The organism is uncultured Aliiroseovarius sp., from assembly GCF_947497285.1.
Lineage (GTDB): Bacteria > Pseudomonadota > Alphaproteobacteria > Rhodobacterales > Rhodobacteraceae > Aliiroseovarius.
The window spans coordinates 57,441-113,647 of the sequence record NZ_CANMFT010000003.1 but is presented as its reverse complement, the minus strand read 5'-3'; the positions used below and the strand labels follow the sequence as shown (position 1 = coordinate 113,647).

General features: G+C 57.5%; 56 protein-coding genes (2 of these 56 cut by a window edge). 25 read left to right on the top strand and 31 right to left on the bottom strand.

Features of this window, described 5'->3' with window-relative positions; translation table 11 throughout:
* Positions 1–414, bottom strand: partial view of an MltA domain-containing protein gene (locus Q0864_RS06125; protein ID WP_298566909.1) — the beginning only. 615 nt of this gene lie to the left of the window's left edge; 414 of the gene's 1,029 nt are visible here — the first part of the coding sequence; its start codon is at positions 412–414; its stop codon lies off the left edge, out of view.
* Positions 414–1,073, bottom strand: coding sequence for a Tim44/TimA family putative adaptor protein (locus Q0864_RS06120; RefSeq protein ID WP_298566908.1), 660 nt, complete (start codon positions 1,071–1,073; stop codon positions 414–416). Before Q0864_RS06120 ends, Q0864_RS06125 begins: the two co-directional genes overlap by 1 nt.
* Before the next feature lie 105 nt (positions 1,074–1,178).
* On the opposite strand from Q0864_RS06120, the gene Q0864_RS06115 reads away from it, so the two are divergent.
* Positions 1,179–1,673, top strand: coding sequence for an FxsA family protein (locus tag Q0864_RS06115; protein ID WP_298566907.1), 495 nt, complete (start codon positions 1,179–1,181; stop codon positions 1,671–1,673).
* Here Q0864_RS06115 and idi read toward each other — a convergent pair.
* Entirely contained in the window at positions 1,653–2,174 is a 522-nt protein-coding gene (gene idi, locus Q0864_RS06110) for an isopentenyl-diphosphate delta-isomerase (protein WP_298566906.1), read from the bottom strand. The two genes, Q0864_RS06115 and idi, sit on opposite strands and share 21 nt — an antisense overlap.
* A 104-nt stretch (positions 2,175–2,278) precedes the next feature.
* Here idi and secB point away from each other — a divergent pair, with 104 nt between their 5' ends.
* Positions 2,279–2,770 carry a protein-export chaperone SecB gene (secB, locus tag Q0864_RS06105; RefSeq protein ID WP_298566905.1) on the top strand — a complete coding sequence of 164 codons (492 nt, stop codon included), beginning with the start codon at positions 2,279–2,281 and terminating at the stop codon, positions 2,768–2,770.
* Between the two features lie 15 nt (positions 2,771–2,785).
* On the opposite strand, the gene dnaQ is transcribed toward secB, so the two are convergent.
* From dnaQ to Q0864_RS06085, 4 genes are read right to left on the bottom strand one after another with little or no spacing between them, the layout of a single operon-like run.
* Positions 2,786–3,517, bottom strand: a complete 732-nt coding sequence (gene dnaQ / locus Q0864_RS06100; RefSeq protein WP_298566903.1) for a DNA polymerase III subunit epsilon — start codon at positions 3,515–3,517, stop codon at positions 2,786–2,788.
* Positions 3,510–4,109, bottom strand: a complete 600-nt coding sequence (gene coaE / locus Q0864_RS06095) for a dephospho-CoA kinase (protein WP_298566902.1) — start codon at positions 4,107–4,109, stop codon at positions 3,510–3,512. The genes dnaQ and coaE overlap by 8 nt, the downstream gene beginning before the upstream one ends.
* Positions 4,106–4,942, bottom strand: a complete 837-nt coding sequence (locus Q0864_RS06090) for a shikimate dehydrogenase (RefSeq protein WP_298566901.1) — start codon at positions 4,940–4,942, stop codon at positions 4,106–4,108. The genes coaE and Q0864_RS06090 overlap by 4 nt, the downstream gene beginning before the upstream one ends.
* Positions 4,939–5,538: a Maf family nucleotide pyrophosphatase gene (locus tag Q0864_RS06085; protein ID WP_298566900.1), complete on the bottom strand. Its 600-nt coding sequence runs from the start codon at positions 5,536–5,538 to the stop codon at positions 4,939–4,941. The genes Q0864_RS06090 and Q0864_RS06085 overlap by 4 nt, the downstream gene beginning before the upstream one ends.
* Positions 5,539–5,934: 396 nt before the next feature.
* On the opposite strand from Q0864_RS06085, the gene Q0864_RS06080 reads away from it, so the two are divergent.
* The 7 genes from Q0864_RS06080 (at position 5,935) to Q0864_RS06050 (ending at position 13,310) form a co-directional block, all read left to right on the top strand.
* Positions 5,935–6,384, top strand: a complete 450-nt coding sequence (locus tag Q0864_RS06080) for a CopD family protein (RefSeq protein WP_298566899.1) — start codon at positions 5,935–5,937, stop codon at positions 6,382–6,384.
* 132 nt (positions 6,385–6,516) lie between these two features.
* Positions 6,517–7,788, top strand: coding sequence for a transcription termination factor Rho (rho, locus tag Q0864_RS06075; RefSeq protein ID WP_298566898.1), 1,272 nt, complete (start codon positions 6,517–6,519; stop codon positions 7,786–7,788).
* Between the two features lie 30 nt (positions 7,789–7,818).
* Positions 7,819–9,108 (top strand): tRNA uridine-5-carboxymethylaminomethyl(34) synthesis GTPase MnmE, encoded by a 1,290-nt coding sequence (gene mnmE / locus Q0864_RS06070; RefSeq protein WP_298566897.1) that lies wholly within the window; start codon positions 7,819–7,821, stop codon positions 9,106–9,108.
* A 31-nt stretch (positions 9,109–9,139) separates the two neighbouring features.
* Positions 9,140–11,008 (top strand): tRNA uridine-5-carboxymethylaminomethyl(34) synthesis enzyme MnmG, encoded by a 1,869-nt coding sequence (mnmG, locus tag Q0864_RS06065; protein ID WP_298566895.1) that lies wholly within the window; start codon positions 9,140–9,142, stop codon positions 11,006–11,008.
* Positions 11,008–11,625, top strand: coding sequence for a 16S rRNA (guanine(527)-N(7))-methyltransferase RsmG (gene rsmG / locus Q0864_RS06060; RefSeq protein WP_298566894.1), 618 nt, complete (start codon positions 11,008–11,010; stop codon positions 11,623–11,625). Before mnmG ends, rsmG begins: the two co-directional genes overlap by 1 nt.
* Positions 11,618–12,421 carry an AAA family ATPase gene (locus Q0864_RS06055; protein ID WP_298566893.1) on the top strand — a complete coding sequence of 268 codons (804 nt, stop codon included), beginning with the start codon at positions 11,618–11,620 and terminating at the stop codon, positions 12,419–12,421. Before rsmG ends, Q0864_RS06055 begins: the two co-directional genes overlap by 8 nt.
* A gap of 1 nt (position 12,422) precedes the next feature.
* Positions 12,423–13,310, top strand: coding sequence for a ParB/RepB/Spo0J family partition protein (locus tag Q0864_RS06050; protein WP_298566892.1), 888 nt, complete (start codon positions 12,423–12,425; stop codon positions 13,308–13,310).
* On the opposite strand, the gene hemW is transcribed toward Q0864_RS06050, so the two are convergent.
* From hemW to rph, 3 genes are read right to left on the bottom strand one after another with little or no spacing between them, the layout of a single operon-like run.
* A complete protein-coding gene (gene hemW, locus Q0864_RS06045; protein WP_298566891.1) occupies positions 13,307–14,464 on the bottom strand; it encodes a radical SAM family heme chaperone HemW in 1,158 nt (385 codons plus the stop codon). The two genes, Q0864_RS06050 and hemW, sit on opposite strands and share 4 nt — an antisense overlap.
* Complete coding sequence (gene rdgB, locus Q0864_RS06040; protein WP_248364534.1) at positions 14,457–15,065, bottom strand: RdgB/HAM1 family non-canonical purine NTP pyrophosphatase; 609 nt, start codon at positions 15,063–15,065, stop codon at positions 14,457–14,459. The genes hemW and rdgB overlap by 8 nt, the downstream gene beginning before the upstream one ends.
* A complete protein-coding gene (gene rph / locus Q0864_RS06035; RefSeq protein WP_298566889.1) occupies positions 15,065–15,775 on the bottom strand; it encodes a ribonuclease PH in 711 nt (236 codons plus the stop codon). The genes rdgB and rph overlap by 1 nt, the downstream gene beginning before the upstream one ends.
* Positions 15,776–15,847: 72 nt before the next feature.
* Here rph and hrcA point away from each other — a divergent pair, with 72 nt between their 5' ends.
* Together hrcA and Q0864_RS06025 are read left to right on the top strand one after the other, a co-directional pair.
* Entirely contained in the window at positions 15,848–16,912 is a 1,065-nt protein-coding gene (gene hrcA / locus Q0864_RS06030; protein WP_298566888.1) for a heat-inducible transcriptional repressor HrcA, read from the top strand.
* A 10-nt stretch (positions 16,913–16,922) separates the two neighbouring features.
* Positions 16,923–17,486, top strand: coding sequence for a nucleotide exchange factor GrpE (locus Q0864_RS06025; RefSeq protein ID WP_298566887.1), 564 nt, complete (start codon positions 16,923–16,925; stop codon positions 17,484–17,486).
* A gap of 45 nt (positions 17,487–17,531) precedes the next feature.
* On the opposite strand, the gene mutS is transcribed toward Q0864_RS06025, so the two are convergent.
* The gene (gene mutS, locus Q0864_RS06020; protein WP_298567563.1) at positions 17,532–20,153 is read right to left on the bottom strand and encodes a DNA mismatch repair protein MutS; all 2,622 of its coding nucleotides are present in this window, start codon (positions 20,151–20,153) and stop codon (positions 17,532–17,534) included.
* Positions 20,154–20,246: 93 nt separating this feature from the next.
* Positions 20,247–21,257, bottom strand: a complete 1,011-nt coding sequence (galE, locus tag Q0864_RS06015) for a UDP-glucose 4-epimerase GalE (RefSeq protein WP_298566886.1) — start codon at positions 21,255–21,257, stop codon at positions 20,247–20,249.
* 252 nt (positions 21,258–21,509) lie between these two features.
* Here galE and Q0864_RS06010 point away from each other — a divergent pair, with 252 nt between their 5' ends.
* Both Q0864_RS06010 and Q0864_RS06005 read left to right on the top strand, forming a co-directional pair.
* Entirely contained in the window at positions 21,510–23,771 is a 2,262-nt protein-coding gene (locus tag Q0864_RS06010) for an NADP-dependent malic enzyme (RefSeq protein ID WP_298566885.1), read from the top strand.
* A 92-nt stretch (positions 23,772–23,863) separates the two neighbouring features.
* Positions 23,864–24,685, top strand: a complete 822-nt coding sequence (locus tag Q0864_RS06005) for a hypothetical protein (RefSeq protein WP_298566884.1) — start codon at positions 23,864–23,866, stop codon at positions 24,683–24,685.
* Between the two features lie 75 nt (positions 24,686–24,760).
* Here the strand turns inward: Q0864_RS06005 and Q0864_RS06000 are convergent, their stop codons facing one another.
* The 3 genes from Q0864_RS06000 to Q0864_RS05990 all read right to left on the bottom strand — a co-directional run bounded on the left by Q0864_RS06000 (position 24,761) and on the right by Q0864_RS05990 (position 28,950).
* Complete coding sequence (locus tag Q0864_RS06000) at positions 24,761–26,974, bottom strand: NADP-dependent isocitrate dehydrogenase (RefSeq protein WP_298566883.1); 2,214 nt, start codon at positions 26,972–26,974, stop codon at positions 24,761–24,763.
* Positions 26,975–27,110: 136 nt separating this feature from the next.
* Positions 27,111–27,863 (bottom strand): GNAT family N-acetyltransferase, encoded by a 753-nt coding sequence (locus tag Q0864_RS05995; protein ID WP_298566882.1) that lies wholly within the window; start codon positions 27,861–27,863, stop codon positions 27,111–27,113.
* Positions 27,864–27,930: 67 nt separating this feature from the next.
* The gene (locus Q0864_RS05990) at positions 27,931–28,950 is read right to left on the bottom strand and encodes an isocitrate/isopropylmalate family dehydrogenase (RefSeq protein ID WP_298566880.1); all 1,020 of its coding nucleotides are present in this window, start codon (positions 28,948–28,950) and stop codon (positions 27,931–27,933) included.
* A 176-nt stretch (positions 28,951–29,126) separates the two neighbouring features.
* Between Q0864_RS05990 and Q0864_RS05985 the strand changes: the two genes are divergently transcribed.
* Positions 29,127–30,014: a ribokinase gene (locus tag Q0864_RS05985; RefSeq protein ID WP_298566879.1), complete on the top strand. Its 888-nt coding sequence runs from the start codon at positions 29,127–29,129 to the stop codon at positions 30,012–30,014.
* On the opposite strand, the gene Q0864_RS05980 is transcribed toward Q0864_RS05985, so the two are convergent.
* From Q0864_RS05980 to Q0864_RS05970, 3 genes are all read right to left on the bottom strand, one after another.
* Positions 30,011–30,298 carry an SCP2 sterol-binding domain-containing protein gene (locus Q0864_RS05980; protein ID WP_298566878.1) on the bottom strand — a complete coding sequence of 96 codons (288 nt, stop codon included), beginning with the start codon at positions 30,296–30,298 and terminating at the stop codon, positions 30,011–30,013. The two genes, Q0864_RS05985 and Q0864_RS05980, sit on opposite strands and share 4 nt — an antisense overlap.
* 74 nt (positions 30,299–30,372) lie before the next feature.
* Positions 30,373–30,777, bottom strand: a complete 405-nt coding sequence (locus Q0864_RS05975) for a DUF1810 family protein (RefSeq protein WP_298567560.1) — start codon at positions 30,775–30,777, stop codon at positions 30,373–30,375.
* Between the two features lie 32 nt (positions 30,778–30,809).
* Positions 30,810–32,036, bottom strand: a complete 1,227-nt coding sequence (locus tag Q0864_RS05970; RefSeq protein ID WP_298566877.1) for an argininosuccinate synthase — start codon at positions 32,034–32,036, stop codon at positions 30,810–30,812.
* A 140-nt stretch (positions 32,037–32,176) separates the two neighbouring features.
* Here Q0864_RS05970 and ilvA point away from each other — a divergent pair, with 140 nt between their 5' ends.
* Entirely contained in the window at positions 32,177–33,424 is a 1,248-nt protein-coding gene (gene ilvA, locus Q0864_RS05965) for a threonine ammonia-lyase IlvA (RefSeq protein ID WP_298566876.1), read from the top strand.
* Here the strand turns inward: ilvA and Q0864_RS05960 are convergent.
* A complete protein-coding gene (locus tag Q0864_RS05960; protein ID WP_298566875.1) occupies positions 33,421–33,735 on the bottom strand; it encodes an Hpt domain-containing protein in 315 nt (104 codons plus the stop codon). The genes ilvA and Q0864_RS05960 overlap by 4 nt on opposite strands.
* Positions 33,736–33,884: 149 nt before the next feature.
* Between Q0864_RS05960 and Q0864_RS05955 the strand changes: the two genes are divergently transcribed.
* Positions 33,885–35,183 (top strand): fused response regulator/phosphatase, encoded by a 1,299-nt coding sequence (locus Q0864_RS05955; RefSeq protein WP_298566873.1) that lies wholly within the window; start codon positions 33,885–33,887, stop codon positions 35,181–35,183.
* Here Q0864_RS05955 and Q0864_RS05950 read toward each other — a convergent pair.
* A complete protein-coding gene (locus Q0864_RS05950; RefSeq protein WP_298566872.1) occupies positions 35,162–35,608 on the bottom strand; it encodes an NUDIX hydrolase in 447 nt (148 codons plus the stop codon). The two genes, Q0864_RS05955 and Q0864_RS05950, sit on opposite strands and share 22 nt — an antisense overlap.
* A gap of 69 nt (positions 35,609–35,677) precedes the next feature.
* On the opposite strand from Q0864_RS05950, the gene Q0864_RS05945 reads away from it, so the two are divergent.
* The 5 genes from Q0864_RS05945 (at position 35,678) to Q0864_RS05925 (ending at position 40,236) form a co-directional block, all read left to right on the top strand.
* On the top strand, positions 35,678–36,679 hold the full coding sequence (locus Q0864_RS05945; RefSeq protein ID WP_298566871.1) for an Hsp33 family molecular chaperone HslO: 1,002 nt from the start codon (positions 35,678–35,680) through the stop codon (positions 36,677–36,679).
* On the top strand, positions 36,648–37,265 hold the full coding sequence (locus Q0864_RS05940; RefSeq protein ID WP_298566870.1) for a CoA pyrophosphatase: 618 nt from the start codon (positions 36,648–36,650) through the stop codon (positions 37,263–37,265). The genes Q0864_RS05945 and Q0864_RS05940 overlap by 32 nt, the downstream gene beginning before the upstream one ends.
* Positions 37,265–38,410, top strand: coding sequence for a CCA tRNA nucleotidyltransferase (locus Q0864_RS05935; protein ID WP_298566869.1), 1,146 nt, complete (start codon positions 37,265–37,267; stop codon positions 38,408–38,410). The genes Q0864_RS05940 and Q0864_RS05935 overlap by 1 nt, the downstream gene beginning before the upstream one ends.
* Positions 38,407–39,642, top strand: coding sequence for a class I SAM-dependent RNA methyltransferase (locus Q0864_RS05930; protein WP_298566868.1), 1,236 nt, complete (start codon positions 38,407–38,409; stop codon positions 39,640–39,642). Before Q0864_RS05935 ends, Q0864_RS05930 begins: the two co-directional genes overlap by 4 nt.
* 99 nt (positions 39,643–39,741) lie before the next feature.
* Positions 39,742–40,236: a L,D-transpeptidase family protein gene (locus tag Q0864_RS05925; protein ID WP_298566866.1), complete on the top strand. Its 495-nt coding sequence runs from the start codon at positions 39,742–39,744 to the stop codon at positions 40,234–40,236.
* A 21-nt stretch (positions 40,237–40,257) separates the two neighbouring features.
* On the opposite strand, the gene Q0864_RS05920 is transcribed toward Q0864_RS05925, so the two are convergent.
* A complete protein-coding gene (locus Q0864_RS05920) occupies positions 40,258–40,752 on the bottom strand; it encodes a CAP domain-containing protein (RefSeq protein WP_298566865.1) in 495 nt (164 codons plus the stop codon).
* Positions 40,753–40,923: 171 nt separating this feature from the next.
* Between Q0864_RS05920 and Q0864_RS05915 the strand changes: the two genes are divergently transcribed.
* Positions 40,924–41,526: a L,D-transpeptidase gene (locus Q0864_RS05915; protein WP_298566864.1), complete on the top strand. Its 603-nt coding sequence runs from the start codon at positions 40,924–40,926 to the stop codon at positions 41,524–41,526.
* Between the two features lie 67 nt (positions 41,527–41,593).
* Here the strand turns inward: Q0864_RS05915 and trxA are convergent, their stop codons facing one another.
* From trxA to regB, 8 genes are all read right to left on the bottom strand, one after another.
* Positions 41,594–41,914: a thioredoxin gene (trxA, locus tag Q0864_RS05910; RefSeq protein ID WP_298566863.1), complete on the bottom strand. Its 321-nt coding sequence runs from the start codon at positions 41,912–41,914 to the stop codon at positions 41,594–41,596.
* Positions 41,915–41,950: 36 nt separating this feature from the next.
* Positions 41,951–45,319: a double-strand break repair helicase AddA gene (gene addA / locus Q0864_RS05905; protein WP_298566862.1), complete on the bottom strand. Its 3,369-nt coding sequence runs from the start codon at positions 45,317–45,319 to the stop codon at positions 41,951–41,953.
* On the bottom strand, positions 45,316–48,261 hold the full coding sequence (addB, locus tag Q0864_RS05900) for a double-strand break repair protein AddB (RefSeq protein WP_298566861.1): 2,946 nt from the start codon (positions 48,259–48,261) through the stop codon (positions 45,316–45,318). Before addB ends, addA begins: the two co-directional genes overlap by 4 nt.
* Positions 48,254–48,937: a nucleotidyltransferase family protein gene (locus tag Q0864_RS05895; RefSeq protein ID WP_298566860.1), complete on the bottom strand. Its 684-nt coding sequence runs from the start codon at positions 48,935–48,937 to the stop codon at positions 48,254–48,256. Before Q0864_RS05895 ends, addB begins: the two co-directional genes overlap by 8 nt.
* On the bottom strand, positions 48,919–49,896 hold the full coding sequence (locus tag Q0864_RS05890) for a phosphotransferase (RefSeq protein WP_298567558.1): 978 nt from the start codon (positions 49,894–49,896) through the stop codon (positions 48,919–48,921). Before Q0864_RS05890 ends, Q0864_RS05895 begins: the two co-directional genes overlap by 19 nt.
* 32 nt (positions 49,897–49,928) lie before the next feature.
* Positions 49,929–50,426 (bottom strand): tRNA (adenosine(37)-N6)-threonylcarbamoyltransferase complex ATPase subunit type 1 TsaE, encoded by a 498-nt coding sequence (gene tsaE, locus Q0864_RS05885; protein ID WP_298566858.1) that lies wholly within the window; start codon positions 50,424–50,426, stop codon positions 49,929–49,931.
* Between the two features lie 41 nt (positions 50,427–50,467).
* On the bottom strand, positions 50,468–52,051 hold the full coding sequence (locus Q0864_RS05880; protein ID WP_298566857.1) for a PAS-domain containing protein: 1,584 nt from the start codon (positions 52,049–52,051) through the stop codon (positions 50,468–50,470).
* Between the two features lie 119 nt (positions 52,052–52,170).
* Positions 52,171–53,628: a sensor histidine kinase RegB gene (gene regB, locus Q0864_RS05875; protein ID WP_298566856.1), complete on the bottom strand. Its 1,458-nt coding sequence runs from the start codon at positions 53,626–53,628 to the stop codon at positions 52,171–52,173.
* Positions 53,629–53,694: 66 nt separating this feature from the next.
* Between regB and Q0864_RS05870 the strand changes: the two genes are divergently transcribed.
* The 3 genes from Q0864_RS05870 (at position 53,695) to Q0864_RS05860 (ending at position 55,304) form a co-directional block, all read left to right on the top strand.
* Positions 53,695–54,324 (top strand): SCO family protein, encoded by a 630-nt coding sequence (locus Q0864_RS05870; protein ID WP_298566855.1) that lies wholly within the window; start codon positions 53,695–53,697, stop codon positions 54,322–54,324.
* An 84-nt stretch (positions 54,325–54,408) separates the two neighbouring features.
* Complete coding sequence (locus tag Q0864_RS05865) at positions 54,409–54,963, top strand: ActR/PrrA/RegA family redox response regulator transcription factor (protein WP_298566854.1); 555 nt, start codon at positions 54,409–54,411, stop codon at positions 54,961–54,963.
* Positions 54,963–55,304, top strand: a complete 342-nt coding sequence (locus Q0864_RS05860) for a hypothetical protein (protein ID WP_298566853.1) — start codon at positions 54,963–54,965, stop codon at positions 55,302–55,304. Before Q0864_RS05865 ends, Q0864_RS05860 begins: the two co-directional genes overlap by 1 nt.
* On the opposite strand, the gene Q0864_RS05855 is transcribed toward Q0864_RS05860, so the two are convergent.
* Together Q0864_RS05855 and Q0864_RS05850 are read right to left on the bottom strand one after the other, a co-directional pair.
* Positions 55,301–55,807: a GNAT family N-acetyltransferase gene (locus tag Q0864_RS05855; protein WP_298566852.1), complete on the bottom strand. Its 507-nt coding sequence runs from the start codon at positions 55,805–55,807 to the stop codon at positions 55,301–55,303. The genes Q0864_RS05860 and Q0864_RS05855 overlap by 4 nt on opposite strands.
* Positions 55,804–56,207 carry the 3' portion of an HD family hydrolase gene (locus tag Q0864_RS05850; protein WP_298566851.1) on the bottom strand. It continues 193 nt past the right edge of the window, so the window shows 404 of its 597 coding nt (coding positions 194–597); its start codon lies off the right edge, out of view; the stop codon is at positions 55,804–55,806. Before Q0864_RS05850 ends, Q0864_RS05855 begins: the two co-directional genes overlap by 4 nt.

Sequence of the window (56,207 nt, the reverse complement as noted above, 5' to 3'; positions counted from 1 at the left end):
ACCTTCTTCGATATCGCGCCGCGACAACCAAAGGTCGTTTGCACCCAGCTCTGGTGGTTTGCGATAGACCGGATGTCGGAACCGAAGCGTCTCGGTCCGAGACCCTCGAATCTCAGGTTCGTAATAGGCGGTGAAAAGCGGGTCGTTGCCGTCCTTGATCAGGACAGGACGAAAAAACAGTTCAAAAAATGTTTTGCCGTCTTCTTGCGTTGCGCCAAGCGCACAAATCGGCCGCCACCGGGGATCATCAAGATCGCGACAAGTGTCCAGAAAAACCGACAATGCGGCTTGGTGGTCGTCCTGTTCCCAGCCCTCAAGCTCGTCAAAAGCAAGGATCGAAACGTCGGCATCCTGCAACCCAGCGAAAGCCGGGGCGCCCAAAAGGGCCAGCGCGCATGCCAGCCCCCGAAACATCATCCACCTGTGGCAACAAGCTGCCAGTTCGGGTTGTTCGATCCCATGACGCGCGCGAAGGTCCAGATGTCTTTCTGGCGCTTAACTTCGTTCGGGTTGCCCTCGATGATGTCGCCGCCCTTGTCCCGCAAGACCGACGTCAGCTCTCCGATAAAGCGCACCGTGACTTCGCCTTCGCGGCTGTCGGGGTCAAATTCGGCATCCACAAGCTTCAGCTCACGCAGCCCGACAAAGTTTGCCTCGACTGACAGGCCCTTCTTTTCGCGCTGCTCGACGACCGAAGCGAAGGTATCGTAAACCTCGTCGGACAGAAACGGTTTGATCTTCGCCATGTCGCCAGCTTCAAACCCCATCAGGATCATTTCATAGGCGCCCCGCGCGCCCCCCAGAAATTCGCTGACATTAAAGCTTGGTTCGGCGCCCTTCATGGCGGCAAGCGCCTTGGCGGCCGGGCTTCCGTCGGGAACGTGGTCCGTGATGTCGCTGTCCGGACCACCTTCAATGACTTCAAACTGGTCGCGCGCGATGGCGCGATCATCATTGCGGGTCACCACGGGCTTTTCAAAACCTTCACGCGTGCCAAGCACGTCGCGCAGTCGCAAAATCAGAAACAGGGCAATTCCGGCAAGAACCAGAAGCTGGATCAGGGGTGAGCTCATTTATACCTCTTTTCAAGCGCCATATGGAAACGCGCTAACCGGTGACATATGTAGGTGCTGTGCGGGGTCAAGTCCACTGCTCGAAACGAAAAGGAGTGCAGCCTCATGTGGCTTTTTGCCCTATTCATCGCCGTTCCGCTGATCGAGATCGCCTTGTTCATTCAAGTCGGGGGCGCAATCGGCTTGTGGCCAACGCTCGCGATCGTCGTTTTGACGGCGATCGTCGGCACCCAACTCATGCGGGCGCAAGGTGCCTTGGCGATGTCACAACTGCGTGAAAGCTTCGGTCAACTGAACGATCCGACCGAGCCTTTGGCCCACGGCGCGATGATCTTGTTTTCCGGCGCTCTGCTGCTCACACCGGGGTTTTTCACCGATTTCGTTGGTTTTTCGCTGTTGATCCCGGCGGTTCGCCGCGCGGTGTATAATTGGGTGCGTGCACGTGTGCAGGTGCAGTCTTTCAGCATGGGGTCGCAGAACCCGCACGCCCGTCCGCCGCAGGACGAAGATGTGATTGACGCGGATTTTACGGACGTCACGCCGGAAAACCAATCAAAGCATCCTCGCGTGGATGGTCCGTCAGGCTGGACCAAAAACTGAGCGTGCGTGTTCTGACATGTAGATCTTGAGCCACGGGGTGAAGACCTCGGGCGTGTGCGCGATCTGCTGCTCTAGCGATTCGCGGGTCAGCCATTGCACCGCCTGAACCTCTGCTGGGTTCAGGGTCAGGCTGGGCATCGCGTCACAGTGAATGACAAACAGGTCGACGACCTCGTGTTCGACCAGGCCCCCGCCAACATCAGCGCGGTATTCCAGATTTTCGACCCATTTCGGCATACAGCCGGTGATGCCCAATTCCTCTTCCAACCGACGCTGGGCGCACAATGCGGGGTCTTCGCCCCAATGCGGATGGGTGCAACAGGTGTTCGCCCACAGGTTTGGCGTATGGTATTTTTCTGCCGCGCGCTGCTGGATCAGCACCTTGTCACCGTGAAACAGAAAAACCGACACGGCTTTGTGCTTCAGACCCTGTTTGTGGGCCTCAAGCTTTTCAACCGGAGTCAGCGTGTCGTCGCACCAAGCGGGGATCATCTCTGTCATAGTGATCAAATACCCGCAATTTTCGTGCGGTGAAACCCCTTGGTTGAGGGCCCGCGACCAAGGTGATAAGGACGATCCAAAGGTTTTTCCCGAAGGAGAAGACAATGGCCGAACAAGCCGCTGAACAGAAAGCCCCCGTTCCCCCCAAGATGCAAATTCTTGGCCAATTCATTCGCGACATGTCGTTTGAAAACATCCTGGCGCAAAAGGGCGCACAAGGAGAGGTTCAGCCCGACATCAGCGTCGAGGTCGCCCTGGACGCCAAGAAGCGCACCGGTGACAACCAGTTCGAGGTTATCTCGAAATACACGGTCGGGTCGAAGAACAAGAACGGTGGCGAGCAGCTGTTTTTGATGGAGCTTGAGTATTCAGGCATCTTTCAGGTCGAAAACGTGCCCGAAGATCAGATGCACCCGTTTCTGATGATCGAATGCCCGCGCATGTTGTTCCCGTTTGTGCGTCGTATCGTGGCAGACGTGACCCGTGACGGGGGCTTCCCGTCGCTTAATCTGGATACGGTCGACTTCCTTGCGCTGTATCGTCACGAAATCGAGCGCCGGGCTGCTGCCGAACGCGGTGACACGCCGGTAAGCTAAGGTAGTCAGAACGCCTTAGCTGAACTTTTTCCAAAGCGCGCCGTCGCCCAGCTTTTCAACAAAAGCGTCATGGGCGGCGGCTTCTTTTTGACTGATCCGCGGGGGCAGCGGTTGGGGCCGGGGTTGCGGCCGCCAAGCCTCGGTCCTGGCGCCTGTTGTGTCGGACCCGGACCCTGCGGCAAGCACCAGGTCGGGCTGGCGTCCACCGATCAGCTCCAAATAGACCTCGGCCAGAATTTCACTGTCCAACAGCGCGCCGTGTAACGTCCGAGAGGTGTTGTCGATGCCGAACCGTCTGCACAAGGCGTCCAACGATGCGGGCGAGCCGGGAAACTTCTTGCGCGCAATGGCCAGTGTGTCAGTGGCTTGTTCCCAAGGGATCGCTGGCAGACCCATCCATTTCAGCTCGGCATTCAGAAACTTCATGTCAAAGCTGGCGTTGTGGATCACAAGCTTCGCGTCACCGATGAAATCGACAAACGCCTGACCCACAGATTTGAAAACTGGCTTGTCCTTCAACGTCACCTCGCCTTTCGCGGCGGGGCGTGGTTGGATCAAAAGGTCTGGGCCAATGCCGTGCACGCCGAACGCCTCGTCCGGCATGTCGCGTTCGGGATTGATATACTGATGGTAGGTCTTTCCGGTCGGCATGTGGTTGAACAGCTCAAGACAGCCGATTTCAACGATCCGGTCCCCGCTTTCGGGGTCGAACCCTGTGGTTTCAGTATCAAGCACGATTTCACGCATGGTCCAACCGCTCCTTCACGTCGGCAAGCACCTGTTTCACGGCATGCCGCGCCCCGTCCATCGTTTCCGTCGGGATCACGACATCCGCCCGGCTTCTTTTTTCGGCATCTGGAAGCTGTTTTGCAAGGATGGTCTTGAACTGGGCGTCTGTCATCGACCCGCGTGATAGCACGCGGTCGCGTTGCACGTCTGATGGGGCAGATACAACGACAACCAGATCGACATGGCGGTTGGCGCCGGTTTCAAACAGCAGCGGAATATCCAGGACAACGATCGGGGACCGGGTGTCGGCTAGAAACCTTTTTCTGTCTGATGCGACCAGTGGATGAACGACTTCTTCCAGCTTTTTCAATGCCTTGTCGTCGCTTGCGATCCACGTCTTCAGCGCATCACGATCAACGCCACCGTCGATAATCGCCTCGGGGCAAAGCGCGCGCACCGGCGCGACCGCTGCCCCTTCGGGCGCATAGATCCGGTGCACAGCGGCGTCTGCGTCCCAGACCGGAACGCCCTCGTCGGCAAACATCTGAGCGGTGGTAGATTTGCCCATCCCGATCGAGCCGGTCAGTCCAATGATAAACGGGCCGCTCATCGACCAATTACGGCCGCGCGCAAGCCATCATCCACCTTCGGTCGCAATCCGAACCAGCGTTCAAAGCCTGGCACGGCCTGATGCAATAACATGCCCAAACCGTCCACCACTGTGCAGCCGGCCTTTTCAGCTTCGCTAAGGAAGTGCGTGCGGAGCGGTGTATAGACCAGATCCGTCACCACCGCACCGGGCTTCAAGCCATCAAGCGGCACCCGGAATTCCTGCTTGCCCACCATCCCAAGCGAGGTGGTGTTCACGACTGTTGCCGCGCCTTCCAGCATGTTGCCGGCCTGAAGCCAGTCAAAGACCTTGATGCGGGTACCGAACTCCGCCCGCAACGCATCGGCGCGCGCGCGGGTGCGATTGGCCAACCGGATTTCCGGCGCGCCCACCTCGATCAAAGAGGCGATGACAGCCCGCGCAGCACCCCCCGCCCCGAAAACAACGGCTGGCCCAGCCGTCGGCGTCCATCCCGGCGCGCCCTGACGCAGGTTTTCCGTGAACCCGTAGCCGTCTGTGTTGTCGGCATGGATTTTCCCATCGGCGCGGAAAATCAGCGTGTTCGCCGCCCCGATCAGCGCAGCGCGGTCGGTGACGATATCTGCCAGCGACAACACGGTTTCCTTGTGCGGTATCGTAACGTTCACGCCAACAAACCCGGCCTTGGGCAAAGTGCGCACGACCCGCTCCAAGTCTTCGTTAACGACTCGCATCGGGATATAGTGCCCGTTGATGCCCAATGTTTTGAGCCAATGGCCGTGCAGTCGCGGGGACAAAGAGTGTTCAATCGGATCCCCGATTACACCAGCCAAAGGGATGCGTGTTTCGCTCATATTTTAAGATCTCCTCGCAAGATCAGGTATGACAGCAGGTCGGTCAGCGGCAAACCCAAAACATTGAAATAATCGCCGTCAACTTTTGCGAACAGCCGAACGCCTTCTTCCTCGAGCTTATAGGCACCGACAGAATGGCGGATACTGTCCCAATTGCGGGTGACGTAGTCGTCGACATAGGCCGCAGACAAGTCTCGCATCCGCAGACGAACCATCCCCACCTGACGCCAGATGGGCTTGCGATCTTCATACAAGACCGCGGCCGACAATAGACGATGCGTCTGGCCTGACATCTCCATCAATTGAGCCTTTGCGTCGTCCGGGTCGCGGGGCTTTGACAGAACCTTTCCGCCAATCTCTGCGATCTGATCACAGCCCAGAACCAGCCGATCGGGGTTCTTGTCTGCTATCTTGCGGGCTTTGAACTCAGCCAACGCATCGGCCAGATCGCGCGGAGAGGTGCCCTCGGCCTCCAGCGAGGCGCGGATCGTTTCTTCGTCTATACGGGCGGGTTGAATTTCGATATCAACACCAGCGTTTCGCAACAGTTGCGCCCGGATTTCCGAACGAGAGGCAAGAATCAACGTGGCGCTCATCTGATAACCCTGTGGAAAAACTCTGTTTGTTCCGGTGTCGAAAAACATGGAAAACCGTGCCCTGACTTCGATCCGGGATAACTCATCCCACCACTAAGATAAAATCCTGAATTCTTCCACTGTTGGGAAAATTCTTCTGTTGGTGTGGATATCAGGAAACGGTTCGAAACTGTCCCTTGAGTTATCCCCATTGGAACTGCCCGCTCCTACCTTGTTTTTCACGTCATCCGTGATCTATCCAGAAAAGTATCCTCTGCTTTTGCCTCTGTGCGAAAGGGGCGGGATAATCCATTAATCCCCATTATCCACAGGCCCTACAAAAACATCATCTTTTCTTTCTCTTCTTTATTATTTTAAGAAGGCCTGAACCCGGTGGTCAGACAAGGAGTGCTTAGAATGGGTGATTTTCTTGCTGATGTTTATCCATGGACAAAATCGCTTCATGTCATCTCGGTGATCGCTTGGATGGCAGGGCTGTTCTATCTGCCTCGTCTGTTTGTCTATCACGTAGAAGTCGTCGGATCGGGCAATGAAACCGATGATCTGTTTCAGACGATGGAACGTCGCCTTTTGAAAGCGATCATGAATCCCTCCATGATCAGCACTTGGATCTTCGGGCTGTGTCTGGTGTTCACGCCGGGGATTGTCGATTGGTCGATGGTTTGGCCATGGACCAAGGGGCTTTCCGTGATTTTGATGACCTGGTTTCATATGTGGCTTGCAGGGCGTCGCAAAGATTTCATCGCGGGGACCAACACGCTGACCGGCCGTCGCTATCGGATGATGAATGAATTCCCGACATTGCTGATGCTTGTGATCGTGTTTTCAGTGATTGTTAAATTCTGAAATCGTTGACTCGTGCGGCAATCGCGCATATGTCGGCGTCAAGCGAGCCGTCCGGCTGACCGCATTTCCCATTTCTAATCAGACCGCATCTGTCCAAATTTTTGCTGTCTTGAGGCCAATCAGAGCATCCCCATGTCCGAAAACCGTCTGAATCTAGCTGAACTCAAAGCCAAAAGCCCGAAAGAGCTTGTGAACATGGCGGAAGAGCTTGAAATCGAAAACGCATCCACCATGCGCAAGGGCGAGATGATGTTCTCGATCCTGAAAGAGCTGGCGGATGATGAATGGATCATCGGTGGCGACGGCGTGTTGGAAGTCGTGCAAGACGGCTTTGGCTTTCTGCGCTCACCCGAAGCGAACTATCTGTCAGGTCCTGATGATATTTACGTTTCCCCCGACGTGATCCGCCAGTATTCGCTGCGCACTGGTGATACGATCGAAGGGATCATTCAGGCCCCACGGGAAAACGAAAACTACTTTGCCATCACGAAGGTTGAAAAGATCAACTTCGGCGATCCGGAGCTGGCCAAACACAAAGTGGCGTTTGACAACCTGACCCCGTTGTATCCCGATGAACGCCTGAAGATGGAAATTGAAGACCCCACCATCAAAGACCGCTCGGCCCGGATCATTGACCTGGTGTCACCGATCGGGAAAGGCCAACGGGCATTGATCGTGGCGCCACCGCGGACGGGTAAAACCGTGCTGTTGCAAAACATCGCCCATTCGATCGAAACCAATCACCCGGAATGCTATCTGATCGTTTTGCTGATCGACGAGCGCCCGGAAGAAGTGACCGACATGCAGCGGTCAGTGAAGGGCGAAGTTGTATCATCGACCTTCGACGAACCCGCCACCCGTCACGTGGCCGTCGCCGAGATGGTGATCGAGAAAGCCAAGCGCTTGGTCGAACACAAACGTGATGTCGTGATCTTGCTGGACTCGATCACACGCCTGGGACGCGCCTTCAACACGACTGTGCCGTCCTCTGGCAAGGTCTTGACCGGCGGTGTGGATGCCAATGCCCTGCAACGCCCAAAGCGGTTCTTCGGTGCTGCACGGAATATTGAAGAGGGCGGGTCGCTGACCATCGTGTCGACCGCTTTGATCGATACCGGTTCGCGGATGGATGAGGTGATCTTTGAGGAATTCAAAGGCACCGGCAACAGCGAGATTGTGCTGGACCGCAAGGTCGCTGACAAGCGGGTATTCCCAGCCATCGACATCCTCAAGTCCGGCACGCGGAAGGAAGAACTGCTTGTTGATGCAAAAGATCTGCATAAAACCTTTGTGCTTCGTCGTATCTTGAATCCGATGGGCACCACAGACGCGATTGAATTCCTGATCTCGAAGCTCAAACAAACGAAGTCGAATGCAGAGTTCTTTGATTCAATGAACACGTAACTTATTGTTATAAAACAATGGGTTAGATATATGGATACGATTTTTGCTCTTGCCAGTGCCCGCGGGAAAGCGGGTGTTGCAGTGGTCCGGATTTCCGGGCCACATGCGTTTTCGGCTGCGCGACAGATGGCAGGCAGCCTTCCACCCGTCCGCAATGCAGGGCTGAGAAAGCTAAGAACGACTGACGGCACCATCTTGGATGAAGCGCTGGTGATCTGTTTTGACTCGGGTGCCAGCTTTACCGGGGAAGATGTCGTCGAGCTTCAGCTGCATGGTTCAAGTGCTGTCGAGCGAGGTGTGCTGTCCGCGCTCTCTCGTATTCCAAACCTTCGCCTTGCAGAGCCTGGGGAGTTTACGCGCCGCGCCTTGGAAAACGAATGTCTCGATCTGGCACAGGTTGAAGGCTTGGCCGACTTGCTTGATGCGGAAACCGAAGCGCAGCGGCGTCAGGCCTTCGCTGTTCTGTCTGGCGCGCTTGGTGATACGGCAGAAGGCTGGCGGCGCGATCTGATCCGAGCGGCGGCGTTGCTTGAGGCGACCATTGATTTCGCAGACGAAGATGTTCCGGTCGATGTCTCGCCCGAAGTGAGCGCTCTTTTGGATGATGTGCTGACAAAGCTGCGCAAGGAAACGTTGGGAACGCGGATTGCAGAACGCATACGCGACGGTTTTGAAGTGGCGATTGTCGGGCGGCCGAATGCTGGTAAATCGACATTGCTGAACGCTCTTGCGGGTCGCGATGCCGCGATAACCTCTGAGATTGCGGGCACAACGCGAGATGTGATCGAGGTTCAGATGGAGCTTGCCGGGCTTGCGGTTACGGTTCTTGATACTGCTGGCCTTCGCAAAGCAACGGATGAAATCGAAGCGATTGGTGTCGAGCGCGCATTAACGCGTGCTCAAGCCGCTGATCTGCGGATTTTTCTTCTGGATTCAGCGCAGGACGAGCTTCTGATGCAACCCCGTGATGATGATATTGTTGTCTATGGGAAAGCCGATCTGAGCGCATCGGCCGGGTTTTCTGTGTCTGGGCGCACCGGGCAGGGGGTGGATGAGCTTATCAACCGCATCGCCTCGGTTCTGGAGCGACGGGTTCAAGGCGCCGGCATCGCAACCCGTGAACGGCACAGGGTTGCCATGACCGGTGCGCTTGCCGCTTTGGAAGACGCTCGAATCGAGATACAACACGGTCCTGAGCGTGCAGAATTTGCCGCAGAAGAGATCAGAACAGCGATCAGAGCCCTTGATAGTTTGGTTGGTCGTGTCGATGTAGAGCACCTGTTGGATGAAATCTTTGCAAGTTTTTGCCTTGGAAAGTAACGACCTGAGTTGACGGATTGGAGTGTTTCACGTGAAACATCGCGACTTTGATGTGATTGTGGTTGGTGGGGGCCACGCTGGCGCCGATGCTGCCCATGCGTCGGCTCGACTTGGTGCGAAAACGGCCCTTATCACGCTGCGCAAGGAAGATCTTGGTGTTATGTCGTGTAATCCAGCCATCGGAGGGCTTGGAAAAGGCCATCTGGTGCGAGAGATTGATGCGCTGGACGGGTTGATGGGGCGCGTCGCTGACAAAGCGGGCATTCAATTCCGGCTTTTGAACCGACGCAAAGGACCAGCGGTGCAAGGTCCACGCGCGCAGGCTGACCGCAAGATCTATCGTCAAACGATGCAGGCAGAGATCGCCGCAACACCAAATCTGACTGTGGTTGAGGGCGAGGCCGTAGATTTTCTAATGAAGGGCGCGCGCGTTGCCGGTGTGCGTCTTCTGGATGGGTCAGAGCTTCATGCCGCTGCGGTGATTTTGACGACCGGCACGTTTCTGCGGGGAATCATTCATGTGGGTGACAAGACCTCGTCAGGCGGAAGAATGGGGGATCGTCCTTCGGTCAAGCTTGCCGAACGCATCGACGGGTTTGGGCTTTCGCTTGGGCGGTTGAAGACAGGGACGCCACCAAGGCTGGATGGGCGGACCATCAACTGGGATGTTCTGGATATGCAGCCCGGCGATGATGCCCCGGTGATGTTCTCGTTCCTGAACACCAAGCCTTCAGCCGCGCAAGTATCGTGCGGGATCACTCATACAAACTCGCAAACTCATGATATCATTCGAGAAAACCTTGATCGCTCTGCGATGTATGGTGGCCAGATCGATGGTGTTGGGCCGCGCTATTGTCCCTCGATTGAGGACAAGATCGTGCGCTTTGCCGACAAGAGCTCGCACCAGGTGTTTCTTGAGCCAGAAGGCATCGACGATCACACCGTTTATCCAAACGGGATCAGCACATCGCTCCCGATCGATGTGCAAGAAGCCTATGTTCGCTCGATCCATGGCCTGGAGTCTGCCGAGATTCTTCAGCCCGGATACGCGATTGAATATGACTACGTTGATCCAAGGTCATTGACCGAAACTTTGGAGCTGCGCGAGGTGTCGGGTCTATATCTGGCAGGCCAGATCAATGGCACCACAGGATATGAGGAAGCCGCCGCGCAGGGGCTCGTTGCCGGCCTGAACGCAGCGCTCGCTGCCAAGGGCCGTGACCCGGTGGTGTTTTCGCGTTCATCGTCCTATCTGGGCGTTATGATCGACGATCTGATCACTCGAGGCGTCACCGAGCCTTATCGAATGTTCACATCTCGCGCTGAATTCCGGCTGTCGCTGCGTGCCGATAACGCAGACCAGCGCCTTACGCCGCTGGGCATTGAGCTTGGTTGCGTAAGTCAGGCTCGTCGCCAAGTGTTTCTGGATAAATCGGCGGCCTTGGCAAAGGCTAAGGAGCAACTAACCGCGCGAACATTCACCCCGCAGGACTTGGAGAAACTGGGGCTGACCGTTCGCAAAGACGGAACCAAGCGGACAGCGTTTGACCTGCTCGCCTTTCCGGACATGGACTTCGAGAAGATTATCCAGCTGGATCAGACGTTTGATGCTATACCACACGAAATTCAGGTCCAAGCCTCACGCGACGCCCTATATGCGAACTACATTGACCGGCAAGCCCGCGATGTTGAGGCGCTTCGCCGTGACGAAGCATGGCAGATACCAAGCGATTTCCAGTATGAAGCGATGGAGGGCCTGTCGAACGAGCTTGTCGACAAGCTTTCGCGCGCACGCCCAAGAACCCTTGCTCAAGCCGGGCGGGTCGAAGGAGTGACGCCAGCAGCGCTGACGCTTATTCTGGCCAGACTGCGGCAAAATCAGAAGAAGAAATCAGCCTGATGAGCGCGAAGTCGTCGGATCAGCTTGATGTTTCACGTGAAACAATGCAGCGACTAGAGGTCTATGCCGCGCTGTTGACCAAGTGGAACCCCGCGATCAATCTGGTCGCGCACTCAACGCTGCCAGATCTTTGGTCCAGACATTTTGTTGATTCGGCCCAGATTTATGACCTGGCTCCAAAAAACATCAATATGTGGTGTGATATGGGGGCAGGCGGCGGATTCCCCGGCCTGGTTACAGCGATTCTGGCGGCAGAGGCTGATCCCGGTCGAACAACAGTTTGCGTAGAAAGCGATTTGCGCAAAGCCACGTTTCTACGAACCGTAATCCGGGAAACCGGCATCCGCGCGTCAGTTGAGGCGCATCGAATCGAAAGTGTCGCGCCGTTGGGCGCCGATGTCGTGTCCGCCCGTGCGTTGGCGCCGCTGAGCGACCTTCTGGGCTACGCATCGCGTCACCTGACCGAAAATGGGGTGTGCCTTTTTTTGAAAGGCGAGAATTTCAACAAGGAACTGGATGAAGCTCTTGATCATTGGCGGTTCGAGCTTGATACATATCCCAGCAAAACCAACCCAAGCGCCACCATTCTGAAAATCGGAGACCTCACCCGTGCCTGACACTCTTCGCGAGCATCGGACCAAGATTATCGCGGTCACAAACCAGAAGGGCGGGGTCGGGAAAACGACGACGACCATCAATTTGGGCGCGGCGCTTGCCGAGGTCGGAAAAACGGTGCTGCTTGTTGATCTTGATCCTCAGGGCAACGCATCAACCGGGCTTGGTGTGGACATGAGCGACCGCGAGCTGACAACCTATGATCTTCTGCTGGAAGAAGCTCCGCTGATCGACATTCTTCAGGAAACGGATGTCGAAAACCTGCTGATCGCGCCCGCAACGACAGACCTGTCTTCGGCGGATATCGAGTTGGTTTCCAATGAAAAACGCAGTCATTTGCTGCATGATGCCCTGCGCGCGCCGGGGCTTGATGCGCTAAAGATCGACTATGTCCTGATTGATTGTCCGCCGTCACTGAACTTGCTGACGGTAAATGCTCTGGTCGCGGCCGACAGTGTCCTGATCCCCCTGCAAAGCGAATTTTTCGCGCTGGAGGGCCTGTCTCAGCTTATGCTCAGCGTGCGCGAGGTCCGACAGACCGCGAATCCGAAGTTGCGCATCGAAGGGATCGTTCTGACGATGTATGACACCCGCAACAATCTGTCACGGCAGGTTGAAAGCGATGCTCGTGACAACCTTGGTGATCTTGTCTTCAAGACAATCATACCGCGCAACGTGCGTGTCAGCGAGGCACCGTCTTTTGCGCTTCCGGTATTGATGTATGATCCGACATCGAAAGGCAGCATCGCCTACCGCGACTTGGCGGCAGAATTGTTGGGCCGCAAACAAGGAGGCTAGAGTGAGCAAGAACCAAAAGCAAAGAGGCCTTGGCCGGGGGCTGTCCGCCCTTATGGCGGACGTGACGCCCGAAGACGACACCAGGTCAGAGGCGCAGGCAACGCGGCGTGCCGACATGTTGGTGCCCGTCGAAAAGATCGTTCCCAACCCAGAACAGCCGCGCCGCCTGTTCACACAGGAACAGCTGGAGGATCTCGCGTCCTCGATCCGCGAAAAGGGCGTAATTCAACCGCTTATCGTTCGCCCTAGCCCAACCAAAGAAGGTGAGTTCGAGATTGTCGCAGGGGAGCGGCGCTGGCGCGCCTCTCAGATGGCGCAACTTCACGAACTACCTGTTATCATTAGAGAATATAGCGATACAGAGGCGTTGGAAGTCGCAATTATCGAGAATATCCAGCGCGCCGACCTCAATGCGATAGAAGAGGCCGCAGGGTATCGCGACTTGATGAAGCGTTTTGGTCATACGCAGGAAAAAGTATCCGAGGCGCTTGGAAAAAGCCGAAGCCACATCGCGAATCTGCTGCGCCTTTTGAACCTGCCCGAAGAGGTGCAGGATTTCGTTCGTAATGGGAAGCTGACAGCCGGCCACGCGCGCACCTTGGTCAATGCCGAACACCCCTTAGAGCTTGCGCGTCAGATCATTTCCAAAGGGCTTTCCGTTCGCGCCGCTGAAAAGCTTGCCAAAGCACCCGCTGCAAAGGTTGCGAAACCGGCAGCGCAGAGGGCAGAGAAGGACGCAGACACACGAGCACTTGAATCCGACCTCTCTGCCGCGCTGGGTATGAAGGTTCAGATCGATCACGCAGCCGGGGGCGATGCGGGGGTCGTGACGGTTCGCTATAAGTCTCTGGACGAGCTTGACGAGCTTTGCGGCAAGCTTTCGACTTAGTCCGGGAGCAGCTCGCGGATGATTGCATTCAACACGGGGCGGCCCGCGCGGGTCGCTTTTAGTGTCTGATCGGTGACTTCGACCAACGATAGCTCAATTAAGCCTTTGATTTTATTGATATTTAACCTTGATTTGAACTGATCGTCAAGGCGGTCAAGATCGATGCCCTCGGTCGTTCTAAGGCCCATAAGAAGGTATTCAGTCGTCTGCTCATCAAGCTCAATCACCGAGCGGATGTTTTCAGCGGCTCCATTCGCCGCCGCACTAAGCCAGAGCGCGGGTGAAAGCGGCGCTTCGCTGGCAAATCTGGTCCCGTCAATGGTCAGGCGACCATGCGCGCCGGGTCCGATTCCCACCCAATCGCCGGACCGCCAATAAATCATGTTGTGTCGGCTTTCCTGTGTGGGGGCCGCGTGGTTGGATACTTCATAGGCCGGAAGGCCTGCATCTGTTGTCATCTGTTGCGTCAGGAAATACATGTCCGTCGCAAGCTCGTCCGGGGGTAAGCCTTGAAGCTTTCCCGCGTCAAACCGTGCGCCGAATGCTGTTCCGGGTTCGATGGTGAGTTGATAGAGCGACAGATGATCGGCCCCGAATGAAAGCGCGCATTGCAGCTCATCTTTCCACGCGTCCATTGATTGATCTTGCCGCGCATAGATCAGGTCAAAACTCACCCGGTCAAACAGTGATTTCGCCAAGGTTAGAGCCTGCTTCGCTTCGCTCACGGTATGCAGGCGCCCCAACCGCTTCAGGTCCGTGTCATTCAATGCCTGAATGCCGACCGAGATCCGGTTGACGCCCCCCGCTTTGTAGCCCGCGAAGTTCTGCGCCTCGATTGATCCGGGGTTGGCCTCCAGCGTGATTTCAATGTCATTGGCGAAGGTCCAGTGATGCGCGGCGCGTTCGATGATCGCCCCAACGGTCGCTGGCGCCATCAGGCTTGGTGTGCCGCCGCCGAAATAGATTGAGTTCAGGATGCGATCAGGCGTTTCAGCCGCGTATCGGTCAATCTCCGCGATGTAGGCGTTTAGCCAAGCGTCATGGTCGATCGACGCGACGACATGGCTGTTGAAATCGCAATAGGGGCATTTGGATTGGCAGAACGGCCAGTGGACATACAGTCCGAACCCGCCGATTTGCCAATTTTCAAGCAAATGCGCCACGCACAAGTTTGGCGAACGCGTCGGCGCGGTGGCTCATCTGATGTTTCTCGGCCGGGTCCATTTCACCAAAGGTGATGTCGTGACCGTTTGGCACGAAAATGGGGTCATATCCGAACCCAAGATCGCCGCGCATGGGCCATGTCAGGTGCCCATCAACACTGCCTTCGAATACCTCGTCATGCCCATCGGGCCAAGCCAGGCACAGCGTGGCACAAAACTTGGCCAAGCGCGGGTGTGGCGCGTTCTTTTCTTCCAGAAGCGCCCATGTTTTTTCCATCGCCATCGGAAAATCACGACCATTGGGCGTTTCGGCCCAATCTGCGGTGTAAACGCCTGGAGCGCCGTCCAGCGCATCGACCATGATGCCGCTGTCGTCGGACAGCGCGGGCAGGCCAGAGGCCTTTGCGGCAAAGTGCGCCTTGATCCGGGCATTGCCGACGAAGGTGTCTTCGGTTTCCTCAGGCTCATCCAAACCAAGAGCCCCCGCCGATGTCACTTTGACGCCAAAAGGCTCTAGCAACGCGGAAATTTCGCGCAGCTTGCCGTCATTATGGGTCGCGATGACAAGCTCCTTGCCCGTGAACTTGCGCATTAGCTCGTTGCCTCTAACTGAGCGGCGACCAGCTCGGACACGCCTTTGTCGGCAAGGTTCATCAGCTCGTTCATTTGGTCGCGGGTGAAGGTCGACCCTTCAGCGGACATTTGCACCTCGATCAGTTTGGGACCGCAAAGGACGAAGTTGCCGTCAACGCCAGCTTCGCTATCCTCGGGATAATCCAGATCAAGCACCGGCTGGCCTGCATAAATGCCGCATGACACAGCAGCCACCGGATCAACCAGCGGGTTGGTGGTGATGTCGCCCGCCTTCAGCAGCTTGTTCACGGCCAGACGCAACGCAACCCAGCCACCGGTGATCGCCGCACAGCGCGTGCCGCCATCGGCCTGAATAACATCGCAATCGACGGTGATTTGGCGTTCGCCAAGACCAACCAGATCAACACCGGCGCGCAGTGAACGACCGATCAGGCGTTGGATTTCGACCGTCCGCCCGCCCTGCTTACCAGCTGCGGCTTCGCGACGCATCCGCGACCCGGTGGACCGGGGCAGCATACCGTATTCTGCGGTCACCCAGCCCTTGCCGGAATTGCGCAGAAACGGCGGCACGCGTTCCTCAAGCGAGGCAGTGCACAGCACATGCGTGTCACCCATTTTAATCATGCACGAACCTTCGGCATGCTTTGTGACTCCGGTCTCGATTGAAACCGGGCGCATTTGATCTAGATTCCGACCTGATGGGCGCATGAGCTTCCCCCTTTGTTTCATGTTCAAAGGCGTGATACCCATGGCTCTGGCGAAAAGGCAAGGCGATTGCGCATGGAAGACCGTCCAGATCTGATGAACGATATGAACGCCCGTTCGCGCGAGGTGTTTCGAAGCGTGGTTGAAAGCTACCTGAGCACGGGTGCGCCGGTGGGGTCACGCACGCTGACCCGCGCCCTGACCGAAAAGGTAAGCGCGGCGACCATTCGCAATGTCATGCAGGACTTGGAGTTTATGGGGCTGTTGGGCAGCCCGCATATCTCGGCCGGGCGCATCCCGACCGAGCTTGGTCTGCGGATGTTTGTCGACGGGCTTTTGGAAGTGTCCAATCTGGATCAGGGGGACCGTCAGAAAATCGATGAGACGGTTGGCAAGTCCGACAGCAATATCAACACGATGATGGACCGGGTCGGGTCCGCGCTGTCTGGCATTACCGCTGGGGCCAGTCTTGTTCTGACACCAAAGCACGAAGCCCCGATCAAACATATCGAGTTTGTATCGCTTGGCGCTGACCGGGCGCTGGTGGTGCTGGTGTTCGCCGACGGGCATGTGGAAAACCGCGTGTTCACGCCGCCGATTGGCCAGACCCCATCGTCAATGCGCGAGGCTGCGAATTTTCTGAATGCGTTGGCCGAAGGGCGCACGATCTCGGAATTGCAGACCATTGTGACACGTGAAATCAAGAGGCGGCGGCAGGAGCTCGATGTCCTGGCGCAGGATCTTGTGGAAAGCGGTGCCGCGCTTTGGGAAAACGAAGGCCAGCCTTATGAGCGTCTGATTGTGCGGGGCCGGTCAAATCTGTTGGCCGAAGATGCGGAAGCCGCCGACCTTGAAAAGATAAAAACGCTGTTTGACGACCTCGAACGCAAGCGTGACATCGCAGAATTCCTTGAACTTGCCGATCAAGGCGAGGGTGTGCGCATTTTTATTGGGTCAGAGAACAAACTTTTCTCACTTTCGGGTTCCTCTTTGGTGGTTTCACCTTATATGAACGCTGATCGAAAGATTATTGGTGCGGTAGGGGTCATCGGGCCCACACGGTTAAACTATGGACGGATTGTCCCCATCGTGGACTACACCGCGCAATTGATCGGCAAGATGATCTCGGATCGGAAATAGAGGCGAAGAGATGGCTGACGCGAAAGACAACGCAGTTGAAAACATGGAAACGGCAATCGAAGAGCTGATGACCGAGGAGGTCGAGATTGACCTGACCGAAGTCGATCCAGCCGAAGAGATGGACGCCCTGCGCGCCGAACGGGACGAATTCAAGGACCGCTTCATGCGTGCACTGGCTGATGCGGAGAATACCCGCAAGCGTGGTGAGCGTGATCGCCGCGAAGCTGAGCAATATGGCGGGTCGAAACTGGCGCGCGATATGCTGCCGGTTTATGACAACATGAAGCGCGCGCTGGAAGCTGCCGGCGATGCTGGCGACGGCGCAAAAGCCTTGGTTGAGGGTGTCGAGCTGACGATGCGGTCGCTTCTGAACATCTTTGAGAAGCATGGAATGCGGCTCGTGTCCCCGAAAGAGGGTGATAAATTCGACCCTGAAATCCACGAGGCGATGTTCGAAGCCCCGGTTCCCGGTAGCAAAGCGGGCGACATCATTCAGGTCATGGCAGAAGGGTTCATGCTACATGACCGCCTTTTGCGCCCCGCGCAGGTTGGCGTGTCGTCCACGCCCGCCTAAACGGGCAATCGCACCTTTGAACGCCCTTGCATTTGCGGGGGCGTTCTAGCCTTCGCCCATCAGCTCTTTCAGCTCGTAAAGAAGGTTTAACGCCTCGATGGGTCGCAAATCGTCGGGGTGGATATCACGCAGGGCAAGCTCCAGATCCGAAGGGCCGCTTTGGCTAACCGGCGCGGTCGCGGGAACAGCCGAGAAAAGCGGCAAGTCGTCGATCACGGCCTTTTGCCCGCTGCCTTCGCGCTCGCCTTTTTCAAGCGCCGCCAGAACAAGGTTTGCACGTTCGATCACGCTTCCGGGTAGCCCGGCAAGCTTGGCGACTTGCACCCCATAGGACCGATCTGCCGCGCCTTTGCGCACTTCGTGCAGGAAGATGACATCGCCTTCCCACTCCTTGACCGCGATGGTCGCGTTTTCAACCCCGTCCAGCTTGTCCGCCAGTTGCGTCATTTCGTGATAGTGGGTCGCGAACAACGCGCGGCTTCGGTTGACGTCGTGCAGATGTTCAAGTGTCGCCCACGCGATGGACAGGCCGTCATAGGTCGCCGTGCCACGCCCGATTTCATCCAGAATGACAAGTGCCCGGTCGTCAGCCTGATTCAGAATGGCTGCCGTTTCGACCATTTCCACCATGAAGGTGGAGCGGCCACGCGCCAGATCATCCGACGCCCCAACGCGACTGAAAAGCTGTGAGACAAGGCCAATATGGGCGGATGTTGCGGGGACATAGCTTCCCGCTTGCGCCAGCAGAGCGATCAGGGCGTTCTGGCGCAGAAACGTTGACTTACCCGCCATGTTTGGCCCGGTCAAAAGCCAGACATCAGCCCCTTTGGTGCCATCGGCAAGGTCGCAATCATTGGCGATGAACGGCTCGCCGGTCTTTCGCAAGGCGGCTTCGACAACGGGGTGCCTGCCGCCTTTGATGTCAAGGATGCGGCTGTCATCAACAAGAGGTTTGCACCAGTTTTCAACGCGGGCCAGGTCTGAAAAACCTGCGGCCACGTCGATCTCGGCCAGGGCGCGCGCGGTTTGGGCAAGGGCGGCAGCGCGGTCAAGAATTGCTTCAACCAAGGTGGAATAGAGACCTTTTTCGATCTCAAGCGACCGGTTGCGCGCATTCAGGATTTTGGTTTCCATATCGCCAAGTGCGACGGTCGTGAAGCGCACGGCGTTGGCGGTTGTTTGGCGATGAATATATTGCTCAGACAGTGGCGGCCCCAGCATTTTCTGGGCATGGGTCGATGTTGTTTCGATGAAGTAACCAAGCACGTTGTTGTGCTTGATCTTCAGCGACCCGATACCGGTGTGTTCCGCGTATTGCGATTGCATCTTTGCGATGACACTGCGACCTTCGTCCCGCAATTGGCGTGCTTCGTCCAGGTCTTGATCATAGCCGGGCGCGATAAAGCCGCCGTCGCGCGCCAGAAGCGGGGGTTCAGCAATCAGGGCGTCTTCGAGCAGACGAGACAGATCGTCATGCCCGACCAAAGCCTCTGTCGCTTTTGCAAGCGTTTCGGGCAAATCAAGACCGGACAGCGTGGCGTGAATGTCTGATGCGGCGGCGATCGCGCTGCGGATGGCGGCCAAATCGCGCGGCCCACCGCGATCCAATCCCAGTCGGGACAGTGCGCGGTCCATGTCTGGCGCGTTGCGCAGGGCGGTGCGCAAGTCTTCGGCCAGCCGACGCTCGTCTTTCAGGAACGTCACAGCAGACAGGCGTGCATGGATCTCGGTCAGATTGCGCGATGGGCTGGACAGCCGACGCTCCAACAAACGACCGCCACCCGCGGTGATGGTGTGATCTATTGCGGCCAAAAGTGATCCTTCGCGACCGCCTGACAAGCTGTGCGTCAGTTCAAGGTTGCGGCGAGTCGCTGCGTCGATCTGCATCGTGCCTTGCGCGGTTTCGCGTTGTGGCGATTGCAGCAGAGGCAGTTTGCCCTTTTGTGTGATGTCGAGGTATTCGACGATCGCCCCCAAGGCACCAACCTCGGCCCGCGAAAACGCGCCGAACGCCTCAAGCGAGCCGATGTTATAGAGGTCAAGCAACCGCTTTTCCGCACTTGTGCTGTCAAACGCAGCCCGCGAAAGAGGGGTCGCAGATGCACTTGATTCAGTCACTAAATCGGCCAATTCGGCTTCGATCGTGTCACAAATGATCAATTCGCGAGGGGCAAGTCGGGCCAGTTCGGGTGACAGGCGGTGGCGCGCACAGGGCATAACGCGGATCGCGCCGGTCGAGATATCAACCCATGCCAAAGCAGCGTCGTCGCGTATTTCATTGTAGGCGGCCAGAAAGTTGTGGCGCCGCGCATCCAGAAGGCTTTCTTCGGTCAGCGTGCCGGGTGTGACAAGCCGCACAACGTCGCGCTTCACCACTGATTTCGACCCACGCTTCTTGGCTTCGGCGGGATCCTCCATCTGCTCGCAGACGGCAACGCGGAACCCCTTGCGGATCAGCGCCAGCAGGTAACCTTCGGCCGCGTGAACCGGCACGCCGCACATCGGGATGTCTTCGCCCAGATGCTTGCCGCGCTTGGTTAGCGCGATATCAAGCGCGGCTGCTGCGGCGACAGCATCATCAAAGAACAGCTCGTAAAAATCGCCCATGCGATAAAACAACAGCGCGTCAGGGTAGTTTTCCTTGAGGTCAAGGAACTGCGCCATCATCGGCGTGATCTTGGCTGTCTTTTCGCTCACCCTGGCCCCCGGTCTTGCGGTTTGCGCAAGACTATGACCTCTGCCATTTGGGCGAAAGGGGGGTCAGGTGTTTTTGCGCCGCGAGACCCAATTCCAGCTAGACGCACACATATCGTCAAGGCCAAGCTTGGCCTTGAAACCCAACAAATCCCGCGCCAACTTCGGGTCACCGTAAACACAGGCGATATCTCCTGCGCGGCGCGGCGCAATTTCATAGGCCAAAGTATGGCCGGCTGCACGCTCATAGGCTTTCAGCATGTCCAGAACCGAATAGCCGGTGCCAGTGCCAAGGTTCACCGTATGGCTTTCACCGGTATTCAGAAGCGTTTCGACAGACTGCACATGCCCACGCGCAAGGTCCATCACATGGATATAGTCGCGCACACCGGTTCCGTCGGGCGTGTCATAGTCCGCACCAAAGATCGACAACGTCTCAAGCTCGCCAGTAGCGACCTTCGCGATATAGGGCATCAGATTGTTTGGAATATCGTTGGGATCTTCCCCGATCAGCCCTGTGGGATGGGCGCCCGCCGGGTTGAAATAGCGCAGGATGCCGAAGGTCCAGCGATCATCTGAGTCAGCGATTTGTTCCAGCGACTGCTCACACACCAGCTTGGTATAGCCATAGGGGCTGTTGAAGCTGCGCGGCGCGGTTTCAGGCACCGGAAGCTGGTCGGGCTGACCGTAAACGGTGGCCGAAGAAGAAAAGACCAGAGTGAATACGCCAGCGCGCTGCATGGCCCCCAAAAGCGTATAAAGACCCGAGATGTTGGTGGTCAGATAGTCGAGCGGCTTCTCGGTGCTTTCGCCCACAGCCTTCAGCGCAGCGAAGTGAATCACGGCGTTGATCTGATGGTCTGAAAAGATGCGATCAAGGCAATCCGCGTCCAGCACATCGCCTTCGATACAGGTTACTGCTGCGCCGCTGATAACCTCCAGTCGGTCGGTCACATCGCGCTGGGCGTTTGAGAAGTTGTCAAGAATGACCACCTCGTAACCCGCATTGCAAAGCTCGACATAAGTGTGAGAGCCAATAAAGCCCGCGCCTCCGGTCAAAAGGATTTTCTGCGCCACGTGTGACCTCCTGCTTACGGGTCGAGATATAGGGCGTCTTGACCGAAAAGGCACGCCAGAATGATATCGCGCCAAAAGGGTGCCGCCTAAAGGTCGATCATTCCGAAAATTGCAAGAAACTAGCGCACGAAGGTCACAGAATTACAAAAAACCGTCGAAAAAAGACACAAAGCTGCGTCAATAGCGGTTGAGGCCCAGTTTCTGCCCCTGTATGGGTTGGCCTGCACAGAAGCGTAGAAGAAGGCCAAGACGATGCCCAAAGCCAAGATTACCTCAGAAGAGGCACTTGCCTATCACTTGAACCCGTCGCCGGGAAAGTTTGAAATTACGGCATCGGTTGCGATGACAACACAGCGTGATTTGTCGCTGGCCTATAGCCCCGGTGTTGCGGTGCCCTGCGAGGCTATCGCGGCTGATCCTCAGACCGCTTATGACTACACCACCAAGGGCAATCTTGTGGCCGTGATTTCGAACGGCACGGCGGTTTTGGGGCTGGGCAATCTTGGTGCGCTTGCGTCGAAACCTGTCATGGAAGGCAAGGCCGTTCTGTTCAAGCGCTTTGCGGACGTGAACTCGATCGATATCGAACTGGACACCGAAGATCCAGACGCATTCATCAACGCCGTAAAGCTGATGGGACCGACCTTTGGCGGCATCAATCTTGAAGATATCAAGGCGCCGGAATGCTTTATCATCGAGCAGCGGCTCAAGGAAGAAATGGACATCCCGGTTTTCCATGACGACCAGCATGGAACGGCGGTGATCTGCGCGGCGGGCTTGATGAATGCTCTGCACCTGTCTGGCAAGAAAATTGAAGACTGCCGCATCGTCCTGAACGGCGCGGGCGCAGCGGGGATTGCGTGTATCGAGCTGATCAAGACGATGGGTGCAAAGCACGACAATTGCATCGTTTGTGACACCAAAGGCGTCATCTATCAGGGCCGCAAAGACGGCATGAACCAGTGGAAATCTGCCCACGCCGCCAACACCGAGTTGCGCACCTTGGAAGAGGCGATGCAGGGCGCGGATGTTTTCCTTGGCGTGTCCGTGAAGGGGGCCGTGACGCAAGACATGGTGGCTTCGATGGCAGATAATCCTGTCATTTTCGCCATGGCGAACCCCGACCCCGAGATCACCCCCGAAGAAGCCCACGAAGTGCGCAATGACGCGATCGTCGCCACGGGCCGGTCGGACTATCCAAACCAGGTCAATAATGTGCTGGGCTTTCCCTACCTGTTTCGCGGCGCGCTGGACATCAACGCGCGCGCCATCAATGACGAGATGAAGCTGGCCTGCGCCCGTGCCTTGGCAGAGCTGGCGCGCGAAGATGTGCCAGACGAAGTGGCGGTTGCCTACGGCAAAAAGCTGACATTCGGTCGGGACTATATCATTCCCACGCCATTCGATCCGCGGCTGATTTACCGCATTCCGCCCGCCGTGGCGCGGGCTGGCATGGACACTGGGGTAGCCCGCCGACCCATCATTGACATGGATGGCTACGAGATGTCGTTGAAAGCGCGGATGGACCCGACGGCCTCAATCCTGCGGGGGATCACGGCGCGGGCGCGGAAAAACCAGGCGACGATGGTCTTTGCCGAAGGCGATACGCCGCAGGTTCTGCGTGCGGCTGTGCAATATCAGCGTGACGGCTACGGGCGGGCCTTGGTCGTTGGCCGTGAAGAGGATGTCAAAGCCAAGCTTGTTGCCGAAGGGCTAGAGGATGCCGTTCGTGAACTGCGCGTGGTCAATGCGGGCAACACCGAATTCATGCCCGTCTATAAAGACTTCCTGTATGAGCGGTTGCAGCGAAAAGGGTTCGACCGTCACGATATTCACCGGCTGGCGGCCCGTGATCGGCATGTGTTTTCCTCCCTTATGCTGGCGCATGGGCATGGCGACGGGCTGATCACCGGTGCGACACGCAAATCGGCCTATGTGCTTGATCGGATCAATCACGTTTTCGACGCGCGGGCCTGCGATGGGGCGGTTGGCGTCACGGCGGTGCTGCATCGTGGCCGGATTGTTCTGATCGCCGATACCTTGGTGCATGAATGGCCCGACAGCGAGGATCTGGCAAACATCGCCGAGCGCGCGGCGACGGTCGCACGCGGGTTGGGGCTTGAACCCCGGGTCGCCTTTGTCAGCTTTTCGACCTTTGGCTATCCGGTGTCAGAGCGCGCCGAGAAAATGCACGAGGCGCCTGAGATCCTGGAAGCACGGGGCGTCGATTTCGAATTTGACGGTGAAATGACGGCCGATGTTGCCCTGAACGCCGACGTTATGGCGCAGTATCCGTTCTGCCGCTTGTCCGCTCCGGCCAATGTGTTGGTGGTGCCGGCGCGGCATTCTGCGTCGATCTCGGTGAAGTTGATGCAGGAACTGGCAGGAGCGACGGTGATCGGGCCGATCCTGTCCGGGATCAACCAGCCAATTCAGATCTGTTCGACGAATTCGACCGCGAATGACATTCTGAACATGGCCGTTCTGGCAGCGGCGCGGCTGGGCGAACACTAAAGCGACGTAGGCTCTTGTTTGACCAACGTCATGCGTCGCTCGTAACGTGGCGCATGACGTACATCAGATCTCATTGGCGCGGGGAACATCCCTTGGCTCGGTCGTTTTGGCTGAATGGGGTTGCGCTGCGGCTGTTGGTCTATTTTGCGTTGGTTATTCTGACGCAGACCCAACCGTTGCCGGCGCCAATCTTTCTGGTCGCCGTTGTTCTGGATGCGCTGATTTTCATCTGGCAAGCCACGGGGTATTTCAGGGCGGCCGAACACAACCTTTCTGGCACTGGGTCACAGTTGCCGCTTTGGGGCGGGATGATCGCCTTGATCGTTGCTGTTTTTATCATGTTTGCGCAGTGGTGGGGTCTTGTTTTGGCAGCAAATCCCGCGCCAGAAGAAGAGCACCATTTTGCCAAGCTGGAGCGATACCGTGCCGCACAATACGCGCTGAATGTCTCGGATGATGGCAACACCATCCTGATTAGCGGAACCATCACGCACGGCGTGACCAAGAAGCTTCGCGAGCTTCTGGAGGTGACGCCTGACGTAATCACGGTTCATTTGGAAAGCGAAGGCGGGAATATATTCGAGGCACGTGGGCTGGCCGGCCTGATCAGGCAAAAAGGGCTTTCCACACATGTGGCGCAAATCTGCGCTTCCTCATGCACGACGGTGTTTATGGCCGGGGATCGGCGGTCGGCGGATGCGGGCGCAAGGCTTGGGTTTCACGGCTACGCGCTGCAGGATGCGGCGCAACTGCCTCGGTTTGACATCGAAGCTGAACAGGACCGCGACCGAGAGTTTTTCAGAAACCAAGGCGCGTCAGAGCCTTTCCTGACGCGTATGTTCCAGACTGCCAGCCCGTCCATCTGGTTTCCCGATCACGCCACATTGCGAAATTCTGGCGTCTTGCGGGACTAGTTTCTGCGCAGACAGAGAAAGAAAAACGCCCCACCGAATTCACGGTAGGGCGTTCAGCTTTGGATCGGATAGTCTTTAGCCGATGATGGCGTTCAGCGTCGCGCTGGGCCGCATCACTTTCGCCTTTTTCTCGACGCTCGGGTGATAGTATCCGCCAATGTCGGCGGGCGGACCTTGCACGGCGGCCAGTTCTGCCAGAATTGCGTCTTCGCCATCGGCCAGCGCCTTGGCAATCGGGGCGAATTCCGCTGCGATTTCGGCGTCATCGGTCTGGGCGGCCAGCGCCTCGGCCCAGTAGCGGGCGAACCAATAGTGGCTGTCGCGGTTGTCCGGCTCACCCACCTTGCGCGAGGGCGAGCGGTTGTTGTCGAGGATACCTTGCGTGGCTTCCTCAGCCGCAGCGCCCAGAACACCGGCTTTGGCATTGCCTTTCGCGTCGGCCAGGAAGTTCAGGCTTTCACCCAGCGCGCAGAACTCGCCCATCGAATCCCAGCGCAGGTGGTTTTCTTCAACGAGTTGCTGAACGTGCTTGGGGGCGGATCCACCCGCACCGGTTTCAAACAATCCACCACCGTTCATCAGCTTCACGATCGACAGCATCTTGGCCGAGGTGCCAAGCTCCAAAATCGGGAACAGGTCGGTCAGATAATCGCGCAGCACGTTGCCGGTGATCGCAATTGAATCCTTGCCCGCGGTGATGGTTTCCAGCGACTGGCGGGTCGCTTCGCGCGGCGCCATGATCTGGAACTTGTCCGCCACACCGGCTTTTTCCAGCGCGGGCTTCACATATTTGATCAGCTCGGCGTCATGGGCGCGGTTTGCGTCCAGCCAGAAGATCGCTTCCGACCCCGTCAGGCGCTGACGGTCCATCGCCAGCTCGATCCAGTTTTCAATCGGGGCCTTCTTCACGGTGCAAGCGCGCCAGATGTCACCGGCCTCGACCTGATGCTCATGCAGGGTTTCGCCATTGGCCAGCACGATGCGAATGGTGCCGTCGGCAGGCGCTTCGAAGGTGGTGGGGTGCGAGCCATATTCCTCGGCTTTCTGCGCCATCAGACCCACATTCGCGACCGCGCCAGCGGTGGTCACGTCCAGCTTGCCGTTTTCCTTGAAGAAGTTGATCGTTTCGTCATAGACGGTTGCGTAGCAGCGGTCGGGGATCACACAGTTGGTGTCGCCTTTCTTGCCAGCGGCGTCCCAACCCTTGCCGCCCGCGCGGATCACGGCGGGCATCGAGGCGTCGATGATCACGTCCGACGGGACATGCAGGTTGGTGATGCCCTTGTCCGAGTCGACCATATACATGGCGGGACGCTCAGCGGTCAGGGCTTCGATGGCGGCCATGATCTCGGCGTCGCCTTCGACCCGCTCCAGTAGGTCGCCCATGCCGGAGTTCGGATTGACGCCCAGCGCCTCCAGCCTGTCGCCAAACTTGTCGAACACGGGCGCGAGCCATGCTTTCACGGCGTGACCAAAGATGATTGGATCCGACACCTTCATCATCGTCGCTTTCATGTGAAGCGAGAACATGGTGCCGTCTTTCTTGGTGTCTTCAATGGCGTCTGCCAGGAAAGCACCCAGCGCGCGAGCCGACATAAAGGTCGCATCCGCGATGGTGCCTTCGTCCAGCGTCCAGCCGTCTTTCAGAACGGTGACGCTACCGTCTTTGGCAACAAATTCGATCTTCGCATCGCCCGCTTGCGCGGCGGTGATCGTTGCCGACTTCTCATTCGCGTAGAAGTCATTGTCGGGCATCGACGAAACCTTGGTCTTGCTGTCCGACGACCATTCACCCATTGAATGCGGGTTCTTTTGGGCGAAGTTCTTCACGGCCTTGGCCGCGCGACGGTCCGAGTTGCCCTCACGTAGAACCGGGTTCACCGCCGACCCTTTGATGGCGTCATAGCGCGCGCGGATGGCCCTTTCTTCGTCTGTCTTGGGTTCTTCAGGATAGTCGGGCAGCTTGTAGCCCTGCGCCTGAAGTTCTTCCACCGCGGCCACAAGTTGCGGCACCGAGGCCGAGATGTTGGGCAGCTTGATAACATTCGCGTCGGGCGTTTTCACCAGGTTGCCAAGTTCGGCCAAATCGTCGGATTGGCGTTGCTCTGCCGTCAGGTTCTCCGGGAAAGTCGAGATGATGCGCGCCGCAAGCGAGATATCTTTGGTGCCGACGGTCACACCAGCGGCAGAAGCGAAGCGCTTGATGATCGGCAGGAACGAGGCGCTGGCCAGCTCGGGCGCTTCGTCTACAATGGTATACAGAATGTCGGGTTGTGATGTATCAGTCATGTCAGGACACCTCTTTTTTGCGGAGAGCTTCACCTCGGGGTCAATGCCCGGACGGTGAAAGGTGAGAATTCCACACCCACATACACAAGATTGCCGCGAAAAAAAAGGGACTTGCGGACGCAGGGGCCGATTTCAGCTATGATAACGCAAGCAGTGGCAATATCTGCTTCTTCAAAAGGTAGTGGCTGGCAATCTCGCGCCCATCATGGACGATTGAAAAGACACCATAGGGGTTGGGAACGGACTGCCGAAGCTGCTTTGCGGATGTGACTTCGATCGCGTGGAAGGGAATGCCCGCCTCGTCTGCCGCGTCTTTTGCGTTGCTGACCGCGTCTTCCAGATACGGGCACTGCGCGCTGTGGAACACCGTTAGGCCGGGACCGCAGGCCTTGGCCTTTTCTGCCGCCCTGCCAACAATAGATGGGGTGGGGCCTTTCTTGAACGACTTCAAGACAAGGTCGAAATTCGGGTCGGCTTGATCGACCGACAGGTAACCCCGCGGCGTCAGAAGTTTCTTGTCGACCAACCAGTTGCCGGATCGAGTCAGCGCGGTCACGCCGAGAAAGCCGTTGTCACGGGCCCAGTTTTCGACTTCGTCCAGCAGCAATTGTGCGTGACCTTGACCCCGGCTATTACCGACGACCCAGATACAGTGGATGGCGACCAGACCCTTCGCGTTTTCAATCCCGCGCCAAGCGAATTCGGCCGGGATAAATTCGACAAATCCGCGTTCGCCGTCGCCCAGCAGCCGCAGCTGCAAGCCTTCCTCAAAGCGATCGGCGAGCCATGCGCGCTTCCGCTTCCACGCACTGGTCTTGCGCGCGCTCATCTTGCAGAAAAAGCCGTGTTGTTCGACGGTGTCGTTTGTGACGGTGATCAGTTCTGTCATGCGAGCCTCCTTGAGAAGCAAGCTCGCATGATTGATCTTGGCTGTCTTTGAGGCGCGTCAATCGCGCTTACAGACGGTCCATGATCGCTTCGGCGATCGACATTGTATTGCCGGTGCCGCCCAGATCAGGGGTGACGCGATCTTTGGCTTGAACAGTGTCTATCACAGCCTTTTTCAGGCGATCGGCATCGGCATTCAGGCCAACATGTTCCAACATCAGACCAGCGGCCATCAGAAAGGCGCAGGGGTTGGCTTTTTGTTGGCCGGCAATGTCGGGGGCCGATCCATGGACGGCCTCAAAAATTGCGGCGTCTTTGCCGATGTTCGCGCCGGGGGCCAGCCCCAGACCGCCGACCAGACCGGCAGCAAGGTCGGACAGGATGTCGCCAAACAGGTTGGTGGTGACGATCACATCAAACGCTTCGGGATACATGACCATCTGCATGGCGCAGGCATCAACGATGCGTTCATCAACCTCGACGCGCCCCTCGTATTCCTTCGCCACCTCGCGGGCTTCTTCCAGAAACATGCCGGACAGCAGCTTCAGGATGTTGGCCTTGTGCACGATCGACACCTTCTTGCGCCCATTTGCCACTGCGTAATCGAACGCCGCGCGGGTGATCCGGCGCGCTTCATCCTTGGTGTTGTAGCCGGTCGAGTAAACTTTGCCCTTCGGGTCGCCGTTATGCTCCATGTAGCCTTCGTCGGCGATGTAGTAGCCTTCGAGGTTTTCACGGAAAATCACCATGTCAATGTTGTCATAGCGCCCATCAGTCTTGATCGTCTTGGTGGGGCGCACGTTGGCAAAAAGCTCAAACTCCTGCCGCAGTTGCAGGTTGATCGACTTGAAGCCACCGCCGACCGGCGTGGTCAGCGGGCCTTTCAGCGCCAGTTTGGTGCGACGGATGCTGTCAATGGTGGCTTGTGGAAGCGGGTCGCCGGTTGCGTCAATGCCAGCCATACCTGCCTGCTGAACATCCCATTCAAACGGGCTGCCCATATGGTCAAGGATGGCGGTCACGGCTTCGGTGATTTCGGGGCCGATACCGTCGCCGGGAATCAGGGTTGCTTGGATCTTGGTGGTCATGGTTGTCTCCAGGCTTTTGGTGCGCGTTACCGCTCATCTATACGGTATACCATGGAATACAAGAGGAATCTCAAATTCAGAAACCCGAATAAATCATAGGTCTTCGATGCAATAACCTAGCTTTCCCTTGAGATCGCTGTCCAGCGCAATAGGCTGTCCAAAAGCAGGAGGCCGCCGTGGCGATCTATAATCTGGGGTCGATCAACATCGACAATTTCTATGACGTCGATCACCTGCCGAGGCCGGGTGAAACGCTGGCGTCGAATGATCATCGTGTCGGTTTGGGCGGGAAGGGCGCAAACCAATCCATCGCGGCTGCGCTGGCTGGGGCAACAGTTCATCATATCGGCGCCGTCGGAGCGGAGGGAGCATGGTGCGTGGACCGGTTGGCCAAAGCTGGGGTCAAAACCGACAACGTGGCAGTGGTCAACGCGCCCACAGGACACGCCAATATCTGCGTCGACGCAGCAGGTGAGAATATGATTGTCTTGTTCGCGGGGGCAAATGCGCAGATAACCGACGCGCAAGTCGCAGACGCTCTCAAGGATGCCGATGCGAATGATACTCTAATCATGCAGAATGAAACGGTTTTGACGTTGGAAGCCGCCACGCTGGCACGAAAGAAGGGCCTGTTTGTCGTCTACTCCGCCGCGCCCTTCGACGCATCGCGCGCGGCGCACATGTTGCCCGTGACCGACCTTCTTGTGGTGAATGAGGTCGAAGCCAAACAGCTTTCCAATGCGCTGGGCGTGGCGACGGACCAAATTGATGTGCCGAACCTGTTGATCACCAAAGGTGCGCAAGGTGCCGTGTGGCGGGTTGGTGCAAAGGGCCAGAAAACAGACGTCCCTGCTTTCAAGGTCGATCCGGTTGATACGACCGGCGCTGGTGATTGCTTTATCGGCTATGTCGCGGCCGGGCTGGATCAGGGGTTGGACATCCGCGACGCGATGCGGTTGGGCGCTGCTGCGTCCGCCATTCAGGTCACCCGCCACGGCACCGCAGACGCCATGCCAAATCGGGCTGAGGTTGATGCGTTTCTGACTGAAACAGGCTCTGACTAGCCCTTCAATAGCTGCCCCAGTCGCATTGCGACCGACACATCACCTGTGATCTTTATCTTGCCCATCATAACGGCGGTCATCGGGTTTAGCTTTCCGGTCAAAAGCTTTTTCAGGTTCTCGGTGGACAGGTGAAGCGCGCAATCCGTCTCGCGATTCTGGGTGCTGACTTCGTTGTCGGCCAGCACGATAACGCCGTCCTTTCCGCAATCAAACTTGAGCGACCCGTCAAAGCCATTGCCAGCAAGCCCGGCCTGCATTCCCTGAACGATATTGGTAAGTGGCATGTCAATCCCTCCGCATCGCATTGCGATAAGACAAACAGGGTAAAGCGGCAAGATTGACCAAAGGGCCGGTGACGTCAGGTCCGGGACAGGGCGGCGACCGTGTGGGCACACGGGGTGCCGCCATAAAACACCTCTAGGACCTGCTGAAAGATCGGTGGGGCGTCATGCACGGCAGCAAAAATCGTCATGCTGGACCGCAGCTTCTTGGCGTCAACTTCGCCCAGAATGTCCGCCGGGTCGGTGCCAGCGTGCTCAAGCAGCAGCGATGAGACCACAAGCAGGCGGCGCTTCAGCTCTTCATGATGCAGATAGGCCGTTGCTTCGTTCAAATCCTCAAGCCCGTAAAGCTGCGCCAGATCAGATCGGCCCAATTCAGCAAGCTGCGGGAAGACAAACCACATCCAATGGCTTGTCTTCTTTCCAGCCTGAAGTTCGTTCAGGACATCGTGCCATACGGTATCCTGAGCTTCGATGAACATGTCCAGTTCATCATCGGTATCGTCGTCGAAACTCACTTTGCAACGCGCTTGTTGCGCATCGCGATCAGCTTCAGACGCAGGGCGTTCAGCTGGATGAAGCCAGCCGCGTCGGTCTGATCATAAGCGCCCATGTCTTCTTCGAACGTCACGTGTTCTTCTGAATACAGCGAATGATCGGACCAACGCCCCACAACGCGGGCAAGCCCTTTGTAAAGCTTCATGCGAACCGTGCCGGTCACGTGGTCCTGGCTGGCGTCGATGGCGGCTTGCAACATCTCGCGTTCGGGGCTGAACCAGTAGCCGTTGTAAATCAGCTCGGCGTATTTCGGCATCAGCTCGTCTTTCAGGTGCATCGCGCCACGATCCATGGTGATCGACTCGATCCCGCGATGCGCGTCCAGCAGAATGGTGCCGCCGGGCGTTTCGTAGATGCCGCGCGATTTCATCCCGACATAGCGACCTTCGACCAGATCAAGACGACCAATGCCGTGCTTGTGGCCGTATTCGTTCAGCACAGTCAGGATCGTCGCGGGGGACATGTCGACACCGTTGACCGACACCGCGTCGCCTTTTTCAAAACCGACCTCGATAAACTCGGGCGTATCAGGCGCGTCTTCGGGATTAACCGTGCGTTGGTAAACGTAATCGGGCGCGTCTTCGGCCGGATCTTCCAGGGATTTGCCCTCGGACGAGGTGTGTAGAAGGTTCGCATCGACCGAGAACGGCGCCTCGCCACGCTTGTCTTTTGCGACCGGTATCTGGTGTTGCTCGGCGAACTCAATCAAGCGTGTCCGCGAGCCCAGATCCCACTTTCGCCAAGGCGCGATCACCTGAATTTCCGGGTTCAGCGCATAGCAGGCCAGTTCAAACCGAACCTGATCGTTGCCTTTGCCGGTCGCGCCGTGGCTGACCGCATCCGCGCCGTGTTCTTCGGCAATCTCAACCAATCGCTTCGAGATCAGCGGCCGCGCGATTGAAGTGCCCAGCAGATAGAGCCCTTCGTATTGTGCATTGGCGCGGAACATCGGGAACACATAGTCGCGCACGAATTCCTCGCGCAGGTCTTCGATGTGGATGTTTTCGGGCTTGATGCCCAGCATCTCGGCCTTCTTGCGGGCGGGTTCCAGTTCTTCACCCTGACCCAGGTCAGCGGTAAAGGTAATCACTTCGCAACCATACTCGGTTTGCAGCCATTTCAGGATGATCGAGGTATCAAGGCCGCCGGAATAGGCCAGAACAACTTTCTTGGGCGCAGACATCGTTTTCTCCTACGTGGGGTCCGCGCGCAGTTACCTGTTTTTCTTGGGAAGAGCAAGGTCACTTGACGCCAAGCCCGCGTTCTTTGCGGGCCGGGTTGGCAGGGCTTGAACTGCATCCGGTTTCGCGCAAATGCTAGGGGATGAGCGATTTCGTCGACAAGGCCCACAGTGCCGAACATCATATGCGCGCGGTGTTTCCCGCGACGCCGTTGCAGCGCAATGATCATCTGTCCGCCAGATATGGTGCTGACGTCTGGCTGAAACGGGAAGACCTGAGCCCGGTGCGCAGCTACAAGATACGGGGTGCCCTGAATGCCATGACCAAGGCTTTGGCACGTGATCCGAAGCTGAAGGTGTTCGTATGCGCGTCGGCTGGAAATCACGCGCAAGGCGTGGCTTTCGTCTGCCGCCATCTTGGGGTTAAGGGCGTGATTTTCATGCCGGTGACAACGCCGCAGCAAAAGATCGCGAAGACGCGCACCTTCGGCGGGGAAAACATCGAAATCCGTCTTGTTGGGGACTATTTTGACGACACGCTGATCGAGGCGCAGGCCTTTTGCAAAGAGGCAGGCGGCCATTTTCTGTCGCCCTTTGACGACCTTGATGTCATTGAAGGTCAGGCGAGTGTCGCCGCCGAAATCATGGAACAGCTTGGTCGCACGCCGGACGTGGTTGTTTTGCCCGTGGGCGGCGGTGGATTGGCCGCAGGGACCACGCGGTATTTTGCCGCTGTCGGGCCCAAGACCGATCTGCGATATATTGAACCCGCGGGCGGTGCCAGCCTTGCGGCGGCACTTGATGCGGGTCACCCCGTCAAGCTGGACAAGGTCGACAACTTTGTTGATGGCGCGGCGGTGGCCCGAATTGGTGATCTGACATTCAGCACGCTAAAGTCGGTGCCAACGGACCATGTAATTGCGGTCCCGGAAGATCGCATTTGCACGACCATTCTAGAGATGCTGAACGTCGAAGGTGTCGTGCTTGAGCCGGCCGGCGCAATGTCTGTTGATGCGCTGCAAGATCTTCGCAAGGTGATACGGGGCAAGACCGTTGTTTGTGTGACTTCTGGCGGCAATTTCGATTTCGAACGCCTTCCCGAAGTGAAAGAGCGTAGCCAGCGACATTCAGGGCTGAAGAAGTATTTTCTGTTGCGCCTGCCACAACGGCCCGGTGCGCTGAAAGATTTCCTTCAGGTGCTTGGACCGGACGACAATATCGCTCGGTTCGAGTATCTCAAGAAAAGCGCGCGAAATTTCGGTTCGGTTCTGATTGGAATCGAAACGACACAGCCTGACAACTTTGACTCGCTTTTTCGACGGCTTGATGAGGGTGGGTTCGTGTATTCCGACATCACCGGCAACGAAACCATAGCCGAGTTTATCGTTTAGGCGCGCGCTACGAACTCCGCCTTCGACGCATCATAGGTTTTGAACAATGGGGCAAGCGGCACGGCTTCGAAATTGCCAGCGGCGGCTTCACGTTCACCCACCGCACATAGGGCCGTCAAAGCCTTGAAGCCCAAATTCAGAGCCGAGCTTTTCAGAAAATGCATGTCTTGTTCAAACAGCGCTGGTTTCGGATTGGCTTTTAGGCGGTCGATCACTTCTTCCACTTCTTCCAAAAACATCTCGGCCACGATGGCGAAGTCATCTTCGCCAATCTCATCTTTTAGTTCGGTAACGCGGTTCCAATCAATCATCAGCACCTCCGCAGTGACCCCTTCAGTATGGCGCGCGACAGTTAACAAGCCGTAAGGCGCGGCCGAAAGATAAGAATTTTAGCTTTAAAGACCTGTTAAAACCGGCCCGCTAATCACGGATGCATTGATACGGATATTCAGGAGCAGTCTTGAGCGCTGCAGCATCATATGTGACCGACACCGAAGTAACAGGCGCAGAGCCTGTTGGTGTAACTTTGCCCAACCCCGTCCGCCGGATTCTGGTTGTCGATGACAGCCGCGCGCAGCGCCGCATTCTGTCATCATCGCTTAGCCGCCAAGGCTATGAGGTGATCGAAGCGGCCACCGGCGATGAAGCCTTGGCGATCTGCCGCGAACAGGATCTTGATCTTATCCTTAGCGATTGGATGATGCCGGGGATGGATGGGCTTGAACTGTGCGAAGCGTTTCGTGCACTTCCGCGAGAAGGGTATGTTTATTTCATTCTGCTGACCTCGAAAACGGACAAGGGTGCGGTTGCACAGGGTTTGGATGTCGGGGCCGATGATTTTCTGGCCAAACCCGTAAACCCCGACGAATTGCGCGCACGAATCAACGCTGGCGGTCGAATTCTGTCGATGGAGCGTGAGCTTCATCAAACCAACCGGCTTGTCAGCTCGACGCTTGCGGAAATTCAAAGCCTTTATAACTCGCTTGACCGGGACCTGATCGAAGCGCGCAAAATGCAACAATCCTTGGTGCGCGAGAAATACAGGGACATGGGCACCGCCGAGGTATCGTTGCTTTTGAAACCCTGCGGTCATGTGGGTGGTGATCTTGTTGGCTTTTTCGAAGCCGGGCCAGACAAGCTGGCGTTTTATTCCATAGATGTCTCTGGCCACGGCATCGCGTCGGCGCTGCTGACGGCGCGATTGGCGTCTTATCTGTCCGATGGCTCGCCGGCACACAATATCGCTTTGGAGGCAAGTTTGGATGGCAGCTATACCAGCCGCCCGCCCGAATTGGTTGCGAAAGAGCTGAACGCCTTGCTGTTGAACGACATTCAATCCGAGCACTATTTCACGATGCTGTTGGGCTACATCGATTTGAAGACAGGCGCGGTCGACCTTTCTCAGTGCGGTCACCCGAATGCTGTCGTGCTGTCCCAAGATGGCAACACGCGGTTCGTTGGCGATGGAGGTATGCCCATTGGTTTGATCGACGGTGCGACATTCCAATCGCAACGGCTTCAACTTGGACCCGGCGACCGTCTGCTGTTCTATTCAGACGGCTTCACAGAATGCGCAGACAGTCAGGGCCGGCTTCTGGACGAAGACGGGTTTTCCAAGCTCTTGGTGAAAAATCGTGACGCAACAAATGAAAACCTGTTCGATCTGCTTGTCTGGGACTTAGATGCTTATTCCGGCGGACAAGATCTGGGCGATGACCTGTCTTGCGTGATGGTAACCTATAAGCCCGACTGTGCGTAACGCGCGACGAAATGTCGATCGCCGTCATTGTGAAGGATTCGGCTGGCCGTGATGGAGCTTGTCCAAACGGCTTGATGATCCGGCTCGGTCGGGTCGCTGATCTGGCGCACGGGCAGAGCGTGATAGATATGGCAAATCTTCTCGGCCCATTTGTCATATTCCGGCATGTAAGTGAATTTTCGAAACGCCCCCAAACGACGCGGTTGGGCGATTTTCCAACCGGTTTCTTCCATCACTTCGCGATGGAGCGCTGCAAGGGGCGTCTCACCGGGGTCGATACCGCCACCGGGAAGCTGGAACTCGTTGAACGGGTCTGACTGAAACGTTAGCAAAAGCTCTGACCCGCGTGCGAGAATCGCATAGGCACCCGGTCGCAACACATAATCGCGGCCATTTACTCTTGGTGCTCCAAATCTGCGGATCATCCCTTTTCCCTTCGGTTGCCGCCACTACATAGACACGGTATGCCAAGCAGAACGCCGATAGGAAACCCCATGACCCTTGGACCTCAAATTGCCTGGGATGATACCATCCTGCCCTTCCAGTTGGACAACAGCGATGTCCGCGGCCGCTTGCTTCGCCTTGACGGCACGTTGGACACGATCTTGTCCCAGCATGATTATCCCCCGGCGATCGAAGCACTGGTGGCCGAGGCAGCGATGCTGACAGCCATGATTGGCCAAACGATCAAGTTGAAATGGAAGCTGTCTTTGCAAGTTCGCGGGGATGGTCCGGCCCGCTTGATCGCGACGGACTTCTACGCACCTGAAAAAGAGGGCGACCCAGCCACCATTCGCGCCTATGCAAGCTATGACAAGGAGCGGCTGATCCCCAATGGGCCGGGGTTCGAGCAGGTCGGCAAGGGCTATTTCGCAGTGCTGATCCACCAAGGCAGCGCCAACAAGCCTTATACGGGTATGACGCCTTTGGTTGGTAAATCGTTGTCAGATTGCGCGCAGGCATATTTTGCGCAGTCTGAACAGTTGCCGACCCGTTTTCAGTTGACCTTTGGCAAATCGACCTGGGCCGGGCAGCAGGAAAGCTGGCGCGCAGGCGGTATCATGTTGCAACATATGCCCAAAGCCTCCCCCCATGTGACGGGCGAAGGTGGCAGCGGCGAGGGCGGCGTGCTTTCGGCGAAAGATCTGTTGGCCGATGACGATGCCGAGAACTGGAACCGTGCAAACATATTGCTTGATTCGGTGGAAGAGCTGGAAATGGTAGGGCCGACAGTGCAGCCCACCAGCCTGCTTGTGCGTCTATTCCACGAAGAAGGTCCGCGCGTCTTCGACCCTCAGCAGGTCAGGTTTGGCTGCCCCTGCTCGGAGGAACGGGTGCGTGAAAGCCTCTCGATCTATTCGGCGCGCGATTTGGGGCACATGACCACCGAAGATGGTCGCGTCACAGCCGACTGCCAATTCTGCGGCGCGCATTACAATCTTGACCCCACAACCTTGGGCAAGGATGCAGAGGGCTCGGACGGTGACGGCGCCTGATGTGATCAACAAAATCAAGCACGCCCTTGCCAAACCCGGCGAGGGGAGCTCTGATTTTGATCTTCATCCGGATATTAAGCTTCCCGCAGGCCGCACGTTGCGACCCGCAGCGGTCTTGCTGCCATTGGTCTGTGCGCCTGATGGGCTTCGCCTTATCCTGACCAAGCGGTCGTCAGCGTTGAAACACCACCCAGGGCAAATCGCCTTTCCCGGTGGCAAGATCGACGCAGGGGATCGCGATGCAGCAGACGCCGCGCTGCGCGAGGCGCAAGAGGAAATTGGCCTGCCGCGCGATCATGTCGAGCTGATAGGCCAGATGCCACCCCATGAGACGGTGACTGGCTTTACCGTGACGCCACTCCTTGGGGTGATAAGGCGTGAATTCAGGATCGTAGCCGAAGCGGGCGAAGTCGACGAAGTCTTCGATGTGCCGTTCGAACATGTCACTAACCTTGCGCAATTTAGCCAACAGGGGCGTATTTGGCAGGGCCGGATGCGGATGTATGAAACGGTGCCGTTCGGGCCATACTACATCTGGGGCGCAACAGCGCGGATGTTGCGTGCGCTGGCGGAAAGGATGCAATGATGACCCGTGTCTCTGGCGATTGGATCAAGTCCCCGCCGGCGCAACGGCTTTGCAAGGTCTTGGAGCGCGCAGGGCACAAAGCCTTTTTCGTTGGCGGTTGTGTGCGAAACGACCTGCTGGGCGCGCCGATTTCAGATCTTGATCTAAGCACAGATGCCCGCCCTGATCGGATTATCCAGATCGCCAATGATGCGGGAATGCGCCCGGTTCCAACCGGAATTGACCACGGGACCGTTACTGTAATCGTTGCCGGAGAGCCTTTCGAGGTCACGACCTTCCGCAAAGACGTCGAAACAGATGGGCGCCGCGCCGTCGTCGCGTTTTCTGACCATATCGAAGACGACGCTCGCCGCCGCGATTTTACGATGAACGCGCTTTATGCCGCGTCGGACGGGTCTGTCATCGACCCGTTGGACGGGCTTGCCGATCTGAAAGCGCGCCGTGTCCGGTTCATTGATGATGCCGAAGCACGCATCCGCGAAGACTATCTTCGGACGCTGCGCTTTTTCCGGTTTCAGGCGTGGTATGGCGACCCGTCACTGGGCATAGACCCCGAAGGGCTGGCGGCCTGTGCGCAAAACTTGGCTGGGTTAGAGACACTTTCGCGTGAAAGGGTCGGGGCCGAAATCACCAAATTGATGGCCGCACCAGACCCATCCCTGGCTGTCGCCGCGATGGCGCGATCCGGTGTGCTGGCGTCGGTCTTGCCCGGTGCAGATCCGAAGATGCTGCCCGTTCTGATCCACCTGGAAGGCGATTTCTCCCCCGACCCGATGCGCCGCTTGGCCCTGCTTGGAGGGGAGAGCGTTGCGGAAAGGTTGCGCCTGTCGAAACGCGACCAGAAACGCCTGCAACTGTTGCGCAGTGAGGTGGGCACCACCACTTTGCCGCAAGAATTGGCCTATCGCCACGGAACACGGGTGGCGCAAGATGTGGCTATCTTGCGGGCCACTTTGTTCGAACACCCGATCGACCCCTCGGTTTGGGCACAGATCACAACGGGTGCAGAGGCGACGTTTCCGGTAAAGCCTGTTGATCTTATGCCAAAACTCACTGGCCCTGCGCTGGGCGAACGGCTTGGCCAGCTAGAAGCTAAATGGATCGCATCCGGCTTTGCCCTAAGTCGCGAGGACTTGTTGAAATGAGTGACAAACAAGGCGAAACCTTTCGGATTGAACGGTTGGGCCACTTGGGTGATGGAATTGCCCCCGGCCCCGTGTTCGCACCCCGCTGTTTACCCGGCGAGGTCATTCAGGGCGACGCTGTCGACGATCGGATCGACGCGCCGCGCATCGTGACGCCGTCGCCCGACCGGGTTAAGGCGCCCTGCCCTCACTACAACACCTGCGGTGGGTGTGCGCTGATGCATGCTTCGGATGGTTTCGTGGCGCAATGGAAGACAAGCGTCGTGAAAACAGCGCTTGCAGCCCATGGTTTGACGCCGGAGTTTCGCGACATCCAAACCTCGCCGCCTCAATCGCGACGCCGTGCGGTTTTGTCTGCGCGACGCGGCAAGAAGGGCGCGATTGTCGGATTTCATACGCGGCGCTCGGACACGATAACGGCAATCGACAAATGCCTGCTTTTGCACCCGGATATCTTGGCTGGGCTTCCCGCGATTGCTGAGCTTACGGTTCTGGGCGCATCCCGCAAGGGCGAGCTTTCGGTCACCATCGTGCAGTCAGGCGTTGGGCTTGACGTTTCGGTCACTGGCGGCAAGCCACTGGAGCGCGCGCTTGAAACACAACTGGCAGAGGCGTTGCACCGGTTCGGATTTGCACGTCTGTCGTGGAATGGCGAAACCGTAGCAACCCAAGCACCGCCCGCTCAGTCGTTCGGACGCGCCGCTGTGGTGCCACCGCCAGGGTCGTTTCTGCAAGCGACTCGTGAAGGCGAAGCCGCTTTGCTGCAGGCTGTGCGCGAGATCGTCGATGGCGCGGCGCATGTTGTAGACCTTTTTGCTGGCTGCGGCACATTCACTTTGCCCTTGGCTGAACACGCAGACCTGCTTGCCGTCGAAGGCGACGGTTCGATGTTGGCTGCGCTAGAGGCAGCTTGGCGCAAAACGCAAGGGTTGCGAAAGGTCACGACCGAAACCAGGGACTTGTTTCGCAACCCTCTGTTTCCAGAGGACCTTTTAGCGTTCGACGCAGCTGTCATCGACCCGCCGCGCGCTGGGGCCGAAGCGCAGATTGCCCAGTTGGCGCAATCATCGGTGGCCAAGGTGGCGATGGTGTCTTGCAATGCCGTCAGCTTTGCCCGCGATGCACGCACCCTGATTGACGCCGGATATCGCCTGAATTGGGTTCAGGTGATCGACCAGTTCCGCTGGTCCCCCCATATCGAGCAAGTCGCAAGCTTCACAAAGATCCCGTGACCTGTGCAGTTCCGCCGAAGGCGACGAGAGCGTGAGAATGCGCTTGTCTTGCTGCCAGACTGTTCTACCATGATGCAAAAGAAGCAGTTGGGAACGTCCATGAGAGCCGTCCTGAAGATCGTAGCAGTCCTGTCCCTATTGGTCATCGCGTCATGCGGCCCGAAGCGATATCAGTATGATGGACCCGAGGTCACGCAGATCATCGTCAACAAAAGTGACCGCCGCTTGTTTCTGATGCACGGCAAAGAAGTTCTGAAAACCTATCGCATTGATCTGGGGTTTGAGCCGAATGGCGGCAAACGGTTCGAAGGTGACGGCAAAACGCCCGAAGGCCGCTACGTCATTGATCGGCGCAATCCGAAAAGCGCGTTCTATCTGTCGATCGGTGTTTCCTATCCGAACCGGCAGGATGCAGATCACGCGCGCACCAACGGCCGCAAGCCCGGGGGCGAGATCTATATCCACGGCGCCAGACGGCCGAAAGATCCCAAGGGCGCGGATTGGACAGCTGGCTGTATCTCGGTCAAGAACCATGAAATGCGCGAGATTTTCACGATGGTCCGCTTGGGCACCGTGATTGACATCAATCCCTAATGTGTCGTTGATCGGGTGACGTCAGCCGCCCATCTCAAGCACCCACCAGATTTTGCCATTGCGTTCCTGCAACCACGAAAAGCCCATGTTTCGGGCGCGCGGGTCAAGGATGATCCGGCGTGTATCGGGCTTGTTCATCCAAGCCGAAAGAGTTTGCAGCTCAGTCTCGAACGTTTCGGAAATCGTTTCGCCAAGATAAACGCCGCTATAGCCCGCGCGTCTGGCGCGATCGATGGGGGACGAGCCATCAGATCCGAAATGCCACGGGCGGTTCTGAACCGACATATCGCGCGCATGCGTGGCCGCGGCAGCGTTCAGGCGCGAATCCAACTGAACCGGGGCGGCGCCTGCAGCCTGACGCAGGGAGTTGACCGAATCGAGCATCCGATATTGGATTTTCGATGTCTTTGCGGCCGAGATCTTGTAGATCTTGACGCCGCCACCCGTCCCCGGGCTTGTCGCCTCGCAGGCTGAAAGGGCCGTAACAGCAGCAATAGCAATCAAAAACGCGCGCATCTTAGTTTCCCTGCAAAAAAGCATTGTTTCCGGATCTCTCTATAGAGAGAATAGCCGAGGATCAAATAACGGCTATGCGATAATAGGCCGATAACGGCCGTTTGAATTGCGACTGATGCTGTTGCGCAATATACATCGTCCGAAACGAGTGAATTTTTTTGGAGAAACGCGATGCGGAAACAACCTGACGCCCTGATGGGGCGGCGTGCTTTCCTGAGTGGAACTGTTGCAGCGGCAGCAGGGCTGGCCACGCCGGCCCTTGCGCAGTTTGAGAACACGACCGAGGTTGAGCGTGACCTGACCGAGGTGGTGAAGCGGAACATTTCCAGCTTCCGGTCGCTTCAATGGCAACCCTATTTCAGCAACACGCGCAATGGGGCGATTCTGGTCGATGTCAGCTCGCGCTGTTTGCACTATTGGTCTGAAGATCAATCCATCTATCGGCTGTTCCCGACGTCGGTGCCATTGACCGAAGACCTGACGCGGCGCGGACGCACAAGTGTGATCCGCAAAGTGGAGGGCCCGTCTTGGGCGCCGACACCAGCCATGCGTATTCGCAACCCGGAATGGCCCGCGTTTGTCGGCCCCGGCCCTGACAACCCGTTGGGCACCCATGCGCTGTATCTGGGGTGGAAGTATTACCGCATTCACGGCACCCACGACACGCGCAAAATTGGCCGCCAGTCTTCGAATGGCTGCATTGGGCTTTACAATCAGCACATTGCCGAGCTGTTCCAGTATGCCAAATCGGGCACTCAGGTGCTTTTGATCTAAGGGCAGCCAAGGCCCAACAAAAAAGCCCCGCCAAACAGCGGGGCTTTTTGCTTTTCGGCAGTCTGGATCAGACGCTTTCGTCGATCCAGGATTGCAGCGCGGCCTTTGGTGCGGCGCCGACTTTGTTCGAGATGACTTGGCCGTCTTTGAACATGAACAGCGCCGGAATACCGCGAACTCCCATTTGGGCGGGCGAGTTTGGGTTTTCGTCCACGTTCACCTTCACGATCTTGACCTTGCCTTCATATTCCGCGGACAGCTCTTCCAAGGCGGGGCCGATCTGTTTGCAGGGACCGCACCACTCAGCCCAGAAATCCACGATAACGGGAAGGTCAGCGTTGCGGACCTCTTCTTCGAAAGTGGCGTCGGTGACAGCAACAGTTGCCATGTTTCATTCTCCTGAAAACTAGATGTTGTGGTGAAACTAGGTAGGCAGCGTGGTTGCGTCAAGGTGAACGAACGCCGCATCGACCAAAGCATCCTCAAATGTCATGAGCTCACAGCTTTGTGTCCAAAGGATCGCGGTGTGCACGGGACGGTCAGGGTAGATCTGCTGCAAAACCGCACGATAAGCGCCAAGTTGGCGCAACAGACCCTCGGGCGTTTCGGCTTGCGTGGCTGGAACTGCACGGTTGGTCTTGAAATCGACCGCTAAAACCGCGTCGTCGGTGATCAGCAAGCGGTCTAACACCCCGTGAAGAACGCGGCCGGGCAAGTGATCGAAGGTCGCGGTGACAGGAACTTCGGCCAAATCATCGTTGGCAAACAGCGGCGCAAGCGCTGGTGTCTTCAACACACGCGTCGCTTCTTGCAGCAACTCGTCCAGCTCGGCCCCGTCTGCCTTATCCTCACCCTGACCAAGCAGGGCTCGCGCGGTTTGTGACCACATGTCTTCGGGCAGGGGTGGCAAATGCTCCAGCAACAGATGGATCTGGCGACCGCGCTTCAGGGCGGCATCCCCGCCCCCATATGCCGTTTCGGCGGCAAGCGCCTTGGCACCGCCGAGCTCCGAAGGCGTGATCGGCTTGAGACGCGTGGGCACAGATGCGACCGGGACCTGAAGCCAAGATGGCAATTCCGCGGGCGTCTGGTCTTCGTCCGGCGAGGCGTTGACAGTCGCCTTTGGCCAATTCCCGAGTTCGAAACGTTTGCCCGCTCCTGTTGGGAAATCTGTGTCTATTCCGCCAGCTTTCTGCATCGCTGCCTCGCAGATCCGAAACCAGTTGTCGTCGCTGTTGCCGGGTTTTCCCGCCCCGGCCAGAACCAACCACTGTTCGGCCCGCGTCATGGCCACGTATAGAAGACGCGTGCGTTCTTCGGTTTCTGCGTCGCGGATCTGCTCTGCTGAGGCCTCGATGACTTCGGTTCGGTCCTTTGTAACAGGGGGCCAGTAGGCGGCGCCATCCGGCAGTGTTGCGACATTCGGCGTTTCGTTCGAGGGTATTGCGAGCAGATCGGGCAAGATGACGATCGGCGATTCTAGCCCCTTGGAGCCATGAATTGTCATCACGCGCACCTGCCGGCCCACCGAATCCATTTGCCGCTTGATCGTAACCTCGTCCGATTGCAGCCATGTCAGAAAGCCGGTCAGGCTAGGGACCTCCAGATGCTCATAGGCCATCGACTGAGCCAGAAGTGCATCAATCCCATCCTCGGCTTCTTGTCCGAGGCGTGCCAGAAATTTGCGACGCCCATCGTGACGGGTCAGTGCGCGCTCCAACAGTTCATAGGGCCGAAGAAAGTCAGCGGCGTTTCGAAGGTCATGAAGAATTTCCAGTGTCTTTGGGTACTGGGCCGCCTGGTCGGACAGAGCGCGCCACAAAAACACGCCTTTGCTCCGATAGTGCGCCAGTCGGAACAGCGCGTCCTCTGACCACCCGAGCAATGGCGACCGCAACAGTGCGGCAAGCGAAAGATCGTCTTCGGGGGTGGCCAGGAAGGACAGAAGTGCCGTCATGTCTTTTACCGCAAGCTCTGCGCCAATCTTCAACTGATCAGCCCCTGCAATGGGGATGTCACGGGCTTTGCAAGCGCGAATGATTTCGTGAAACAGCACCTTGCGCGACCTGACAAGAACCAGAATATCCCCGGCATTGACGGGTCTGCGGTCCCCGTTTTTACCTTGAATAGTCTCTGTTTTCACCAAGCGATCAATCTCGGCCGCGATCTGGTCTGCCAGCTGAACTCGATTGTCACGCGGCGAGGGTCGGTCAACGGGGTCGTTCCAGACGCGGTCCTCGTCTTGTTTTACGGGCTCGATGACTGGCCACAGGTCAACCCGACCGGGCATGTCAGAAAAGAAGGCGCGGTGCTGGAACGAATTGCCCAGACCGCTTCGGTCCTCCAACGCCATATCGACGAACCCCAGAACAGCGGGGGACGAGCGGAACGAGAACTCCAGCGGCAGTTGAACAAGCGTCCGACCGATCTGTGACAACCTGGCTGTGAACGCGGCATTCATGCGATCAAAGGCAGCAGGTTCAGCACCTTGAAACGAATAGATCGACTGTTTGGGATCCCCGACGACAAAAATCGTCCGCTCGACGTCATCGCGCGCGCCTGACCCGCTTGTGAATTCGCGCGCAAGATTGTCGACGATGCGCCACTGGGCCGGGCTGGTGTCCTGCGCTTCGTCCACCAAAATATGATCGATCCCGCCATCAAGGCGATACAGCACCCAAGCGGCGACGGATGGATCGGTCAAAAGCGCGCCGGCTTTCAGAATCAGGTCGTCAAAATCAAGCCACCCGCGATCCAGCTTGGCGGCTTCGTAAAGTGCGATGAAGTGGTGCGCAAATCTATGCAGGGCATAGGTTCTGCGGGTGTTCAAAAGCGCAAGGCGATCGCGCCGGGCGTCCTCGACCCTGAGCATCAAGTCGTTAAGCGCGGGCATGATTGGGGCGCAGATACCAGTCCGGAGCGGTTTGGTAGGAATCTTGTCTATCTTTGCTGAAAACGGTGATCCTTGTAGCAACAGGAAGCTTTCTAACCGCTGAAGCAGGTCCATGGTTGGTTGGTTGAAATCAGCACCATCAAGGCGGTCGGCATGTTTCTGATCCTGGGTGCTGCCGGCTCTCAGCTGGGTTGCAAACCCCTTGAGCATATCCAGGTCGCCGGGCTGAAAGGTTGCTTCCAGAATCTGTGCTTCATCACAGTTTGGAGGCAGCGAAAACCAACGGGCAACGTCCTCAGAGCTTGGCATTTGGGTGAACAAGGTGCGATGTTTCGCGATGTCTTGGGTGAACTTTGCAAGATCCTCGCCCGTGAAATGTTGCGCAAGCGCTTGGACATGGCATGCCAACGGGCCGTCGCTCATCTGATCCACGACATCTGCGCGCAGGTGCTTTGCGGCGCGTTCGTCCATCTCGGCGAATTGCGGCGACACGCCTGCCTCCATCGGAAAGCGGCGCAGCAGCGAGGCGCAATAGGCGTGAATGGTTTGAATTTTCAACCCGCCGGGAGTTTCGATGGCGCGGGCAAACAGCTGTCGTGCCAGCGAAAGGTCGCGTGTGCTGTCCAAGCCGAGTTCCTGCAAGGCGGTGGACAGTGCGACATCGTCTTTCATCGCCCATTCACCCAGCCGCTTGAACAACCGGTTCTGCATCTCGCTGGCGGCGGCTTTTGTGTAAGTCAGGCACAGGATATTCTGGGGCGACACCCCATCCAGCAAAAGACGCGCAACGCGATCGGTCAGCACACGGGTCTTGCCAGACCCAGCATTGGCTGACAGCCACGTAGAGTTGCCGGGATCCGCGGCGTCGATCTGCCGGAGCGTAGCTTCGTTGGTATTCATCGACCAACCTCCAATACCGTCGGGTCGAAACTGTCGTCCCATTCCCCAAACCGCGCGAGATGGTCATAGTCCCCCTCAAATCGCTGCATGTGAACTGACCGGCGCGATGTGAATCCTTGGGCCGGGTCTTGGTAGGCTTGAACAAGCGCCTCGAACTCCGCCTGAGCGATCGTAACGTCGGCTTGCGAAAGGTCTGTGCGCTCTTCCTTCTTGGGGGTAAGCCCAATGTAGCAGATCGACGCCGTCTGGCGTTCAGATAAGTCTCTAAACCCGCCCAGATTGGCAATAACGGCTTCTAGCAATAGCTGTTTGTCAAAGTGTTTCTGCATCTTTGCATTGGGCGGTGTGCCTGTTTTGTAATCGTAGATTTCAAGCTGCCCGTCGTTGCGACGATCGATCCGGTCGGCCTTGGCGCCAAGCGTGAACCCGAGGTGTTCAAACGTCACTTCGCCCCACACTTCGTTGGCCAGGTTTTCAGAGCGCATGCGGCGCTGCGTTTCTTGCGCCACGAACCACTCAGCGATGCGCCCAATTCGGGCCAGCCACAGGAATCGAGTTGCGGGCCAAGGCACCAAATCCTGCATCACCTCGTGGGCGATCTGCATAAGGCGTTCTTGTTCCATTGGCGGATCTTGCGGCAGGGCGGTTTCCTGGGCAAACCGTTCAAAAACACGGTGAAGAACAGTGCCGCGCACCAACGCATCAGATTCTTGCTGGATCGGAGGCAGCGTGCGCAGATGAAGCACTTTGTCGGCATAGATAGCGTATGGGTCACGGATCAGCTTCGTCACACCCGTTGCCGACAACCGCGTTGGGCGCGCTGACACGGGCGGCGCGGGCGATGGGCGCGGCTCGGGTGGGAGGCGTGTTTGAACGTCGTCAAGCTGTTGGGCAAGTGCGATCCAAACGTCGCCTCGCCTGCGCATTGCGTCAAGCTGTGCAGCACCTTGATCCGACATGCCACCCATCAGGTTGCAGAGCCGGTTAAGCCAACGCGACGGGATCGTTTCGCTGTCTTCATCTCGGGTTGCGCGAGTCAGATACACCTCTTTTGCGGCGATCGCCTGCTGAAAGTCGTGTGCTGACAAGCCGATGCGCCGTTCAGGCAGAAGCAAGCCCGCATCAAGTCGCATTTTGCGATTGAGCCATGAGTCCGGTGCTGGAAGCTCAGGCCAAATTCCGTCATTCAGACCCGCCAGAATGACACGGTCCGCACCCTGAACGCGGGCCTCAAGCGTGCCCCAGAACATCACATGCGGGTGTGGTGTGACGGGGTCGCGCACCTCGCCGGTATTCAGCACAGACCGGAAAAGATCGCGATAGGCCGCGGCGCTAAGCGTGCCCCCGTATTGGCCATTTTCTGCAAGATTAGAGACGATTTCCAAAGCGCGTTTTCCGGCTGTGCGTTCCCACAGTTCGCCGGTGCCGCCATCACTGGTTCCGCGCGCAATGCGTTCGGCAAGCGCGATGTGACCGTCCACGAGGGCCTCTAGGTCCGTTTCACCCGGCACGGCTTTGTTCAAAAAAGTGTCGTCAACCCATTTGATCCATTTCAATCTTGCGGTGTCGTCGGCATGGCGCGTGGCCCATTGCGCAAGAGTGTCCTGTGATGGCAGTGCAATCCCCCCCCGCAGGACCTGAAGCTCAAAATCGCGGGTCCAGCGCAGATGGTCGCCGCGCATTCCCGGCGCGCTATGCGTAAGCGGATGCTTCAACAGCGTCAGTAGCGTTTCGGCGCGGGTGTCTTCGCACATCAGACGTGCGACATGTTGCAGGAAACGGCCGGGTGCCGACTGGGCAAGTGGCCGCCCAGCGCTGTCATCTGGCTCAATGCCCCAACGGTCCAGCGCTGCGGTGACCTGTCGTGTCAGGTTTCGGTCAGGTGTGATCAATGCAACAGGCACGCCGTCTTCGACAGATCGGCGCAGAATGACGGCAATGGACATCGCTTCGGCGCGAGGTGTTCGGGCTTCGATCAGCGTCAGATCCCGGGTGGCCGGTTCGATGCCTTTGAAGGTCTTTCCCTCAACTTGCCATTGATCCGTGACGGGCGCAGGTCGCAGCGCCAAAGAAACCAGAGCGTTCCTTTGGGGCGAATTAGGGACTGTTTCGGTCCAGTTCATGACCGCAGTTGGCAACATGCCAAGCCTGTCCATCAGCTTGGCAAAACGAAACTGTGGGTGATCCTCAGATGAGAGAGCGTCGCGAAGTTGCGCCCAAATCTCGGGCGGCATGTCATAGTCAAATCCCGGAAGGATCACCGCGCCCTGAGGCAATTTGGCAACCGCTTCCATCAACATCGCAGTCGCACCGCGTGAACCGGTTGAGCCCGCAATCAGGATGGGGTGTGCAGGCGGGTCGGCGTGCCACTTTTGGATCGTCGCTTCGATCACCATGCGCTGTCGCGTCTCGACATCGGGCGCCTCTTTCGACGCATCGCCGAAATAGCGCTCCACCAAAGAGATGAATTTCAAGCTGCGTGCCCAGTGCTCGGACATTTCGCCAACATCAAGCTGCTGAAGGTCTTTTGGATGCACCCCTTCGCTGTGCATTTCGTCCATCAGGTTGGCCAGACTGTCGGCAAGGTCGAAAACAGCTGCTTTTGGGGCCAGGTCGGGTTCGCGTTCAATCAAGGCCGCGATCAATTGACGAAGCTCTAGCCTTCGGCGCAGGGGTGCAACGGGTTGTGGCACGTTGGACAAAGCTGGATCTTGGGCCAAGTCGGTGATCAGGCGGATGCGTGGCAAAAACCGGGTTTGGCCCGAAAAAAGGCTTCGCACACGCGACTGCATGCGGCTTGTGTTCACGAACAGTTCGATCCGGGCAAGCGCTTCGGGCGGCTGGTCCTTGGTGCGGGCCAGCACGCCATCGACCAGAGCCTTCGGAAAGTCGACGCCGAGTGGCGCCCCAAAAACGCGGGCACTTTCAATAGGATCAAACATCGGCATTCCTTAGCATCGCTTCAGCAAGCGTGATCCCCTCGGGATGACCAACATCGCACCATTGTCCGTGATGACGCAGCCCGAATGCGCGATCCGTCTGCAAAATGGAATCCCAAGCGAGGTTAAGGGAAAATACGTCCTGCGGAATCGCTTCCACAAATTGGGTCTTGATGATTTGGCACCCGGTATAGGTCAGCCCCTGCCCACGTTGAAGCGTCCCATCCGTGGACATAAGAAAGTCACCGGCCCCATTGTGGCCAATGGCGTCAGGGTGGTCCACCAGCATTAAAAGCGCGTCCATTTTCGCGGGGTCCCACGCGCTTAGAAGGGCATTGATCGGGTTCGCACCAGTCCAGACCGCGTCAGAGTTCAATGTGACAACAGTGTCAGAATTTAGCAAGGTTAGAGCCTTTTTTAGCCCGCCCCCGGTCTCCAGAACTGTGCCGGCTTCGTAGGACAGCAAGACATCTTGGTCTCGAAGGTGGTCTGCAATCTGATCTGCAAGATAATGGACATTCACCACGGTTTTTTCGATTGGGCTGCTTTGGACTAAGTCCATCGCATAGTCGATTAGCGGTCGTCCCGAGACCTTGATCAGAGGCTTCGGGCAGTCCTTGGTCAACGACCCCATACGTGTCCCGCGACCGGCGGCAAATATCATCGCAGAGTTTGGCATGGGGACCTCAGTATTGTCAGAAAGTCTGGTTCAGGGGCTGGCAATATGGTGCGCAGCGTTGGTCTGAGGCGATCAAGCGACGGGTGGTCCAGGTCGCGTTGAAGGTGGTCCCAAACCCGCGGAATCAGGTCAACATAATGCGGTTTTCCCATCTGGCGCGACAGGCGTGCAAAGATGCCGAGGATGCGTAGATTTCGCTGAACCGAGATCAAAGCCGCCTCGGCGCGGAAGCGGTCTTCGTCATACCCCCGAAGGTGGCAGAAAACACCGATCAAGTGGTCGGCCAATTCAGGCGACACATCACGGCGCGCATCGCGCAACAGGGAAACCAGATCGTAGGCCGGGTGGGTTTGCACAGCATCCTGAAAATCAAGCAAACCGACGCGCTTGTCCTCGTCGCGATCTGGCAGCCAAAGGAGGTTCTCTGCATGGTAATCCCTGAGCGATACGGTGCTGAAATTGCTGAGTTGGGTCAGGTGTTCCCACAAAAGCGCACTTGCGTCTTTCGCGGGGGCATCAAGTTTGTCTGTCGGGGTGGCGCGATAGTGCAGAAAGGCAAGATCGACGGCCTCAGCCATCTTGTCGGCGTCATACAAAGGCAAGCGTTCGTTTGGGTGATCATGAAGCTTGGCAATAAGATGCACGGCTGCCGTGTAAAGGGGGGCTTCGCGGCGGGGGTCCGATGCAATTTCGGCTGCAAAAACCGCGCGGCCAAGGTCTTCAAGAAGCAAAAAACCCTGCTCGATATCCTGATGCATTATTTTGGGTGCGGAAAGCCCGACATTTGACAAATAAGAGGCGACCTCGACAAAGGGCTGCATCGTGCCACACAGGTCCAGAGGGGCGTCCATTAAAATCGCCGTCTGTCCGCTTTCTGGCTGTGTTAGTCTATGATACTGCCGCGCCGAGGCATCGCCTGTGATCGGCTCTTTCACCGCATCTGACCATCCGACGCACATTAGAAACCGAGCTTGTTGTGTGGCGCGAGAGGTCATGAGCGCAGGGCCGCTTCGACGCGGGATTGCCATTGAAGATTGGCGCTGCTGATCGTGACAAGGCGGTGCTCGTGTTCGACCGGGTCCGGCACCATTTCAAATGTCAGTTTCAGTGCGCTTGGCGGGGCAAGGTTGCCCAGTCGATCGGGCCATTCCACAAGGCAAATTGCGGTTTCAAAGGCAGCCAGCAGGCCCAATTCCTCGACTTCGTCGGGATGGGTAAGGCGATACAGGTCAGCATGCCAAATCTCGCAGCATCCGTCGTCGTAGGTCTGCACCAAGGTGAAGGTCGGGGAAGGCACATCTTCCATCGCACTGGCTGCGGCCAGTCGCGTTTGTATCAGGGCGCGCGCGAAATGTGTTTTTCCAGCGCCGATACTGCCTTCAAGCAAAATCACATCGCCCTGCTTCAAGCATTGCGAAAACCGGGCTGCAAAACCTGCTGTTTCTTCGGGGGAGCGGAATTGAACCTGCTGATGGAAGGCCTGAGACATAACAGGAGTTTTAGCCCTCTGTCACGGTGACGCAAGCCCGTTCAGGCCTCGGCGGGCAGCCTGTCGATATCGAGCGCGCCGAATTGAGGCAATGCGTCCAGAAGGTGGAACCGCGCCATCGTTGCACCACGCACCATCGGGACAAACTGGGCCTCCAACACTCGACCATCGCGCAGGTTTACGCGGGCGGACCATTCCGTGCGCTTTCCGTTTGTTGCGACAAATTCCTTGAGCTGGTTCCAAACGGGTGTTTCCATGCTGGTCTGGCGCCAAGTGCTGATCGCATCGCCCAGATTGACATCTGCCAGCGAAATCGAAGGATCGTTGCCCCAAAGCTGATCGTAGGCCTTGTTAGACATGGACAGAACGCCACCCGCCGAAAAGATGGCGACTGCATCGCCGAAGCTGTCCAATGCCGATTGACCCATCTCAAGCTCTGCACGGAAACGGCGCGTCAGCGAGATTTCGGCGGTGATGTCTTCGAACAGAAACGCAACGGCACCGTCTGGGTGCGGCCGCCCCGTGACCCGATAGGTTTGCCCTGTTGGAAGTGCCCAGGTTTCTTCATAGGTTCCATTTACCGCCGCGGCTTCGAGGTCGGACATCTGCTGCCGCCATGACATATAGTCCTTTGGCTCCGGCATCATGCGCTTTTCCCGCAAGCGGTCCAGAAATGCAAACAGTCGTGGTTTGCCAACGAGAAAATCAATCGGCAAAGTCACAAGATCGGTCAATGCTGGGTTAAACAGTGTCAACTGCCGCTTGCGGTCGAAGATCGCCAGCCCGATGGGCAAGTGTGCAAAGGTTTTTGTCAGGGTGGTGACGAATTCGGACAAGGTGCTTTCGGCATGCACGACCTTGTCTGCCGGAACAGCGGTAAAAAGCGTTTCATCACCAGCTTGGACGGCATGCAAATCAAACCAGTGGCGTGTGTCATCGTCGTGAAGCTGCACCGCCACGCGGCGCGGCTGGTCCAGCTCGCTCGCATCCGTCAGGTGCGCGTGTTCAAAAATTTGCTTCGGCGGCCAAGCGGCTATGTCGTCCGGGTCCATCGCCGACGTTGCCATATCCAGATAGGCACGGTTTGCCCAAGTGATGACCCCCTGCTGGTTTTCGCGCCAGACCATCAGGGGCACATGCTGGGCGGTGGCGCGCAGGCAGTTCAATTCGTGCTGCATCGCCTCGAAACCAAGGCGGTCCATAGGCATAGCGCTGCTGCCACCTTCCAGATCGACAAGTTCGATGCGGGCCAGCCCGTCGCGCCATTCTGCCTTGATTCTGTTTCCACCATCTGACGCGGTCAGCGTCAGTTTTCCCAGTTCGGCCAGATCGCCCATTTGTTCGGTCAGATTTGGAAACCGCGCGCCGAGCATGTTGGCAAGATGTCCCCAGTCCGATGTTTTTTCATAGCGTGGACCTGACGCCATAAGCTGCGAGGCGGCAGGTGTGGCATCGACCATTCGGTCATCGTCAAACATGAAGACCATCGCGCCGTCGGTAAGGGTCGCTTCGCGGCGCAACGTCTTCTTGCGGCGCGTTTCGACGATCGACAGGGCAAAAAGCGCAGTAAACGCGACACAGAATGCAGCCAGGACAAGACCGATGGAAAGGACCGTGTTGAACATTTTAACCCCGTTTGAAATGCCGGGCACAGATGGCCCGTTTCTGGAACAGGTCTCAGCCTAGCAACGGGATGGTTAATTAAGCTTTAACCAAAGTCGAACGGACGTGGTAACGCGCGCCTTTAGATGTTGAACGGCATATTTTCCCCCAAGCCGCCGCCAAACGGCTTGTAGTCGATCCCATCATCATCGCGCGGCCAAACAACCTGAGCGATCGCCCCGGATTTTTCACGCGGGTGGGGCCGGCCTGTATAGGGCTCGGTGCCATTTGCGAAGCTCAGGCTGGCACCTGTGCGTTCCAGCAGGGTTTTTGCAATAAACAAACCAAGTCCCATTCCCTTGTATTCCCGCCGCTGGCCACGGTCCTGCACTGCTTTGCGGCCGCGTATGAAGGGGTCTCCGATCCAGCCGATGACTTGCGGCGAATACCCGCGACCATCATCGATGATGCGCAACTTGATTTCATCATCAGTCCAGCCAAGCTCGATCCACACCGTCGTTGCGGCAAAATCGACGGCGTTCTGGATAAGATTGCGCAGTCCGTGAATGATTTCGGGCTGGCGGGCGATGACGGGTTGGTCTGCCGGGTCTGTGCATTCGGCAACGACAGAAACCTCAAGCAGCTTGCCACGGTCCCGGTGGGGTTCGGCCGCCTCTTCGATCAAGGCGACCAAGGGCATGCTTTTGACCAGCATGTCATCTTTGCCCGCGCGGCCCATGGATTGCAGAATGTCGCGGCACCGGTCAGCCTGTTCGCCGATCAAAATGGCATCGTCTTGCTGATCTTTCTGGCCATCAAGTTCCTCTGACAGCTCAGAGGCCACAAGTTTGATCGTCGCAAGCGGCGTGCCAAGCTCGTGGGCCGCTGCCGCGACGACACCGCCAAGGTCCGTTAGGCTCTGTTCCCGCGATAAAGCCATCTGAGTGGCCAAAAGCGCTGCGGACATTGACTGCACTTCGGAGGCAATGCGGCGCGTGTAAAGCCCGACAAACACGATCGAGGTCACAACAGCGACCCACAAGCCAAACACGAACAGTTCCGGCATCCGCACGGTGGTGCCCATCTGGGTCTGCAAGGGAATGTTGAAGTCGGCAACAATCGTCGTGGCCGCAATCGCTACGCTGCCAACGATAACGGTGGCCCGCGTGGACAAAGCCGTGGCGGCCACGGTGACAGGCGCCACGATCAACACCATGAAGGGGTTGTGCAACCCGCCGGCAAGAAACACCATCGACGCAAGCTGAAGCGTGTCAAAGATCAAAATCAGCGTGGCTTGCCGTTCGTTCATGCGCGCGTTCTTTGGATAGACAGACAGCGAAACAAGGTTGGCAATCACCGCCATGCCGATGACAATCGCGGCAAGCCCGATCTGGATATCCAGCGAAAACACATAGATCGAAACGATGATAGCCGAGATCTGACCAATGATTGCCGCCCAGCGCAGCACGATAAGCGTGCGCAACCGCACCCACCGGCCCGTTGCCGGACTATTGGCCCCGTCAACCTGTAGATTGAGCGGGGCGCCAAGGCGATCTTCATTCATTTGTGATCCACGACCTGCTGTTTCGGCTTGCGTCATTCTGGACCCTTGTTAGTCCTGAGTAAAAGACGGATCAATGCTGTCAGGAAATCAAGGAGAAAGCCAATGCTGCGCGTTTATGCTGCAACCGGGGCCATCGCCATCGCCGCACTTCTGGGGGCGACGTGGTATGTCACATCAGGCGATGGAGACAAATTCGCGCAATGCCGTGCAAGCGCAGTGGGGACAGGTGTCGCCTCGATCGGTGGGCCGTTTGAACTGATCGACGAAACTGGCAAGCAGGTTACCGACACGGATGTGATCACCAAGCCCACACTGCTGTATTTCGGCTATACCTTCTGTCCTGACGTTTGCCCGCTGGACAATGCCCGCAACGCCGCCGCGCTGCGTCTGTTGCAAGATCGCGGCTATGACGCGCAGGCTGTGTTCATCTCGGTCGACCCGGAACGCGACACGCCCGAGCAACTGGCCGATTTTACAAGCTACATGCACGATGACATGATCGGCCTGACAGGCACGCCCGAGCAGGTCAAAGCCGCCAGTCAGGCCTACAAGACCTATTATCGCAAACAAGAACCGGAAGAAGGCCAGGAAGAATACTACCTGATGGACCATTCGACCTTCACCTATCTGGTTCTGCCCCAGACAGGCTTTTTGGAATTCTTCAAGCGTGACGAAACGCCGGAAGGCATGGCGGATCGTGTCGGATGTTTCATTGATGCGTCTAAAGAATAGCCGACGACGTCGCGTTTGATTTGACCTTAAGGCACGCAATGCATAGGTAAAGTTGAATATGGACGCGAACCGGAGGGTAGTCTGATGACGGCACAGGACCTGGAAGCAATCGGTGAAGACGCCACTCTGCTTCTTGTAGACGACGATGAGCCGTTTCTGCGACGCCTCGCGCGCGCCATGGAAAAACGTGGATTTGCACCCGAAACAGCTGGCTCAGTCGCGGCAGGCAAGGCGATTGCCACAGCCCGCCCCCCTGCTTATGCCGTGGTGGACCTCCGGCTGGACGATGGCAACGGGTTGGATGTTGTTGAGACCATTCGAGAAAAACGCCCAGACGCGCGGATTGTGATTCTAACCGGCTATGGTGCGATCGCGACGGCCGTGTCCGCGGTAAAGCTTGGTGCGACGGATTATCTTTCGAAGCCCGCCGATGCAAACGACATCACCAATGCTCTTCTGGCCAGATCAGACGAGCTTCCGCCGCCGCCTGAAAACCCGATGTCGGCAGATCGCGTGCGGTGGGAACATATTCAGCGCGTCTATGAGCTGTGCGACCGCAATGTGTCTGAAACGGCGCGGCGGCTGAACATGCATCGCCGCACCTTGCAGCGGATTCTGGCCAAGCGAAGCCCGAAGTGATGCGGCTGCGTGTTGTGCTGGCAATGACACTCGGCCTGACGGCGTGTGTGTCGCCGGGTGGGACGCCGGTACAAAAGCGCAGCGACGTAGTCTTTCGCCCGGATGTTGCAGGGCTTCAGGTTGACCCGATCGGCAAGCGCATCGACTTCGGACGTTCCCCCAAGGGGGTCTTGCCCGCCCTTGATCGCGAGCTTGGCCGCCACGTTGCACTGTCGCTGGCAGGCTGCCCGAGCAGTGTAACCCAACAGTTGCAATGGGATGATCTGGTGCTGACCTTCAACCGCGAACGGTTCGTGGGGTGGCGCAATGCGACCGGGCGGCAGGGGCAAACCTGCGCCTAGGCGATATCAAACCGCTTGCGCGTCTTATCGACCACGGATCCATCCGACAAAACCATGCCATTTATGCTGGAATAGTCTCTAAATCCGAGCTTCGAGTAGTAGGCCAAACCCGACAGGTTATCTGTGCGGATGCTGGCATCTATGGCCTTCACCTTCGCCCGCTTGGCGGCCAGCAGCGTGTCCCGCCACAACACTTGCCCAACGCCTCGCCCCTGCAGTCCCGTGCGCACAAAGCTTGCAATGACGGCCCAGTCATCGGGCAAGGCCTCGGGACCGTCATAGGCTGGATCTGACCATTCCAGCAGTTGAAATCCCAGCAGATCATCACCGTCAAACGCCAGCGTCGTGCGGATCAGTCGTGGTTCATCTATATGCGTGACGCGCATCCGCTCTGCGTCGAATACTGATCGGTGCGCGGTCGTGGACCCTTCGCGGATGATCGGGTTCAACAGGTCGCACATGGCTTGCGCGTCTGCGGCGCGCGCCTGTCGCGTGGTGATCATGCCGTCTGCCCCAGAAGATCGTTGTGGCGCGAGGTAAAGTCGCGCCGAACCTCTGCGGGCGGGCGGAGCGTAATGGACATGCCCGCAATCTGGTTGGGGTCCGGCGTGCCGAAAAACCTGTTGGATTCCTCAACCGTGAAGCCCGCGATCTGGGTGGCCTCAAGCCACGCAGATATCCGGTCGGCTTTCTTGATCGCCTTCTTGATCGCTTCTGGCAGCTTGGCGGGTAGGCCGAACTTGATGTGTATGGCTGCCATCAGCCGGTCATCCAGCTCTCCATACGCCGGGCCAACGGCCGATTTGACCGGAGAGATCATGTCGCCAATCACATATTCCGGCGCGTCATGAAGAAGCGCGGCCAGACGCCATTTGACGGGCGCTTTGGGGTTCATGCGGGAAT

Excerpts from the sequence above, each read along its gene's own strand:
- ilvA (WP_298566876.1), top strand. The coding sequence starts at position 32,177 with ATGAGCGATTTCGTCGACAAGGCCCACAGTGCCGAACATCATATGCGC.
- rho (WP_298566898.1), top strand. The coding sequence starts at position 6,517 with ATGTCCGAAAACCGTCTGAATCTAGCTGAACTCAAAGCCAAAAGCCCG.
- mutS (WP_298567563.1), bottom strand. The coding sequence starts at position 20,153 with ATGATGGCGCAGTTCCTTGACCTCAAGGAAAACTACCCTGACGCGCTG.
- Q0864_RS05935 (WP_298566869.1), top strand. The coding sequence starts at position 37,265 with ATGACCCGTGTCTCTGGCGATTGGATCAAGTCCCCGCCGGCGCAACGG.
- Q0864_RS05990 (WP_298566880.1), bottom strand. The coding sequence starts at position 28,950 with ATGACCACCAAGATCCAAGCAACCCTGATTCCCGGCGACGGTATCGGC.
- idi (WP_298566906.1), bottom strand. The coding sequence starts at position 2,174 with ATGACAGAGATGATCCCCGCTTGGTGCGACGACACGCTGACTCCGGTT.
- addA (WP_298566862.1), bottom strand. The coding sequence starts at position 45,319 with ATGAATACCAACGAAGCTACGCTCCGGCAGATCGACGCCGCGGATCCC.
- Q0864_RS05920 (WP_298566865.1), bottom strand. The coding sequence starts at position 40,752 with ATGCGCGCGTTTTTGATTGCTATTGCTGCTGTTACGGCCCTTTCAGCC.
- rdgB (WP_248364534.1), bottom strand. The coding sequence starts at position 15,065 with ATGCGCAAGTTCACGGGCAAGGAGCTTGTCATCGCGACCCATAATGAC.
- Q0864_RS06090 (WP_298566901.1), bottom strand. The coding sequence starts at position 4,942 with ATGAGCGAAACACGCATCCCTTTGGCTGGTGTAATCGGGGATCCGATT.
- Q0864_RS05960 (WP_298566875.1), bottom strand. The coding sequence starts at position 33,735 with ATGATTGATTGGAACCGCGTTACCGAACTAAAAGATGAGATTGGCGAA.
- rsmG (WP_298566894.1), top strand. The coding sequence starts at position 11,008 with ATGAGCGCGAAGTCGTCGGATCAGCTTGATGTTTCACGTGAAACAATG.
- Q0864_RS06025 (WP_298566887.1), top strand. The coding sequence starts at position 16,923 with ATGGCTGACGCGAAAGACAACGCAGTTGAAAACATGGAAACGGCAATC.
- Q0864_RS05995 (WP_298566882.1), bottom strand. The coding sequence starts at position 27,863 with ATGACAGAACTGATCACCGTCACAAACGACACCGTCGAACAACACGGC.
- mnmE (WP_298566897.1), top strand. The coding sequence starts at position 7,819 with ATGGATACGATTTTTGCTCTTGCCAGTGCCCGCGGGAAAGCGGGTGTT.
- Q0864_RS05980 (WP_298566878.1), bottom strand. The coding sequence starts at position 30,298 with ATGCCACTTACCAATATCGTTCAGGGAATGCAGGCCGGGCTTGCTGGC.
- secB (WP_298566905.1), top strand. The coding sequence starts at position 2,279 with ATGGCCGAACAAGCCGCTGAACAGAAAGCCCCCGTTCCCCCCAAGATG.
- Q0864_RS05940 (WP_298566870.1), top strand. The coding sequence starts at position 36,648 with ATGCAGAGGGCTCGGACGGTGACGGCGCCTGATGTGATCAACAAAATC.
- dnaQ (WP_298566903.1), bottom strand. The coding sequence starts at position 3,517 with ATGCGTGAAATCGTGCTTGATACTGAAACCACAGGGTTCGACCCCGAA.
- Q0864_RS05860 (WP_298566853.1), top strand. The coding sequence starts at position 54,963 with ATGCGGCTGCGTGTTGTGCTGGCAATGACACTCGGCCTGACGGCGTGT.
- coaE (WP_298566902.1), bottom strand. The coding sequence starts at position 4,109 with ATGAGCGGCCCGTTTATCATTGGACTGACCGGCTCGATCGGGATGGGC.
- tsaE (WP_298566858.1), bottom strand. The coding sequence starts at position 50,426 with ATGTCTCAGGCCTTCCATCAGCAGGTTCAATTCCGCTCCCCCGAAGAA.
- Q0864_RS05925 (WP_298566866.1), top strand. The coding sequence starts at position 39,742 with ATGAGAGCCGTCCTGAAGATCGTAGCAGTCCTGTCCCTATTGGTCATC.
- Q0864_RS06120 (WP_298566908.1), bottom strand. The coding sequence starts at position 1,073 with ATGAGCTCACCCCTGATCCAGCTTCTGGTTCTTGCCGGAATTGCCCTG.
- Q0864_RS05975 (WP_298567560.1), bottom strand. The coding sequence starts at position 30,777 with ATGTTCATCGAAGCTCAGGATACCGTATGGCACGATGTCCTGAACGAA.
- regB (WP_298566856.1), bottom strand. The coding sequence starts at position 53,628 with ATGACGCAAGCCGAAACAGCAGGTCGTGGATCACAAATGAATGAAGAT.
- Q0864_RS06085 (WP_298566900.1), bottom strand. The coding sequence starts at position 5,538 with ATGAGCGCCACGTTGATTCTTGCCTCTCGTTCGGAAATCCGGGCGCAA.
- Q0864_RS06000 (WP_298566883.1), bottom strand. The coding sequence starts at position 26,974 with ATGACTGATACATCACAACCCGACATTCTGTATACCATTGTAGACGAA.
- Q0864_RS05865 (WP_298566854.1), top strand. The coding sequence starts at position 54,409 with ATGACGGCACAGGACCTGGAAGCAATCGGTGAAGACGCCACTCTGCTT.
- Q0864_RS05950 (WP_298566872.1), bottom strand. The coding sequence starts at position 35,608 with ATGATCCGCAGATTTGGAGCACCAAGAGTAAATGGCCGCGATTATGTG.
- hrcA (WP_298566888.1), top strand. The coding sequence starts at position 15,848 with ATGGAAGACCGTCCAGATCTGATGAACGATATGAACGCCCGTTCGCGC.
- Q0864_RS05855 (WP_298566852.1), bottom strand. The coding sequence starts at position 55,807 with ATGATCACCACGCGACAGGCGCGCGCCGCAGACGCGCAAGCCATGTGC.
- Q0864_RS05880 (WP_298566857.1), bottom strand. The coding sequence starts at position 52,051 with ATGTTCAACACGGTCCTTTCCATCGGTCTTGTCCTGGCTGCATTCTGT.
- rph (WP_298566889.1), bottom strand. The coding sequence starts at position 15,775 with ATGCGCCCATCAGGTCGGAATCTAGATCAAATGCGCCCGGTTTCAATC.
- addB (WP_298566861.1), bottom strand. The coding sequence starts at position 48,261 with ATGTTTGATCCTATTGAAAGTGCCCGCGTTTTTGGGGCGCCACTCGGC.
- Q0864_RS06080 (WP_298566899.1), top strand. The coding sequence starts at position 5,935 with ATGGGTGATTTTCTTGCTGATGTTTATCCATGGACAAAATCGCTTCAT.
- Q0864_RS06115 (WP_298566907.1), top strand. The coding sequence starts at position 1,179 with ATGTGGCTTTTTGCCCTATTCATCGCCGTTCCGCTGATCGAGATCGCC.
- Q0864_RS06010 (WP_298566885.1), top strand. The coding sequence starts at position 21,510 with ATGCCCAAAGCCAAGATTACCTCAGAAGAGGCACTTGCCTATCACTTG.
- Q0864_RS05890 (WP_298567558.1), bottom strand. The coding sequence starts at position 49,896 with ATGTGCGTCGGATGGTCAGATGCGGTGAAAGAGCCGATCACAGGCGAT.
- Q0864_RS05915 (WP_298566864.1), top strand. The coding sequence starts at position 40,924 with ATGCGGAAACAACCTGACGCCCTGATGGGGCGGCGTGCTTTCCTGAGT.
- trxA (WP_298566863.1), bottom strand. The coding sequence starts at position 41,914 with ATGGCAACTGTTGCTGTCACCGACGCCACTTTCGAAGAAGAGGTCCGC.
- Q0864_RS05970 (WP_298566877.1), bottom strand. The coding sequence starts at position 32,036 with ATGTCTGCGCCCAAGAAAGTTGTTCTGGCCTATTCCGGCGGCCTTGAT.
- Q0864_RS05895 (WP_298566860.1), bottom strand. The coding sequence starts at position 48,937 with ATGCCAAACTCTGCGATGATATTTGCCGCCGGTCGCGGGACACGTATG.
- Q0864_RS05930 (WP_298566868.1), top strand. The coding sequence starts at position 38,407 with ATGAGTGACAAACAAGGCGAAACCTTTCGGATTGAACGGTTGGGCCAC.
- Q0864_RS05870 (WP_298566855.1), top strand. The coding sequence starts at position 53,695 with ATGCTGCGCGTTTATGCTGCAACCGGGGCCATCGCCATCGCCGCACTT.
- Q0864_RS05945 (WP_298566871.1), top strand. The coding sequence starts at position 35,678 with ATGACCCTTGGACCTCAAATTGCCTGGGATGATACCATCCTGCCCTTC.